Source organism: Streptomyces vulcanius, from assembly GCF_042653945.1.
Taxonomy (GTDB): Bacteria; Actinomycetota; Actinomycetes; order Streptomycetales; family Streptomycetaceae; genus Streptomyces; species Streptomyces mangrovi.
Genome location: NZ_JBHSFK010000028.1, coordinates 56131 through 110526, shown reverse-complemented (window position 1 = coordinate 110526; position 54396 = coordinate 56131). Strand labels below are relative to the sequence as shown.

General features: G+C 72.6%; 58 protein-coding genes (1 of these 58 only partly in view). 24 read left to right on the top strand and 34 right to left on the bottom strand.

Annotated features, from left to right (window positions below; all coding sequences use genetic code 11):
* Positions 1 to 768 carry the 3' end of a DUF885 domain-containing protein gene (locus tag ACFPIH_RS35555; RefSeq protein WP_381181583.1) on the top strand. 924 nt of this gene lie to the left of the window's left edge, so 768 of the gene's 1692 nt are visible here — the last part of the coding sequence; its start codon lies beyond the left edge, outside the window; it ends in the stop codon at positions 766 to 768.
* Between the two features lie 19 nt (positions 769 to 787).
* Here the strand turns inward: ACFPIH_RS35555 and ACFPIH_RS35550 are convergent, their stop codons facing one another.
* Positions 788 to 1231: a rhodanese-like domain-containing protein gene (locus ACFPIH_RS35550; protein ID WP_381181585.1), complete on the bottom strand. Its 444-nt coding sequence runs from the start codon at positions 1229 to 1231 to the stop codon at positions 788 to 790.
* 122 nt (positions 1232 to 1353) lie between these two features.
* Between ACFPIH_RS35550 and ACFPIH_RS35545 the strand changes: the two genes are divergently transcribed.
* Complete coding sequence (locus tag ACFPIH_RS35545; RefSeq protein ID WP_381181587.1) at positions 1354 to 1800, top strand: Lrp/AsnC family transcriptional regulator; 447 nt, start codon at positions 1354 to 1356, stop codon at positions 1798 to 1800.
* Here the strand turns inward: ACFPIH_RS35545 and ACFPIH_RS35540 are convergent.
* The 5 genes from ACFPIH_RS35540 to ACFPIH_RS35520 form a co-directional block, all read right to left on the bottom strand.
* Positions 1761 to 4787: an AAA family ATPase gene (locus tag ACFPIH_RS35540; protein WP_381181589.1), complete on the bottom strand. Its 3027-nt coding sequence runs from the start codon at positions 4785 to 4787 to the stop codon at positions 1761 to 1763. The two genes, ACFPIH_RS35545 and ACFPIH_RS35540, sit on opposite strands and share 40 nt — an antisense overlap.
* On the bottom strand, positions 4784 to 5947 hold the full coding sequence (locus ACFPIH_RS35535) for an exonuclease SbcCD subunit D (protein ID WP_381181591.1): 1164 nt from the start codon (positions 5945 to 5947) through the stop codon (positions 4784 to 4786). Before ACFPIH_RS35535 ends, ACFPIH_RS35540 begins: the two co-directional genes overlap by 4 nt.
* Positions 5948 to 6054: 107 nt before the next feature.
* Entirely contained in the window at positions 6055 to 6681 is a 627-nt protein-coding gene (locus ACFPIH_RS35530) for a YigZ family protein (RefSeq protein ID WP_381181593.1), read from the bottom strand.
* A gap of 76 nt (positions 6682 to 6757) precedes the next feature.
* Positions 6758 to 7294 carry a SixA phosphatase family protein gene (locus ACFPIH_RS35525; RefSeq protein WP_381181595.1) on the bottom strand — a complete coding sequence of 179 codons (537 nt, stop codon included), beginning with the start codon at positions 7292 to 7294 and terminating at the stop codon, positions 6758 to 6760.
* A 61-nt stretch (positions 7295 to 7355) separates the two neighbouring features.
* A complete protein-coding gene (locus ACFPIH_RS35520) occupies positions 7356 to 8081 on the bottom strand; it encodes a hypothetical protein (RefSeq protein ID WP_381181597.1) in 726 nt (241 codons plus the stop codon).
* Between the two features lie 113 nt (positions 8082 to 8194).
* Between ACFPIH_RS35520 and ACFPIH_RS35515 the strand changes: the two genes are divergently transcribed.
* From ACFPIH_RS35515 to ACFPIH_RS35505, 3 genes are all read left to right on the top strand, one after another.
* Positions 8195 to 8602, top strand: a complete 408-nt coding sequence (locus tag ACFPIH_RS35515; protein ID WP_381181599.1) for a CoA-binding protein — start codon at positions 8195 to 8197, stop codon at positions 8600 to 8602.
* A 183-nt stretch (positions 8603 to 8785) separates the two neighbouring features.
* On the top strand, positions 8786 to 10426 hold the full coding sequence (locus ACFPIH_RS35510; protein ID WP_381181601.1) for an APC family permease: 1641 nt from the start codon (positions 8786 to 8788) through the stop codon (positions 10424 to 10426).
* Positions 10427 to 10481: 55 nt separating this feature from the next.
* Positions 10482 to 11693, top strand: a complete 1212-nt coding sequence (locus ACFPIH_RS35505) for a 4-hydroxybenzoate 3-monooxygenase (RefSeq protein WP_381181603.1) — start codon at positions 10482 to 10484, stop codon at positions 11691 to 11693.
* A gap of 34 nt (positions 11694 to 11727) precedes the next feature.
* Here the strand turns inward: ACFPIH_RS35505 and ACFPIH_RS35500 are convergent, their stop codons facing one another.
* Positions 11728 to 12087 (bottom strand): ArsR/SmtB family transcription factor, encoded by a 360-nt coding sequence (locus tag ACFPIH_RS35500; protein WP_381181605.1) that lies wholly within the window; start codon positions 12085 to 12087, stop codon positions 11728 to 11730.
* Between the two features lie 62 nt (positions 12088 to 12149).
* Here ACFPIH_RS35500 and ACFPIH_RS35495 point away from each other — a divergent pair, with 62 nt between their 5' ends.
* On the top strand, positions 12150 to 13223 hold the full coding sequence (locus tag ACFPIH_RS35495; protein WP_381181607.1) for a cation diffusion facilitator family transporter: 1074 nt from the start codon (positions 12150 to 12152) through the stop codon (positions 13221 to 13223).
* 936 nt (positions 13224 to 14159) lie between these two features.
* Here the strand turns inward: ACFPIH_RS35495 and ACFPIH_RS35490 are convergent.
* Complete coding sequence (locus tag ACFPIH_RS35490; RefSeq protein ID WP_381181609.1) at positions 14160 to 14714, bottom strand: YbaK/EbsC family protein; 555 nt, start codon at positions 14712 to 14714, stop codon at positions 14160 to 14162.
* 29 nt (positions 14715 to 14743) lie between these two features.
* The gene (locus ACFPIH_RS35485) at positions 14744 to 15316 is read right to left on the bottom strand and encodes a helix-turn-helix domain-containing protein (RefSeq protein WP_381181611.1); all 573 of its coding nucleotides are present in this window, start codon (positions 15314 to 15316) and stop codon (positions 14744 to 14746) included.
* 134 nt (positions 15317 to 15450) lie between these two features.
* Here ACFPIH_RS35485 and ACFPIH_RS35480 point away from each other — a divergent pair, with 134 nt between their 5' ends.
* A complete protein-coding gene (locus ACFPIH_RS35480; protein ID WP_381181613.1) occupies positions 15451 to 16308 on the top strand; it encodes an EamA family transporter in 858 nt (285 codons plus the stop codon).
* A 218-nt stretch (positions 16309 to 16526) separates the two neighbouring features.
* On the opposite strand, the gene ACFPIH_RS35475 is transcribed toward ACFPIH_RS35480, so the two are convergent.
* Entirely contained in the window at positions 16527 to 17291 is a 765-nt protein-coding gene (locus tag ACFPIH_RS35475; RefSeq protein ID WP_381181615.1) for an acyltransferase, read from the bottom strand.
* Between the two features lie 109 nt (positions 17292 to 17400).
* Between ACFPIH_RS35475 and ACFPIH_RS35470 the strand changes: the two genes are divergently transcribed.
* Positions 17401 to 17928, top strand: coding sequence for a gamma carbonic anhydrase family protein (locus ACFPIH_RS35470; RefSeq protein WP_381181617.1), 528 nt, complete (start codon positions 17401 to 17403; stop codon positions 17926 to 17928).
* A gap of 5 nt (positions 17929 to 17933) precedes the next feature.
* Here the strand turns inward: ACFPIH_RS35470 and ACFPIH_RS35465 are convergent, their stop codons facing one another.
* Positions 17934 to 18587, bottom strand: a complete 654-nt coding sequence (locus tag ACFPIH_RS35465; protein WP_381181619.1) for a DedA family protein — start codon at positions 18585 to 18587, stop codon at positions 17934 to 17936.
* Between the two features lie 190 nt (positions 18588 to 18777).
* On the opposite strand from ACFPIH_RS35465, the gene ACFPIH_RS35460 reads away from it, so the two are divergent.
* Entirely contained in the window at positions 18778 to 19200 is a 423-nt protein-coding gene (locus ACFPIH_RS35460) for a hypothetical protein (protein WP_381181621.1), read from the top strand.
* 12 nt (positions 19201 to 19212) lie between these two features.
* On the opposite strand, the gene ACFPIH_RS35455 is transcribed toward ACFPIH_RS35460, so the two are convergent.
* On the bottom strand, positions 19213 to 21150 hold the full coding sequence (locus ACFPIH_RS35455; protein ID WP_381181622.1) for an RICIN domain-containing protein: 1938 nt from the start codon (positions 21148 to 21150) through the stop codon (positions 19213 to 19215).
* A 389-nt stretch (positions 21151 to 21539) separates the two neighbouring features.
* On the opposite strand from ACFPIH_RS35455, the gene galU reads away from it, so the two are divergent.
* Complete coding sequence (gene galU / locus ACFPIH_RS35450; protein ID WP_381181624.1) at positions 21540 to 22490, top strand: UTP--glucose-1-phosphate uridylyltransferase GalU; 951 nt, start codon at positions 21540 to 21542, stop codon at positions 22488 to 22490.
* A 49-nt stretch (positions 22491 to 22539) separates the two neighbouring features.
* On the opposite strand, the gene ACFPIH_RS35445 is transcribed toward galU, so the two are convergent.
* Positions 22540 to 22977 carry a DUF4442 domain-containing protein gene (locus ACFPIH_RS35445; protein ID WP_381181781.1) on the bottom strand — a complete coding sequence of 146 codons (438 nt, stop codon included), beginning with the start codon at positions 22975 to 22977 and terminating at the stop codon, positions 22540 to 22542.
* 134 nt (positions 22978 to 23111) lie between these two features.
* Between ACFPIH_RS35445 and ACFPIH_RS35440 the strand changes: the two genes are divergently transcribed.
* Together ACFPIH_RS35440 and ACFPIH_RS35435 are read left to right on the top strand one after the other, a co-directional pair.
* Positions 23112 to 24125, top strand: a complete 1014-nt coding sequence (locus ACFPIH_RS35440) for a DUF8017 domain-containing protein (RefSeq protein ID WP_381181626.1) — start codon at positions 23112 to 23114, stop codon at positions 24123 to 24125.
* 66 nt (positions 24126 to 24191) lie between these two features.
* A complete protein-coding gene (locus ACFPIH_RS35435) occupies positions 24192 to 25508 on the top strand; it encodes an MFS transporter (RefSeq protein WP_381181628.1) in 1317 nt (438 codons plus the stop codon).
* Between the two features lie 28 nt (positions 25509 to 25536).
* Here the strand turns inward: ACFPIH_RS35435 and ACFPIH_RS35430 are convergent, their stop codons facing one another.
* The 3 genes from ACFPIH_RS35430 to ACFPIH_RS35420 form a co-directional block, all read right to left on the bottom strand.
* Complete coding sequence (locus ACFPIH_RS35430; RefSeq protein WP_381181783.1) at positions 25537 to 26328, bottom strand: spermidine synthase; 792 nt, start codon at positions 26326 to 26328, stop codon at positions 25537 to 25539.
* Positions 26329 to 26413: 85 nt separating this feature from the next.
* Positions 26414 to 27583, bottom strand: a complete 1170-nt coding sequence (gene tuf, locus ACFPIH_RS35425) for an elongation factor Tu (RefSeq protein WP_381181630.1) — start codon at positions 27581 to 27583, stop codon at positions 26414 to 26416.
* A gap of 297 nt (positions 27584 to 27880) precedes the next feature.
* A complete protein-coding gene (locus ACFPIH_RS35420; protein WP_381181632.1) occupies positions 27881 to 28603 on the bottom strand; it encodes a DNA alkylation repair protein in 723 nt (240 codons plus the stop codon).
* Between the two features lie 50 nt (positions 28604 to 28653).
* On the opposite strand from ACFPIH_RS35420, the gene ACFPIH_RS35415 reads away from it, so the two are divergent.
* Complete coding sequence (locus ACFPIH_RS35415; protein WP_381181634.1) at positions 28654 to 29436, top strand: TVP38/TMEM64 family protein; 783 nt, start codon at positions 28654 to 28656, stop codon at positions 29434 to 29436.
* A 13-nt stretch (positions 29437 to 29449) separates the two neighbouring features.
* Here ACFPIH_RS35415 and ACFPIH_RS35410 read toward each other — a convergent pair whose 3' ends face one another.
* Positions 29450 to 30619 (bottom strand): thiolase family protein, encoded by a 1170-nt coding sequence (locus ACFPIH_RS35410; protein ID WP_381181636.1) that lies wholly within the window; start codon positions 30617 to 30619, stop codon positions 29450 to 29452.
* Between the two features lie 119 nt (positions 30620 to 30738).
* Between ACFPIH_RS35410 and ACFPIH_RS35405 the strand changes: the two genes are divergently transcribed.
* Positions 30739 to 31227, top strand: coding sequence for a winged helix-turn-helix transcriptional regulator (locus ACFPIH_RS35405; RefSeq protein ID WP_381181638.1), 489 nt, complete (start codon positions 30739 to 30741; stop codon positions 31225 to 31227).
* Positions 31228 to 31251: 24 nt separating this feature from the next.
* Here ACFPIH_RS35405 and ACFPIH_RS35400 read toward each other — a convergent pair whose 3' ends face one another.
* Genes ACFPIH_RS35400 through ACFPIH_RS35390 form a run of 3 tightly spaced genes read right to left on the bottom strand, consistent with a single transcriptional unit; the run spans position 31252 to position 34054 of the window.
* The gene (locus tag ACFPIH_RS35400) at positions 31252 to 31962 is read right to left on the bottom strand and encodes a cupin domain-containing protein (protein ID WP_381181639.1); all 711 of its coding nucleotides are present in this window, start codon (positions 31960 to 31962) and stop codon (positions 31252 to 31254) included.
* Positions 31956 to 32894: a DUF6807 domain-containing protein gene (locus ACFPIH_RS35395; protein ID WP_381181641.1), complete on the bottom strand. Its 939-nt coding sequence runs from the start codon at positions 32892 to 32894 to the stop codon at positions 31956 to 31958. The genes ACFPIH_RS35400 and ACFPIH_RS35395 overlap by 7 nt, the downstream gene beginning before the upstream one ends.
* The gene (locus tag ACFPIH_RS35390; RefSeq protein ID WP_381181643.1) at positions 32891 to 34054 is read right to left on the bottom strand and encodes a Gfo/Idh/MocA family protein; all 1164 of its coding nucleotides are present in this window, start codon (positions 34052 to 34054) and stop codon (positions 32891 to 32893) included. Before ACFPIH_RS35390 ends, ACFPIH_RS35395 begins: the two co-directional genes overlap by 4 nt.
* A gap of 357 nt (positions 34055 to 34411) precedes the next feature.
* Between ACFPIH_RS35390 and ACFPIH_RS35385 the strand changes: the two genes are divergently transcribed.
* Positions 34412 to 35287 (top strand): undecaprenyl-diphosphate phosphatase, encoded by an 876-nt coding sequence (locus ACFPIH_RS35385; RefSeq protein WP_381181645.1) that lies wholly within the window; start codon positions 34412 to 34414, stop codon positions 35285 to 35287.
* Between the two features lie 122 nt (positions 35288 to 35409).
* Positions 35410 to 35589: a hypothetical protein gene (locus ACFPIH_RS35380; RefSeq protein WP_381181647.1), complete on the top strand. Its 180-nt coding sequence runs from the start codon at positions 35410 to 35412 to the stop codon at positions 35587 to 35589.
* Positions 35590 to 35604: 15 nt separating this feature from the next.
* Here the strand turns inward: ACFPIH_RS35380 and ACFPIH_RS35375 are convergent, their stop codons facing one another.
* The gene (locus ACFPIH_RS35375; protein ID WP_381181649.1) at positions 35605 to 36345 is read right to left on the bottom strand and encodes an SDR family NAD(P)-dependent oxidoreductase; all 741 of its coding nucleotides are present in this window, start codon (positions 36343 to 36345) and stop codon (positions 35605 to 35607) included.
* Between the two features lie 144 nt (positions 36346 to 36489).
* Here ACFPIH_RS35375 and ACFPIH_RS35370 point away from each other — a divergent pair, with 144 nt between their 5' ends.
* From ACFPIH_RS35370 to lnt, 3 genes are all read left to right on the top strand, one after another.
* Positions 36490 to 37224: a hypothetical protein gene (locus ACFPIH_RS35370; RefSeq protein WP_381181651.1), complete on the top strand. Its 735-nt coding sequence runs from the start codon at positions 36490 to 36492 to the stop codon at positions 37222 to 37224.
* A 71-nt stretch (positions 37225 to 37295) separates the two neighbouring features.
* Entirely contained in the window at positions 37296 to 37763 is a 468-nt protein-coding gene (locus tag ACFPIH_RS35365; RefSeq protein WP_381181653.1) for a nuclear transport factor 2 family protein, read from the top strand.
* Positions 37764 to 37835: 72 nt separating this feature from the next.
* Positions 37836 to 39413, top strand: coding sequence for an apolipoprotein N-acyltransferase (gene lnt, locus ACFPIH_RS35360; RefSeq protein ID WP_381181655.1), 1578 nt, complete (start codon positions 37836 to 37838; stop codon positions 39411 to 39413).
* Here the strand turns inward: lnt and ACFPIH_RS35355 are convergent.
* A complete protein-coding gene (locus ACFPIH_RS35355; protein WP_381181657.1) occupies positions 39331 to 40242 on the bottom strand; it encodes a Gfo/Idh/MocA family protein in 912 nt (303 codons plus the stop codon). The two genes, lnt and ACFPIH_RS35355, sit on opposite strands and share 83 nt — an antisense overlap.
* Positions 40243 to 40337: 95 nt before the next feature.
* Between ACFPIH_RS35355 and ACFPIH_RS35350 the strand changes: the two genes are divergently transcribed.
* Complete coding sequence (locus ACFPIH_RS35350; protein ID WP_381181659.1) at positions 40338 to 40850, top strand: DinB family protein; 513 nt, start codon at positions 40338 to 40340, stop codon at positions 40848 to 40850.
* 112 nt (positions 40851 to 40962) lie between these two features.
* Entirely contained in the window at positions 40963 to 41481 is a 519-nt protein-coding gene (locus ACFPIH_RS35345) for a hypothetical protein (protein ID WP_381181661.1), read from the top strand.
* Between the two features lie 36 nt (positions 41482 to 41517).
* Here ACFPIH_RS35345 and ACFPIH_RS35340 read toward each other — a convergent pair whose 3' ends face one another.
* The 7 genes from ACFPIH_RS35340 to ACFPIH_RS35310 all read right to left on the bottom strand — a co-directional run bounded on the left by ACFPIH_RS35340 (position 41518) and on the right by ACFPIH_RS35310 (position 47478).
* Complete coding sequence (locus ACFPIH_RS35340; protein WP_381181663.1) at positions 41518 to 41979, bottom strand: hypothetical protein; 462 nt, start codon at positions 41977 to 41979, stop codon at positions 41518 to 41520.
* A 71-nt stretch (positions 41980 to 42050) separates the two neighbouring features.
* Complete coding sequence (gene ung / locus ACFPIH_RS35335) at positions 42051 to 42734, bottom strand: uracil-DNA glycosylase (RefSeq protein ID WP_381181665.1); 684 nt, start codon at positions 42732 to 42734, stop codon at positions 42051 to 42053.
* A 78-nt stretch (positions 42735 to 42812) separates the two neighbouring features.
* Positions 42813 to 44402 (bottom strand): ABC transporter substrate-binding protein, encoded by a 1590-nt coding sequence (locus ACFPIH_RS35330; RefSeq protein ID WP_381181667.1) that lies wholly within the window; start codon positions 44400 to 44402, stop codon positions 42813 to 42815.
* 205 nt (positions 44403 to 44607) lie between these two features.
* On the bottom strand, positions 44608 to 45363 hold the full coding sequence (locus tag ACFPIH_RS35325) for an SDR family oxidoreductase (protein WP_381181669.1): 756 nt from the start codon (positions 45361 to 45363) through the stop codon (positions 44608 to 44610).
* Between the two features lie 21 nt (positions 45364 to 45384).
* Entirely contained in the window at positions 45385 to 46146 is a 762-nt protein-coding gene (gene fabG / locus ACFPIH_RS35320) for a 3-oxoacyl-ACP reductase FabG (RefSeq protein WP_381181671.1), read from the bottom strand.
* A 163-nt stretch (positions 46147 to 46309) separates the two neighbouring features.
* Positions 46310 to 46726, bottom strand: coding sequence for a DUF3037 domain-containing protein (locus ACFPIH_RS35315; RefSeq protein ID WP_381181673.1), 417 nt, complete (start codon positions 46724 to 46726; stop codon positions 46310 to 46312).
* On the bottom strand, positions 46723 to 47478 hold the full coding sequence (locus tag ACFPIH_RS35310) for a HipA family kinase (protein ID WP_381181675.1): 756 nt from the start codon (positions 47476 to 47478) through the stop codon (positions 46723 to 46725). The genes ACFPIH_RS35315 and ACFPIH_RS35310 overlap by 4 nt, the downstream gene beginning before the upstream one ends.
* A 191-nt stretch (positions 47479 to 47669) precedes the next feature.
* Here ACFPIH_RS35310 and ACFPIH_RS35305 point away from each other — a divergent pair, with 191 nt between their 5' ends.
* The gene (locus ACFPIH_RS35305; RefSeq protein ID WP_381181677.1) at positions 47670 to 48170 is read left to right on the top strand and encodes a Rieske (2Fe-2S) protein; all 501 of its coding nucleotides are present in this window, start codon (positions 47670 to 47672) and stop codon (positions 48168 to 48170) included.
* Here the strand turns inward: ACFPIH_RS35305 and ACFPIH_RS35300 are convergent.
* Positions 48157 to 48804 (bottom strand): cysteine hydrolase family protein, encoded by a 648-nt coding sequence (locus tag ACFPIH_RS35300; RefSeq protein WP_381181679.1) that lies wholly within the window; start codon positions 48802 to 48804, stop codon positions 48157 to 48159. The two genes, ACFPIH_RS35305 and ACFPIH_RS35300, sit on opposite strands and share 14 nt — an antisense overlap.
* A gap of 110 nt (positions 48805 to 48914) precedes the next feature.
* Between ACFPIH_RS35300 and ACFPIH_RS35295 the strand changes: the two genes are divergently transcribed.
* Entirely contained in the window at positions 48915 to 49382 is a 468-nt protein-coding gene (locus ACFPIH_RS35295; protein WP_381181681.1) for a pyridoxamine 5'-phosphate oxidase family protein, read from the top strand.
* Positions 49383 to 49498: 116 nt separating this feature from the next.
* Here the strand turns inward: ACFPIH_RS35295 and ACFPIH_RS35290 are convergent, their stop codons facing one another.
* Entirely contained in the window at positions 49499 to 50830 is a 1332-nt protein-coding gene (locus ACFPIH_RS35290; RefSeq protein ID WP_381181683.1) for an aminotransferase class I/II-fold pyridoxal phosphate-dependent enzyme, read from the bottom strand.
* 59 nt (positions 50831 to 50889) lie between these two features.
* Here ACFPIH_RS35290 and ACFPIH_RS35285 point away from each other — a divergent pair, with 59 nt between their 5' ends.
* Positions 50890 to 51573, top strand: a complete 684-nt coding sequence (locus tag ACFPIH_RS35285; RefSeq protein ID WP_381181685.1) for a pyridoxamine 5'-phosphate oxidase family protein — start codon at positions 50890 to 50892, stop codon at positions 51571 to 51573.
* A 4-nt stretch (positions 51574 to 51577) separates the two neighbouring features.
* Here ACFPIH_RS35285 and ACFPIH_RS35280 read toward each other — a convergent pair whose 3' ends face one another.
* The 3 genes from ACFPIH_RS35280 to ACFPIH_RS35270 all read right to left on the bottom strand — a co-directional run bounded on the left by ACFPIH_RS35280 (position 51578) and on the right by ACFPIH_RS35270 (position 54304).
* Entirely contained in the window at positions 51578 to 52528 is a 951-nt protein-coding gene (locus ACFPIH_RS35280) for a DMT family transporter (RefSeq protein WP_381181687.1), read from the bottom strand.
* 153 nt (positions 52529 to 52681) lie between these two features.
* Positions 52682 to 53701, bottom strand: a complete 1020-nt coding sequence (locus ACFPIH_RS35275) for an EamA family transporter (RefSeq protein ID WP_381181689.1) — start codon at positions 53699 to 53701, stop codon at positions 52682 to 52684.
* A gap of 78 nt (positions 53702 to 53779) precedes the next feature.
* Positions 53780 to 54304, bottom strand: a complete 525-nt coding sequence (locus ACFPIH_RS35270; protein WP_381181691.1) for a Clp protease N-terminal domain-containing protein — start codon at positions 54302 to 54304, stop codon at positions 53780 to 53782.
* Positions 54305 to 54396 lie beyond the last annotated feature (92 nt).

The following is a 54396-nucleotide window of genomic DNA, read 5'->3' as shown; positions in this document are numbered from 1 at the left end:
CAGGGCCTGATGGACCAGGCGATCGAGGCGCTGGACGGCACCCACTTCGAACTCGCCGAGCGGGTACGGCGGGTGGAGTCCCGGATCGCCCCGGCCGGCAGCGCGGCGGCCCCGTACTACACGCCCCCGTCGGAGGACTTCTCGCGCCCTGGGCGCACCTGGCTGCCCACCATGGGCCAGACCCGGTTCCCGGTCTACGACCTCGTCTCGACCTGGTACCACGAGGGCGTCCCCGGCCATCACCTCCAGCTCGCGCAGTGGGCGCACATCGCCGGCGAACTCTCCCGCTACCAGGCCTCCGTGGGCATGGTCAGCGCCAACGCGGAGGGCTGGGCGCTGTACGCGGAGCGGCTGATGGACGAGCTGGGCTTCCTCACCGACCCCGAGCACCGGCTCGGCTATCTGGACGCCCAGATGATGCGCGCGGTCCGGGTGATCGTCGACATCGGCATGCATCTGGAGCTGGAGATCCCGGCGGACTCGCCGTTCCACCCGGGTGAGCGCTGGACCCCCGGCCTGGCGCAGGAGTTCTTCGGCTCGCACAGCAGCCGCCCGGCGGACTTCGTGGAGAGCGAGCTGACCCGCTATCTGACCATCCCCGGCCAGGCGATCGGCTACAAGCTCGGCGAACGGGCCTGGCTGCTGGGCCGCGAGAAGGCCCGCGAGCGCCACGGTGCCGCCTTCGACCTCAAGTCCTGGCACATGGCGGCCCTTTCGCAGGGTTCGCTGGGCCTGGACGACCTGGTGGAGGAGCTGGCCCAGCTCTGACGCCGGCGCAAGTCAGTGGTCAGCAGCCGCAGTTGACCGCGGCCACGGGCGCGGTCAACGGGTCGGCGGCGCGCCGGCCGCGCCCCTCCCGGGTGTCGTACGCGAAGCCCTCGCGCGCCCAGTACTCGAAGCCGCCGAGCATCTCCCTGACGCGGTAGCCGAGTTCGGCGAGCGCGAGGGCGGCGCGGGTCGCGCCGTTGCAGCCGGGTCCCCAGCAGTACGTCACCACCGGCACGTTCCGGTCCAGGAGCCGTTCGGCCCGCTCGGGGATGAGCGCGGTGGGCAGATGGACGGCGCCGGGGAGGTGGCCCTGCTCCCAGGCCTCGGCGGAGCGGGAGTCCAGGACGACGAAGCCGGGGTCGCCGTCGGCGGCCAGCGCGGCGGCCACGTCGGAGACATCGGTGTGGAAGGCGAGCGCGGCACGGAAGTGGGCGGCGGCCTCGGCGGGGGTGGCGGTGGTCATCGGGGGCCTTTCTGGCGCGGGGTCCGGTGATCAGAAACCTATGCGCGGCCGACTCTCACCTGAAGCGGCGTTCCCCGGCACAGACGTTGCTCCACCGGGGATTCCCCTGCTATTCCTCCACCATGACCGTGTATTCCCCGGACGCCACCGACTGGCGCATTCTCGAGGTCCTCCAGCGCGACGGACGGGCCAGTTTCGCCGAGCTCGCGCGGGCCGTGTCGATGTCGGCGAGCGCCGTGACCGAGCGGGTGCGGCGGCTGGAGGAGGCGGGGGTCATCCAGGGGTACGCGGCCGTCGTGGACCCCGAGCGGCTGGGGCTGTCGATCCTGGCGTTCGTGCGGTTGCGCTATCCCAACGGCAACTACAAGCCGTTCCACGACCTGGTGGCCGTCACCCCGGAGATCCTGGAGGCGCACCATGTGACGGGCGACGACTGCTTCGTGATCAAGGTCGCCGCCCGTTCGATGCGCCATCTGGAGGAGGTCTCGGGCCGGATCGGCACGCTGGGGTCGGTCACCACCAGCGTGGTCTACTCCTCACCGCTCCCCCGGCGCCCGCTCGGCCGCTGACCCCGCTGCCGGACCGTCGAACCCGACCGGCCCTTCACGACCTCCAGCTGCGCGTGGATCCGCCGCCGCAGATCGCCGACGTGGCTGACGATTCCGACGCTGCGGTCCCGTTCCCGCAGGGAGTCGAGGACGTCGAGGACCTCGTCGAGGGTCTGGTCGTCGAGGCTGCCGAACCCCTCGTCGATGAAGAGGGTGTCGAGCCGCACCCCGCCCGCCTCGTCGGTGACGACGTCGGCGAGGCCGAGGGCGAGGGCGAGCGAGGCGAAGAAGGTCTCGCCGCCGGACAGCGTCGCCGTGTCCCGCTCGCGGCCGGTCCAGGCGTCGACGACGTGCAGCCCGAGCCCGCTGCGCCCGCGCCCGGCCCGGTCGGCGGAGTGGACGAGCGTGTAGCGGCCGGAGGACATCCTCTGGAGGCGGACGGTCGCGGCGGCGGCCACCTGCTCCAGACGGGCCGCGAGGACATACGCCTCCAGGCGCATCTTGCGTTCGTTGTCGGCCGAGGTGCCCGCGGCGAGGCCCGCCAGCCGGGCCACCCGGTCGTGCTCGTCGCGCAGGGGCGCGAGCCGCCGTACGCCGTCGGACGCGCGCGTGGAGAGCGTGTCGAGCTCGGCGCAGCGGCGGACGGCCGCGTCCTCGGCCGAGCCGGCCCGGCGCAGTCGCTCGGCCGCCGCGGAGGCCGTCCGTTCGGCGGTGGCGAGGCCTGCGGGCGGCTGCCGGGCGGCGGCCACGGTGTCGGGTTCGGCGAGGACGGCACGTACGGCGGCCTCCTCGGACTGCCAGGCGTCCAGGCGGTGTTGCAGCTCGCGGTGGGCGGTGTCGTCGAGGAGGGCGTCGGCGGCGGCCTGCGGGGTGTCGAAGCCGGCCCGGTGGGCGGCCTCGTCGAGGCGTCCGTCGGCTGCCTTGAGGCGTTCGGCGCTCTCCTCGGCGGCGCGGGCGGCTTCGGCCGCGTCGGTGAGCAGTGCGGCCTGCCGCTCCAGCTGGGCGGCGCGGGCGGTCACGCTCGGCGCGGTGCCCCGGGCCCGGGTCAGCTCCTCCTCCAGCGCGGTCCGCTCGCGTTCGAGGCGCTCGCGGTGGCCCACCCGGGAGGCGGCCCCGACCTCGGCCGCGCGCCGGGCGGCCGTGCGGCGCTCGTGCTCCTGCTCGGCCTTGCGCAGCTCCTCGCGCGCGGGGTGCAGCGCGGAGGCGTCCCGGCGGGCCCGGGTGTGGTCGCGTTCGAGTTCGTCGGCCTCGGCGGCGAGCCGGTCGGTCGGTGCGTCGCCGGCCTCGGCGGTGGCGGCGGCCAGTGCCTCGCGGGCCACGCCCAGCTCGCGCTGGGCCTGGGTGTGCCGCTCCTCGGCGCGCTGGTGGTCGGCGAGGGCGGCCTCCTCCGCCTCGCGGTCGATGTGTCCGGCGTCCTTGCGGGCGGGGGCCGGGTGTTCGGTGGCGCCGCAGACGGCGCACGGCTCTCCGTCGGCGAGGGTGGCGGCCAGTTCGGCGGCGATGCCGTTCAGGCGCTGTTCCTTGAGGTCCAGCCAGTGCGCCCGCGCCGACTGCGACCGCTCGCCCGAGGCGAGGACCCGGTGCTGGGAGCCTTCGATGTCCCGGGCCAGCTGGTCGCGGAGCCGGGCGGCCGTCAGCCGCCGCTGCGCGGGTTCGCGCTGTACGGCGAGCTGCTCGGCGCGGGTGGCGGCCTCCTGGGCCGACTCGATCCGGGTCTGGAGCTCCGCGCGCGTGGCGTCCCACTCGGCGAGCCAGCCCTCGCTGTCCGCCAGCGCCTCCTCGTCGGCGCGTTCCTGCCGGTCCAGGCCGGCCCGTTCGTCGAGCAGCTCCGTGAGCCGCCGTTCGCCGCGCCGGGCCGACTCCAGGCCGCCCAGCTCCTCGGCGGCCCGGCGGGCTGCGGCGGCGAGCCCGGTGGCACCGGAGTCCGCGAACCGCTCCGGCAGCCGCGCACGCGCGTGTGCCTCGGCGGCGGACGCACGGCGGTGCTCGGCGTCGGCGGAGTCGCGCAGCTCCAGCGCCGGCGCCACCGCCTCCGCCTTGCGGGCCCGCTCCATCCGCGCCCGCGCCTCCCGGTGCGCCCCGGCCCGCTCATCGAGGCGCCCGGCCCGCTCCCGCGCCTCACCGAACCGCCGTTGCAACCGCGCGAGTTCGCGTACGTCGTCCAGCGCGCGCTCGGCGGCGCGCCGGGCGGACTCGGCGGCGAGGCGCCCGTACTCGGCGACCGTCAGCTGCTCACGGGCAGCGCTGCGGGCGAGGGCGGCGGCGGTCAGCACCGCGTCGGCCAGGCCGGGCTCGCCGGGCGTCAGCTCGGGCAGCTCCATGTCCGGCCCGGCGGCCTGCTGCATTCGCTGGGCGACGCCGATGAGCTCGGCGTCGCCCTCACGCACGCGTGCCTCGGCGTCGCGGCGCCGCTCGGCGAGCCGCTTCTCCACCTCGGCGAACCGCTGGGTGTCGAAGAGCCGGCCCAGGAGCCGTCCGCGCGCCTCGGCGTCGGCGCGCAGGAAGCGTGCGAAGTCTCCCTGGGGCAACAGCACGACCTGGCAGAACTGCTCACGGCTCATGCCGAGCAGCTGGGTGATCTCCTCGCCGATCTCCTGGTGGGAGCGGCTGAGGTCCTTCCAGACACCGGCGACGGAGTCGTACTCGCGCAGCCGGCTCTGGGCCTTGTCGACAGTGGTTCCGGGCCTGTTGCCCTTCTTGGGGCGCTCCCAGGGCGGCTGCCGGGTGATCTCCAGGCGCCGTCCCGCGACGGTGAGGTCGAGGGTGACCTCCGTACGGGTGCCGGGGGCCGCGTGGTCGCTGCGCAGGCTGAGGCCCTGGCCGCTCTGGCGGGCGCCGGGTACGGAGCCGTAGAGCGCGTAGCAGACGGCGTCCAGGACGGACGTCTTGCCCGCGCCGGTCGGCCCGTGCAGCAGGAACAGCCCGGCGGCGGACAGCTCGTCGAAGTCGACGCTCTGGGGGCCGCCGAAGGGGCCGAAGGCGGTCAGGTCGAGCCGGTGCAGCCTCACCGCGCCACCTCCCGTACCGCGTCGTCCGCGCGTACGGCGTCGAAGGCGTCCCGCAGCACGCCCTGTTCGCGCGCGTCGGGCCCCGCCCCGCGCACATGGGCCACGAAGTCCTCGGCGATCTCCTGGTCGCTGCGGTCGGCGAGGCGCCGGGCGTAGGACACGTCCGGGTCGTCGGGTGCGCGTTCGGGGGCGAAGACGAGGCTGAGGGTGTGCGGGAAGCGTTCGGTGAGCCGGGCCATGGGGTCGGCCGGGCGGACGGCGTCGGTGAGCGTGGCCTCGACCCAGGCCTCCTCGTGCCGCCCGAGAGCCGGGTCGGCGAGCAGTTCCTCCAGGGGCCCGGAGATCCTGGCGAGCGCGCGGGGCACGGGGCAGTCGATCCGCTCGGCGGTGACGGCCCCCGCCGCGTCCAGGTCGACCAGCCACATCGTCTTGCGGTGCTCGGTCTCGGAGAAGGAGTACGGCAGCGGGGAGCCGGAGTAGCGGACGCGCCCGGTGAGGGTCTGGGAGCCGTGGAGATGCCCCAGGGCCGTGTAGTCGACGCCGTCGAAGACTCCGGAGGGCACGGAGGCGACCCCGCCGACGGTGATGTCCCGCTCGCTGTCGCTGGGTTCGCCGCCGGTGACGAAGGCGTGCGCGAGGACGACGGAGCGGGTGCCCCGCGCACGCGTGGCGAGGTCGGCACGGACGCGGTCCATGGCGGCGGCGAGCACGGCCTCGTGACCGGCCTTCTCGACCCCGAACTCGTCCTTCACCAGGGCGGGTTCGAGATACGGCAGCCCGTAGAACGCGACGTCGCCGTGGGCGTCGGCGAGTACCACCGGGGTTCCTGCGGCAGCCGGGTCGGTACGCAGATGGATACCGGCCCGACCGATCAGCCCGGCTCCGACGCCGAGCCGGCGGGCCGAGTCGTGGTTGCCGGAGATCATCACCGTGGGCACGCCGAGGTCGGCGAGCCGGTGCAGGGCGTCGTCGAACAGTTCGACCGCGGCCAGCGGCGGCACGGCACGGTCGTACACGTCTCCCGACACGACCACGGCGTCGACCTCGCGCTCCCGCACGGTCGTGACGAGATGGCCGATGAACGCGGCCTGGGCGCCGAGCATGTTCACCCGGTGGAACGCCCGGCCGAGATGCCAGTCGGAAGTGTGCAGGAGCCTCATGATCCCCGAGACTAACGGCCGGGTCTGACAGCACGGGCGGTTACTCCCGTATCGCACCGTCACGTCCCGCGACCCAAAGCCGTGTTACGGACAAAGCACCCGCCGGCTCAGGCGTCTCCGTACGCCTCGCCGCCGGGTTCGAAGGCCGCCGTACCCGCCGTCGTGTCCGCGAGCCACGCGCGGAAGGCGGGTACGTCGGCGTCGGGGAGGGCGATGTCGAGGGTGACGGCCTCGGCGTAGCGGACGTCGCGGACCTCCCGGCCGGTCGCGCGCAGGTCGTTCTGGAGTCGGCCGGCGCGCTGGTGGTCGACGGTCACCGTGCCGAGGCGGAAGCGGCGGCGGGCGCGGGTGCCGACCGTGTCGAGGGCCTCGCCGACCGCGCCGCCGTAGGCCCGGATCAGGCCGCCCGCGCCGAGTTTGACGCCGCCGTAGTAGCGGGTGACGACGGCGACGACGTACCGCATCTCGCGGCGCAGCAGCATCTGGAGCATCGGGACGCCCGCGGTGCCGCCGGGTTCGCCGTCGTCGCTCGCCTTCTGGACGGAGGCGTCGGCGCCGATGACGTAGGCCCAGCAGTTGTGGGTGGCGTCGGCGTGCTCCTTGCGGACGGAGGCGATGAAGTCCTGGGCCTCCCGCTCGGTGGCCGCCGGGGCGAGGGCGCACCGGAAGCGGGAGCGGTTGACCTCGGTCTCGTGCACGCCCGCGTGGGCGACCGTGCGGTACTCGTCCTGCATCCGGTCAGCCTAAGCGGTGGTGCGCGGGCCTGACTGCCGGAGGCGCTGAGCGAGCAGACCGCACGTGGGCCGAGGCTCAGCCCTTCTCGCCGCGGGGCACGATCATCCCGGTCAGCAGCGCGGCTCCCGGGACGAGGGACCGCCAGGTGGCCCCGTGCCAGGCCAGCACCGCTATCGCCGACGTCGGGAACTTCAGCCGCACCTCGTCCAGGGTGTCGTCGAGCGCGTCCCCGGCCAGTTCCAGGACCAGCTCCTCCAGGCCGGGGTTGTGGCCGACGAGCAGCAGCGTCCCGACCTCGGGGGGTGTCTCCCGTACGACGTCCAGCAGTTCGGGTACGTCGGCGGCGTACAGGCGCGGGTCGTAGCGGACCGGGGGCGGGGTGCCCCAGCGGGCCGAGGCCAGCGCCCAGGTACGGCGGGCGCGGACGGCCGTGGAGCACAGGGCGAGGTCGGGCAGACAGTCGGCCTCGCTCAGCGCGTCCCCGGCGGCGGGCGCGTCCCGGCGGCCCCGGACCGCCAGGGGCCGCTCGTGGTCCGGAACGCCCTCGGGGTAGGCGGACTTGGCGTGCCGCAGCACGACGAGCCGCCGCAAGGGGGCGCCGTTGACGCTCATTCCTGGCCTCCGGGGAGGACGGGGGTGTGGGGGCGGCGAGGGGAGCGGCCGGACGCCGCGCTCATGCCGGGGCTCCCAGGTCGCGGGTGAGTTCCAGGCCGAGGAGGCGGTCGGCGTAGGCGTAGGTCTCGAAGCGGGCGCCGTCGGGCAGGGCGGGACCGGCGTCCTCCACCCATCGCAGCACGCGCAGCATTTCGGGTACGTCCAGATCGTCCTCCCAGGCGGTGCGCAGCCGTCCGCGGACCTCGTCCGGGACGGGCCGCGAGGGCCGCCGCGCCCAGTCGGCGACGGCCCTACGCCAGCGTACGAGAGTCTCGTGGGCCTCGCTCAGCAGCGCCGCGTCGAGCCGCACCGGTTCGGTGCGGGGGCGGGCGAGCAGCGCGAGGCGCAGGGCGGTGAGATCGGCGGGCACCTTCCCGGCCACGGGCGCCACGGTGAGCCGCGCCGCGTCGAGGGGGGCGTGCTCCGCCGGGCGGTCCAGGCCCACCACGTGCAGGACCTGCGCCTCCCCCAGCCCGGCGGCGAGGTCCTGGCCGTCCTCGAAGGGATGGATGCCGAGCGCGGCGGCGCCCGCCCGCAGCTCCGCCTGGTCGTGTTCGCCGGTCAGCAGGGGCCAAACGGGCGTGCCGCCGAGTTCCAGCGCCCGTACGAGCAGGTCGGCGACGAGGAGGATCCTGAGGGTGTCGGAGCCGTACCCGGAGGCATGTGCCTCGACCCGGGTCAGACCGCGGCGGACGGGGGCGGCGACGACTCTGTCGCCGGTTCGGGCGTCGATGATGCGCAGCACGTGACGAGCCTATGGGGGCCGGGGTGGCTTCGCAGGCGGGGGGCGGAATCAGACCGGTCCTGCCGCTGTTGTCGAGCAGACCAGTGCTTGTATCGATCCCAGGGAGGCCGAGCGTGTACGGCGACTCAGCAACGGTCCGCAAGATCCTCACCGAACTCGGCGACACCTGGGCGGTCGTGGGCCTGTCGACGAATCGGCGGCGGGCCGCGTACGGCGTTGCCGAGGTTCTCCAGCGCTTCGGCAAGCGCGTCGTGCCCGTGCACCCGAAGGCGGAGACGGTCCACGGGGAGGTGGGGTACCCCTCGCTGGACGCGATCCCCTTCGAGGTCGACGTCGTCGACGTGTTCGTCAACAGCGACCTCGCCGGGGCCGTCGCCGACGAAGCCGCCGCCCTGGGAGCGAAGGCCGTCTGGTTCCAGCTCGGCGTGATCGACGAAGCCGCGTACGACCGCACCCGGGCCGCCGGCCTGGACATGGTCATGGACCGCTGCCCGGCGATCGAGATCCCTCGACTGGGCTGAATCAGCCGGGCGGAATTCCGCTATTTCCGCTGTCGGCCACGAAACGCCCTCGAATTACCCCCGCCGCGGTCAAGAATGCCCTCTCCGCCTTCTTTCTCGCGGCCTTCCATTTCTAATCTGAGGTATCCGGAAGATGACGCGCTCGCCCGTCGGGTAAGTCCTTCGTGAGAGGCCCATGAAGAAATGGTAAGCGTCGACAGAATAAGCGAAGTGACGAAGGGTCCGGACGCGGGAGGGCTGCGCCGGGACGTCGGACTGATCGGGCTGATGTGGGCTTCGGTCGGATCCATCATCGGGTCGGGATGGCTGTACGGCGCCCAGAAGGCGGTCGTGACGGCCGGGCCGGCGGCGGTCGTGTCCTGGGTCATCGGGGCCGTCGCGATCGTGCTGCTCGCCCTGGTGCACGCGGAACTCGGCGGCATGTTCCCGGTCGCGGGCGGCACGGCACGCTATCCGCACTACGCGTTCGGCGGACTGGCGGGCATGTCCTTCGGCTGGTTCGCCTGGCTGCAGGCGGCGACCGTCGCGCCGATCGAGGTCGAGGCGATGATCGGGTACGCCGGGCACTGGAGCTGGGCGCGGGGGTTCCAGCACACCGACGGCACGCTCACCGCGAGCGGCCTCGTGGTCGCCGTATTGCTGATGGCCGTCTTCGTGGCGGTGAATTTCCTAGGGGTGCGGGTGCTCGCGCACACCAACAGCGCCGCGACCTGGTGGAAGATCGGGGTGCCGCTGTTCGCCATCTTCGTCATCGCGGCCGGCAACTTCCATCCGGGCAACTTCACTTCGGAAGGGTTCGCGCCGTTCGGCGCCAAGGGCGTGCTGAGCGCGATCAGTTCGTCCGGCATCATCTTCGCGCTGCTGGGCTTCGAGCAGGCGATCCAGCTGGCCGGCGAGAGCAGGAACCCCAAGCGGGACCTGCCCCGGGCGACCCTCGGCTCGGTCGCGATCGGCGCCGTCATCTACGTCCTGCTCCAGGTGGTGTTCATCGCCGCGCTCCCGCACAGCACGTTCGCGCACGGCTGGGCCCATCTGCACTACACGGGCATCAGCGGCCCCTGGGCGGGCCTGGCCACCCTGGTGGGCCTGGGCTGGCTGGCCCTGATCCTCTATCTGGACGCGGTGATCTCCCCCGGCGGCACCGGACTCATCTACACGACCGCGACCTCCCGGGTCTCCTTCGGTCTGGCCGGGAACGGCTACGCGCCCAAGGTGTTCGCCCGCACCGACCGGCGGGGCGTGCCGTGGTTCGGGCTGATCGTGTCGTTCGTGACCGGCGTGGTGTGCTTCCTGCCGTTCCCCAGCTGGCAGGAGCTGGTCGGCTTCATCACCTCGGCGAGCGTGCTGATGTACGCGGGCGCCCCGCTGGCGTACGGCGTGTTCGCCGACCGGCTGCCGGGGCGTGAGCGCCCCTACCGGCTGCCCGCCGGCAAGGTGATCGCGCCGCTGTCGTTCGTGGTGGCCAACCTCATCGTCTACTGGGCCGGCTGGGACACCCTGTGGCGGCTGGGCGTGGCCATCGTCATCGGCTATGTGCTGCTCGGCGGTTACGCCTGGTACGCCGTCCGGTCCGGGCTGCCCGACGCGCCCCGGCTGGACTGGCGGGCCGCACGCTGGCTGCCGGTGTATCTGCTGGGCCTCGGCGTGATCTCCTGGCAGGGCGGGTTCGGCGGCCAGGGGCATCTGGGCCTGTGGTGGGACATGCTGGTCATCACCGTGTTCTCGCTGGTGATCTACTACTGGGCGCTGGCTACGGCGTCCCGCCCGGAGGAGATCGAGCGGAGCATCGAGGAGGTCGCGGTGGTGGACGCCCCGGCCCACTGACCGGAGGACGTCTCGGCCCACTGACCGGAGCCTGACAAACACCCATAATGTCCGGGTGACCACCAAACCCCCTTCCCCTCACCGCACTCCGGTCGTCATCGTCGGCGCGGGTCCCGCGGGCCTCACCGTCGGGAACATCCTGCGGGCCGCGTCCGTCGACTGTGTCGTCCTGGAGACGGAGAGCCGTGCGTCCATCGAGCAGCGGCCCCGGGCCGGTGTCATCGAGGAGTGGGCCGTCCAGGGCCTGCGGCAACGCGGCCTGGCCGAGAACCTGTTGGCGCGGGCCCAGCGCCACACGGCCTGCGAGTTCCGCTTCGGCGGCGAGCAGTACCGCTTCTCCTACGGTGATCTGACAGGACGTCACCACTGGGTCTACCCACAGCCGTTGCTGGTGACGGACCTGGTCCGCGAGTACGTCGACGTTCGCGGCGGGGACGCCCGGTTCTCGGTGCGCGACGTCGAGCTGCACGAACTGAACACCGGGTACCCCTCCGTGTCGTACGTCTGCCCCGAGACCGGTGAACGACGGTTGCTGTCCTGCGACTTCGTGGTCGGGGCCGACGGGGCGCGCGGGGTCAGCCGGGCCGCGCCACCGCCGGAGCACGCCAGGATCGCCCGGCACGACTACGGCATCGGCTGGCTGGCGCTGCTCGCCGAGGCGCCGCCGTCCTCCGACTGTGTGCTGTTCGGCGTCCATCCCAACGGGTTCGCCGGGCACATGGCCCGCAGTCCCGAGGTCACCCGCTACTACCTCCAGTGCCCACCCGGCGACGACCCCGAGAACTGGTCCGACGACCGGGTCTGGAGCGAGCTGCACGAGCGCCTGGCGGGCGGCTCGGGCGCCACGGCGCTCACCGAGGGGCCGCTGATCGAGAAGCGCGTCCTGGACATGCACGACTACGTGGTCGAGCCGATGACGTACGGGCGGCTGTTCCTGGCCGGTGACGCGGCCCATCTCGTCGCCCCGATCGCCGCGAAGGGCATGAACCTCGCGCTGCACGACGCGTTCCTGCTCGGCGACGCGCTGGTGGCCTACCTCGACGGCGAGGACGGCAGCGGTCTGGACGGCTACTCGGAGGCGTGTCTGCGGCGGGTGTGGGACTACCAGGAGTTCTCGCAGTGGCTGTCGGAGGTCTACCACGGGACGGCCGCCGGGGACCCGTTCCGGGCGGGGACGACGTTCGCCCGGCTGCGCCGCCTGTTCACCTCGCCGACCGCCGCCGCGGCCTTCGCGGAGCAGTACCTAGGGACAGCCGAGCACTACTGAGACCCCTGTCTCACTCGTGGGCCCAGTCGTGGGCTCAGTCGTGCGGCGGCTGGTCGCCGAGCCGGTGGTCGGCCACGTTCAGCGCCTCGTCCACCAGGCGGCGCAGATGGCCGTCGGAGAGGGAGTAGATCACCCGGCGGCCCTCCTTCCGGGTGTTGACCAGGCCGGCCAGCCGCAGCCGCGCCAGATGCTGGCTGACCGCGGGCCGGGCCGCTCCGCACACCTCCGTCAACGTCGTCACATCGGCTTCGCCCGAGGTCAGGGCGTGCAGCAGGGTGAGCCGGGTGCGGTCGCCGAGCAGGGCGAGCAGCTCGGCGGCGAGCGCGAACTGCTCCTCGCCGGGGGTGCGCGGATGCGCATGGTGCGCAGGTGACAGGTGCATGCGTGCGCTCATACGCACATAATGGCTCCGTGGGCGGACACGCGTCCACCCCCGGCGCACCGGAAGGGACCGACGTGAGCGAGCAGCACGAGCACGGCCATCATCACGACCACGGTCGCGAACACCCGCATCCCCACCCGCATCCCCGTCCCCATCCGGCCGAGGGTCCGCGCCACCGCCTCTCCCATCTCCTCACCCCGCACTCCCACGAGACCGCGGACAAGGTCGACCCGGCCCTGGAGTCCTCGGCCCGGGGCATGCGCGCGCTGTGGGTGTCGCTGGCGGTGCTGGGGGTGACGGCGGTCGCGCAGGCGGTCGTGGTGGTGCTGTCCGGGTCGGTGGCGCTGCTCGGCGACACGGTGCACAACGCGGCGGACGCGCTGACCGCCGTACCGCTCGGCATCGCCTTCGTGCTGGGGCGGCGGGCGGCCACGCGCCGCTTCACCTACGGCTACGGCCGGGCGGAGGACCTCGCCGGTCTGGCGATCGTGCTGACCATCGCCGCGTCGGCGGCGTTCGCCGGGTGGACGGCGGTCGAGCGGCTGCTGAACCCCCGGCCGGTCGACCATGTCGGCGCCGTCGCGGTGGCCGCGCTGGTCGGCTTCGCGGGCAACGAGTGGGTGGCCCGGTACCGCATCCGGGTCGGCCGGTCGATCGGCTCGGCAGCGCTGGTGGCGGACGGCCTCCACGCCCGGACCGACGGCTTCACCTCCCTGGCGGTGCTGCTGGGCGCGGGCGGCTCGGCCCTCGGCTGGCAACTCGCCGACCCGGTGGTGGGGTTGGCGATCACCGCGGCGATCGCGCTGGTGCTGCGGGACGCGGCGCGCGAGGTGTTCCGGCGGGTCCTCGACGCCGTCGACCCGGCTCTGGTCGACCGGGCCGAGCAGGCGCTGCGGGAGGTCGAAGGGGTGCGCGGCGTGGGCGAGTTGCGGCTGCGCTGGATCGGGCACCGGCTGCGGGCCGAGGTCGCGGTCGTCGTGGACGGCGAGGTGACGGTACGTCAGGCCCACGCGATCGCCGTCGACGCGGAACACGCGCTGCTGCACACGGTCCCGAGACTCGCCGCCGCCCTGGTCCACGCGGACCCGACCCCGACCCCGGCCGAACCGGACCCCCACCTACCCCTCGCCCACCACGCGACAGCCTGATCGGCCGGGCCGGCTGCCCGGGGGGCGGCGCCTGCCCCGGGGGCGACTGCCGGGGGCAGTGCTGGCACCCGCCCGGGCCGAGGACCGCCGTCCGCCAGGGCCAGGGCCGGCGTCCACACAGGGCAGGGCTGGCATGCGCACGCGTCGACGGCTGGCATCCGCCCGGGCCAGGGCTGGCACCCCGGGTCGAGGCCGGCACCCGCCCGGGGGCGGGGCGCCGTCGTAGGGCCCGGGCGCCGCTGTAGGGGGCGGTGAGCCACCGCAGGGTCGGTGAGCTGCCACCTGCGGCGGCCAGCCGGCATCCGCCACGGTCGGCCGCCTCCGGGGTCAATGGAGCGCCTCCGCCGGGCCACAGGCCGTCTCCGCCACGGCAACCGGCCCTCCCCTCCGGGGCAATAACTCCATCCTCGTCGGCGCGGTGGGCCCCCGCCGGGTCGGCGCGCCGCCCCCGCCAAGGGCCCTGGGCTGTCCCTGCCAGGGCAGCGCGCCGCCCCGCCAAGGCAACAAGCCACCCCGCCAGGCCAGTAGGCCAACCCCACCAAGGCCCTGGGCCGCCCCCACCGGGGCAGTGGCGCCACCCCCGCCAAGGCCCCGGGCTGTCCCTGCCAGGGCAGCGCGCACCCCCGCCAAGGCGACAAGCCGCCGCACCGGGCCAGTAGGCCAACGCCGGAAAGGCCCTGGCCACCCCCACCCGGGCAACAAGCCGCCCCGCCGGGCCGCCAGGACACAGCCACCAGGACCATGGACTGCCCCTGCCGGCAACGCGCCTCCCCACCAGCGCAGTTGGTCGGCGCCGCCAGGACCGTGCGCCACCTCCGCCTGGGCAACCGGCAGGTGCCGCCCGCACAGTTGGCCTGCGCCGTCAGGAAAGTGGGCCGGGGCGGCAGGGGTGTGGGGCGGGCTCGCTGCTGCGTAGGGGATCTGCGGTGTCCGGGGTCAGATGCCCAGGCCCTCCAGTACCGTCGCGCCCGGGAGTTCGGTGAACGCCTTGCCGGGGACGAGTAGTTTGCCGCGGCGGCGGCCGCTGCCCACCAGGACGTAGGGGAGGTCGACGACGGCCGGGTCGACCAGGACCGGCCAGGTGGCGGGGAGTCCGATCGGGGTGATGCCGCCGTACTCCATGCCGGTCTCCCCCACCGCCGTGTCCTTCGAGGCGAACGACGCCTTGCGGGCGCCCAGTTGGCGGCGGACGACACCGTTGACGTCGACCCGGGTGGTGGAGAGGACGAGACACGCGGCGAGGGTGGTCTCCCCGCCGCGCTTGCCGGCGACCACGACACAGTTCGCCGACCGCTCCAGCAGCTCCTGCCCGTAGTGCTCGACGAAGACCGCGGTGTCGGCCCACCTCGGGTCGGTGTCGACGTACACGATCTGCCCGGCGGGGACGCTGCCGCTCCAGTGGCGTACGGCGTCGGCGACCGGGCCGGTCAGCTCGTCGAGGGCGTCGGGGGCGGGTACGGCGTGGTCGAAGTGTCCGATGGGTGCGTCCATGACCGCACGCTAACAGCGGGCGCGCGGCCTCACTGCACCGGCGGCACGGAGACCGCCATCACCATCTCCATCGGCACGTCGCCCCGATTGCCGTACACATGCGTGGTGTTGGCCTCGAAGGAGGCGCTCGCGCCGGCCGGGACACGGTGGTCCTCGCCGTCCACGGTGAGGGTCAGTTCGCCCGTGGTGACATGGACCAGTTCGACGGTGCCCCCGGGGTGGGGCTCGGAGGTGCTGCTCTCGCCCGGCATGAGCCGCCAGTCCCACATCTCCAGCGGTCCGGGCGCCTCGGTACCCGCGAGGAGCCGGTTGTAGCTGCCAGCCTCGGTGTGCCACAGCCGTACGGCCCGCTCGGCGGGTACGACCCGCACCTTCGGACCCTGCTCGTAGTCCAGCAGCGTGGTGATGCTGATGCCGAGCGCGTCGCCGATCTTGACGACCGTGCCGAGGCTGGGGTTGGTGCGGGCCTGCTCGATCTGGATGAGCATGCCCCGACTGACGCCGGCCCGGGCGGCGAGCACGTCCAGGGTGAAGCCGCGCACCGCGCGCCAGTGCTTGACGTTGCGCCCCAGGGACTGGGTCAGCAGGTCGAGGTCCGACACATTCCGTCCACTTCAGGAGGTCCGGCCACTTCCGGAGTCCAATATTCTGAATGACAGGGTTCAACGTTTTGCACTACGGTGTGTTGCACCCGGCTGCACCCGATCGTGCACCGCACTGTACTGCGAGGGATCCCGTGACAGCACTCTTCGCCCTGGCCACCAGCCTCCTGTGGGGGCTGGCCGACTTCGGCGGCGGGCTTCTGACGCGTCGCGCTCCGGCGCTGACGGTGGTCGTGGTCTCGCAGTCGATCGCGGCGGCGGTGCTCGGCGCGATCGTGCTCGCCACGGGTGCCTGGAGCGCGGCGGGTCCCCGTCTCTGGTTCGCTGTCGCCGCCGGGCTGGTGGGCCCCGTCGCCCTGCTCTGCTTCTACCAGGCGCTCGCGCTCGGCCCGATGGGCGTGGTCTCCCCGCTGGCCACGCTCGGCGTCGCCGTCCCGGTCGGCGTCGGCCTGTTTCTCGGCGAGCGCCCCGGGCCGACGCAGATCGCGGGCATCGCGGTCGCGGTCGCCGGAGTCGTCCTGGCCGGCGGTCCGCAGTTGCGGGGCGCGCCGGTGCAGCGGCGGACCATTCTGCTCGCACTGGTCTCCGCGCTCGGCTTCGGCACGGTGTTCGCCCTGGTCACCGAGGCCTCCACGACCGTCACCGGCCTGTTCCTCGCCCTGTTCGTCCAGCGGGTGACCAATGTGGCGGTGGGCGGTGCCGCGCTGTACGCCGCCGTCCGACGCGGCACCCCCGCTCTTCCGCCGGGCGGCCTGCCGCCGGCCGCGCTGCCGGCGTACGGCTTCGTCGGGCTCGCGGACGTCGCCGCCAACGGCACCTACGCGGTCGCCGCCCAGCACGGCCCGGTCACCGTGGCCGCCGTGCTCGCCTCGCTCTACCCGGTGGTGACCGCGCTGGCCGCCCGCGGCTTCCTGCGGGAACGGCTGCTCACGGTCCAGGCGGCGGGCGCGGGCCTGGCACTGGCCGGCACCCTGCTGCTGGCAACGGGCTGACCCCCACCGAGTCCCTCGCCTCCACCGCCGGCCCGGCCCTGGTGCAGCCCCGAACCCTCATCGCGCCCTCGTACAGCCCGGCCTCCCGTGCGGCCGCCAGCGCAGGCGGCCTCGTCCAACCCGGACCGGGACTCGCACGGCGGCCCCTTGTTCAGTCGCCCGGTCAGCCCTCGGTCCCACCCCGACTCAGGCCGGCCCGGACCCCGTTCAGCCCCCGCTCAGCGCTCGGGCTCCAAGCGGGCAAGTCGCGCCGCCGTCTCCTCGTCCAGCCCCGACAGGGCGACCAGTTGGTCCGAGGTGACCCCGTCGGGTATCGGCACCGGCGCCGGGGTGCGCAGCGGTGGCTGCCAGCCGTCGGACGGGGTCCAACGTCGTACGACCCTGGCGGGCGCGCCGGCGACGACGGCGTGGTCGGGCACGGTCCCGCGCACCACCGCCCCCGCCGCGACCACGACGTTCCGCCCGATCCGCGCGCCCGGCAGGACCACCGCGCCGGTGCCCACCCAGCACCCGGGGCCGATCTCCACCGGCTCCATCCGCGGCCACTGCTTGCCGATGGGCTCGTGCGGGTCGTCGTAGGAGTGGTTGGTGGACGTCACATAGACGTACGGCCCGAAGTAGCAGTCGCTGCCGATGGTGACCGTCGTGTCGGCGATGACATGGCTGCCGCGGCCCAGGACGACCCCGTCGCCGATGCGCAGGATCGGGTCCGGGCCCAGGTCGAGGTCGGGCATCAGACCCGCCGTCAGTGTGACCTGCTCGCCGACGATGCAGTGGGAGCCGAGGTGGATCCAGGGTTCGCCGAAGACCGTGCCGAGCGGGAAGGCGAGACGCGTGGACGGGCCGATCGAGCCGAAGCGCAGCCGGCCGGGGTGCTCGGCGGTGACGGAGCCGACGCGCTGCGCCCAGGACCAGCCCGCGTGGACGACGCGCTGCGCGAGGCGGCCCCGCCAGGATGAGAACGTGTTCTTGCGCTTCGGCACCCGCTCACCGTACTCAGCACGCCCCGCCGCATGGGGGCGGAGCCCTGTGATCTTCGCCCCACCGGGGTGGCGTACGGTGCCCGGGGACTACCGACACGAGGAGACGGTGATGACACAGAAGGCGCTGATCGTGGGCATCGGCGGCAGGGAGCCCAAGGTCGACGAGGAGGCGTTCGTGGCGCCGACCGCCTCGGTGATCGGGGACGTCACCCTGGAGGCGGGGGCGAGTGTCTGGTACGGCGCGGTGGTGCGCGGTGACGTCGAGCGGATCACCGTCCGGCGCGACGCCAACATCCAGGACAACGTGACGCTGCACGCCGACCCCGGGTTTCCCGTGACCATCGGCGAGCGGGTGTCGGTCGGTCACAACGCCGTGGTGCACGGGGCGACCGTCGGGGACGACTGCCTGATCGGAATGGGCGCGACCGTACTCAACGGCGCGGTGATCGGCGAGGGTTCACTGGTCGCCGCGCAGGCACTGGTGCCGCAGGGGATGGAGGTGCCGCCCGGGTCACTGGTGGCGGGGGTGCCGGCGAAGGTGAAGCGGGAGCTGACGGAGGAGGAGCGACAGGGGGTCACGCTCAACGGCACGCTGTACGCGGACCTGGCGAAGGCCCACGGTGAGATCCACGCATAGCGGAACTACTCGGCGGCCCCCACGGTCTCCGCTTCGGCCTCCGCTTCGGCCTCCTTCGCGGCGCGGCTCGCCTTGCGCTTGACGATCAGGAACGACGCCACACCGATCAGCGCCGCCACCACGAGCCCCAGGTACGAGAACCTCTTCAGCCAGGACTCGGCGACGACACCGACGTAGTAAATGACGGCCGTCGTCCCGCCCGCCCAGATGATGCCGCCCAGGACGTTGGCGATGAGGAACTTCCAGTAGGGCATGTGCAGTACGCCCGCGAGCGGCCCCGCGAAGATGCGGAGCAGGGCGATGAAACGGCCGAAGAAGACGGCCCACATGCCCCACTTCTCGAACGACCGCTCGGCCGTCGCGATGTGCCCCTCGCCGAAGTGCCGGGGGAACTTCCGGCCGAGCCAGGCCAGCAGGGGACGGCCGCCCTTGCGGCCGATCGCGTAGCCGATGGAGTCTCCGATCACCGCGCCGGCGGAGGCGACCGCGCCGAGGACGACCGGGTTGACTCCGCCGTGCTGGGAGGAGAGGAGCGCGGCCGAGACCAGGATGATCTCGCCGGGCAGCGGGATGCCGAGGCTCTCCAGGCCGATGACCAGGCCCACCACGGCGTAGACGGCGGCCGGGGGCACTGTGTCGAGCCACTCCTGCACGTGCACCGGCGGTTCCTCCCCTTTGACAATCCTTGACGTGGTGAGCCTACCGGTTCGAACGCCGCCGCCCAGGACCCGTGGTGGAGCGGGCTACACCACAGGTCCGGGGGTGCGGCCCCTCGTGACGGCGGCCCGGCCACGTGATCGTGGTGGAAGAGGAAAACGCCGTTCCAGCAGCCCCCGGGAGGGACCCCAGATGACCGTGAACCGGACCGTGAACCGCCGGCGCCGACGCCGTACCGCCGTCCTCGCATCCGCCGCGGCAGCCGTCGCACTGACCACCGGTCTGCTCACCGGCTGCGAGTGGGACGACTCGATCGACTGTCTGTCGAACGCCGACGACATCACGGACAGCATCACGGCGATCCACAAGGCCGGCGCGGACGCGATCGAGGACCCGACGAGGACGCAGGACTCGATCGACACCATCGAGAAGAACCTGGACAAGATCCACGACAAGTCGGACGGCAACGACGACGAGAACAAGGTCGACAAGGCCGTGAACAAGCTCAACCAGGCGATCGAGGACTACAACCAGGACATCCTCAACGGCGACACACCGGACTCGAGCAAGATCGACAAGGCGGCCGCGGATCTGAGGGACGTCTGCACCTCGTAGCCGGGGCCGCGCTCAGCCGCCGAGCGTCGACACCACCTTCCCCAGAACACCGCCTACGACACCCTCGACGACCTCCGCCGGCGCCAGGGGCGGGGCGGCGGGCGCGGCCGGATCGGAGTCCGGCTCGGGGGTGTCGCAGCAGCCGACCTGGGCGACCCGCGGCTCGAACTCCGGTCCGGGCGCCTCGGATTGGGAGGCGTCGGGGGCGGGCCGGTCCGGCGCCGGGAGGGAGTCGCGGTGGGGCGGCGGGGCCTCGCCGTGGGACGGCGGCGGGGCGCTGCGCGACGGCGGCGGCGGCTCCACGGGGGCGGGCCGCCCGGGATCCCGGGAGTTCTTCGCGTCATCCGTGTCGAACAGCCAGCGCTGCTCCTCGGATCCGTCCCGCTTCACGACGACGGCCTTCGTGCGCGCCTTGCCGGTGCCGGGGGCGACGACCTGGCCGCCGTCCCGGCGCAGCAGGAGTTCGCCGCGGACGGTCAGGTCGAAGAACGCCTCGCCGGGGTGCGCCACGCACCCGGCCAGCAGGGCCGTCCTGCGGACGGGGTCGGCGGTCAGGCAGAGGGTGGGATCGGCGGCGCTGCGCAGCAGCCCGTCCTCCTGGTACGACCACTGCTGCGACGCGTCCGAGGAACAGACCGCGAGGACGGCCGCCGCACCGGACTCGGCCCTGCCGCCGGCCGCGTCGAGGCAGCGTCCCGTCCCGGTGCTGCGCAGTCTGCCCTCGGCGACGGCCGCGGGGCCGGTGGCCGAGGAGACGCCGGAGGGCGCGGAGCCGGCGTCCCCCGGTACACGCCTGCCCGCTCCGCCCTCCCCCAGTGTGTGGCCCGGGTCGCCCGCCGCGTCGGCGCCGGAGGTGCTGGCTCCGCCGGCGGGGGCGCCCCAGGTGGCCGCGGGGGCGGGGACGCTGTTGTCGTCGGTCCAGCCCTTGGCGACGAGGACGGTCCCGAGCAGTGCGAGAGAGGTCAGGCCGACGCCGACGAGTACGGCCTTCGGGCGTCTGCCCGGCAGGTCGAGCAGACCGGCCGCGGTGGTGCGGTGACGGCCCGCCGGACGGGCCGGATCCGGCCGGTCGGCGCGGCCGGAACGGCCCGGGCGGCCCGCCTGGCGGTCGCCGGCGAGGGCGCGTCCGGGGCGCGAGTCGAGGTAGCGGCGGGCGCCCCAGCCGAGCACGGTCTCGGCGAGCAGTACGTCCAATGCGCCGTCGAAATAGCTGAGTTGCTCGGCGGAGTGACGGCAGAAGCGGCAGTGCGCGAGATGCTGCCGGACATCGGGCAGCAGGGTTCCGCCGCGGCGCAGCGGAACGTCGAGGAGGCGGTTGTAGAACCGGCATTCGGGGCTCGGCGCGAGTTCTCGGTGGGCGCGTACACAGCCCGCCCGGAATTGCTCCCGGGCCTGTTCCAGTCCGGCTGTCGCGGTCATGCCATCCACGCCCAGCAGACCGGCCGGTACGGATATGTGTTCCGCCTCGACCTCGGTGTGCCACAAGAGGCATTGGGAGGCGCCCGGAAGGAACTGGAAAGCACGCTCGGCGAGTTGACGTCTTTCGGAGGTGCCGGACCGCGCCGCGCGCAGTCCGCGACCGCCGACGGTTTTGCCCAGCTCAGGCAGGATGGCGGAAAGCCCTTCGGCCCCGGCCCATTCCCGGACCGTGTTCCGCACGGCGACGAGCAGCCGGGGGCGCAGCGCGCCGCCGGTGTGTCCGTCGGCGATCCGCCCGAGCACCTGATGGAACGCGGCGGCGGCCACGAGCCGCGCCGAGTCGTCGGTGCCGACCAGACAGACGGCCGCGTAGTCCTGCGTGGCACGCCAGTGCCGGGCGAGCAGGAGGGCGACCGCGCGGCCGCTCGCGTCGCCCTCGGCGAGCCTGGCCGCGAGATGCGGGTCGGAATCTCCGGGTGACCATCCGGGGCGTGGCGGGTAGGGCGGTCGTGGGGGATTGGGGGATTGCACGGAACCAATTCCTTCCAAGCCGGCGAGGCATGCGAATAGCGCGCCCACCGGAAAGCAGGTGCCTGATTGGTGCGTACCTTCAGGCTGACCAGGCACGTTGGCCGGATCCAGCCCTTGCGTAAGGGGAGGCTCACCCTCGCACACCGGTCTCACAGGAAACAAGGAGTTCGAGTGAATGAAGTTCAAAATGAGACCACTTCAGATAAGTTACCGACGGTATCCGCACCCGCATTCGAAATTACCCGGACGGCATGACTCAACTTGTGAGCGTGCAAAGCCGGTTGGCACACGAAACCTTCAACTTCCGGAACCGGCGCCGATACCGGCGACAGGGCTCCACAGAAAGCTCAAATGCGGCTCCCGGGGTTCTCCCATCCGCGTCGGCCACCATGATCCGTATGAACGCCCCCCACTCAGCGCCCACGGTTCGCAAGGCGGTCGTCCCGGCCGCCGGTCTCGGCACCCGCTTCCTGCCCGCGACGAAGGCGACCCCGAAGGAGATGCTCCCGGTCGTCGACAAGCCCGCCATCCAGTACGTCGTCGAGGAGGCCGCCGCGGCCGGTCTGGACGACGTACTGATGGTGACCGGCCGTCACAAGCGGGCCATCGAGGACCACTTCGACCACGCCTTCGAACTGGAGCAGGCGCTCGCGGCCAAGGGCGACACCGTGCGCCTGGACGCCGTGCGCGACCCGGCGCGGCTCGCCGACATCCACCACATCCGGCAGGGCGACCCGCTCGGCCTCGGCCACGCGGTGCTCTGCGCCCGCCAGCACGTGGGCGACCAGCCGTTCGCCGTCCTCCTCGGCGACGACCTCATCGACCCGCGCGAGACCCTGCTGAGCCGGATGCTGGAGGTCCGCGAGCGGTACGCGGGCAGCGTGGTCGCCCTGATGGAGGTCCCCGCCGAGCAGGTCCACCTCTACGGCTGCGCGGCCGTCGAACTCTCCGGAGCAGACGGTGAGGACGACGTCGTACGGGTCACGGGCCTGGTCGAGAAGCCCTCGCGCGAGGACGCGCCCAGCCGGTACGCCGTCATCGGCCGCTATGTCCTCGACCCGGCCGTCTTCGGCGTCCTGGAACGCACCGCCCCCGGCCGCGGCGGCGAGATCCAGCTCACCGACGCACTGCAGCACCTCGCGTCCGCCGGCACGGTCCACGGCGTGCTCTTCTCGGGCCGCCGCTACGACACCGGCGACAAGGCCGACTACCTGCGCACGGTCGTCCGCCTCGCCTGCGACCGCCCCGACCTGGGCCCGGAGTTCGTGACCTGGCTGAAGGAGTTCGTGGCGGGCCTGGCGGACGGGGCGGGCGAGGAGGAGCGGCAAGTGGCCGCCTGACGGCGGAGGGGTCCGGCATACACCGGACCCCTGAACATCCCGCCGACGCTCAGCTGTTGGGGCGCAGGGTCCATACAACGGTCATCTCGCCGGTGACGGCCCCGTCGGCGCGGCGGATCTCGACGCTCACCGGGAACTCGGGGCGCTCCCCCGCGTCGAGCTGGGCGACGACCTCGGCGGCCGGACGGCCCAGGGTCGCGGTGGCGGTGACGGCGCCCATCGCGAGCTTCTTGTAGACGATCTCGGCACCGACCGCGAGCGGTACGGCGCGCGAGAGCTGGTCCCCGAACGCGGCCAGGACGATCGCGCCGCTCGCGGACTCGCCGAGCGTGAACATCGCGCCGGCGTGCGGCCCGCCGACGTGGTTGTGGAACTCGCCCTGGTCGGGCAGGGCGACCACGGCCCGGTCCCGGCCCGTCTCGAGGAACTCCAGGTTCAGGGTCCGGGCCATGGGGACGGTAGCGGCGAGCATCTCGCCGATGGACATCTGGTCTGCGCTCATGGCCGCGATGTTACCCACGAGTAGTCTGTGCTGACCAGGGCTGCGCAGACCGGGCCGGTACGGACCTGGCGAGGGGCGGTGACCGAAACGTGCCCCGGACGGCACTAGGGTTTCTGGCCATGTGGCCAGGACAGCAGCCGCCCGGGGGAGAGCAGAACCCGCAGGCGCAGAACAATCCGTACCAGCAGCCGGGATACCAGCAGCCGAATCCCTATCAGCAGCCCACCGGCCCCTACCCGCAACAGCAGCCGCAGTGGGGGCCGCCGGGACCCGTCGGCGCGCCGCAGCCGCAGCCCGGGGGCGGCGGCGGGGGCGGGGGCAACCGGACGAAGGTGGTCGCGATCGTCGCGGCCGGCGCCGTCGTGGTGGCCGCCGGTGTCACCGGGTTCCTGGTGCTGGGCGGCGGCGATGACGACCCGTCCGACGTGAGCAAGGGCAGCGCGAGCCCTTCGGTCTCCGCCTCGGCGTCGCCCTCCTCGTCGGCCGGCACCGACGACAACCCGCGCGACGACCAGGAGGAGGCAGCGACCGTCGCCGGCTGGAAAGTCGTCGTGAACCCCAAGTGGGGCATCGCCTTCGACGTCCCCGGGAACTGGGAGGTCGAGAAGCCGGGCGTCTCCAAGGGCTTCGAGTGGGAGGACAAGAAGGAGCCCAGCGGGTACGGCTCGATCCTGATGGGGGGCACGGCCGCGTACCAGTCCGAGTGGTGCGGCACGGACAGCGACAAGGACGGCAAGACCGACTACACCCCGCTGGCCATGGTCGGCAGCAAGGGCGCCGAAGGGGCCAAGAACACCGACGAGATCGCGGTCAACACCCCCGTGTGGTGGGTGTTCGGCGGCTACACCGAGCCGGACAAGAAGAGCCTCACCTTCGACGAGAAGGCCACCGCCTTCACGACCGCCTCGGGGATCAAGGGCAGCTACGCCTGGGCCCAGTCGACGAACACTCCCCAGAAGGGCAAGTGCGACAGCGACGGCAAGGCGATCACCTTCGGCTTCAAGAACTCCAAGGGCGACTATGTGTCGTGGAACCTGTACGGGGCCAAGGGCGTGAAGGAAGAGGTCCCGAAGGCGACGATCATGCAGATCCTGAGCACCGTACGGCTGCACGGCGAGCCGACGGCCAACTGAGCGGACCGCTCGTTTCTCGCCGGTTGTCGTCTTGCCACGGCGGGCGGCGGCGGGGACAGTCGGCCGATGGCCCCCTCCGCCGAGCCCGCCCGCCGTCCGCACAGGCCCGACTGGGCGGGCCGCAACTACAGCCTGCTCACCGGCGCCGCGTTCGTGACGAGCCTCGGCAGCAACGGGGCGCTGATCGCCGCCGCGTTCGCCGTCCTGGAGTCCGGCGGCGACGGCGGTGACGTGGGTCTGGTGGCCGCGGCCCGGACGGTGCCGCTGGTGCTGTTCCTGCTGATCGGCGGCGCGGTCGCGGACCGGCTGCCCCGGCACCGGGTGATGGTCGCGGCCAACGCCCTCAACTGCCTCTCGCAGGGCGCCTTCGGAGCCCTGGTCCTGCTCGGCGAGCCGCAGCTGTGGCAGATGATGCTGCTGACCGCGCTCGGCGGCACCGGCCAGGCGTTCTTCTCCCCCGCGGCCGAGGGCATGCTGCTCTCCTCCGTGCACGGGGAACAGGCCGGGCGGGCGTTCGCGGTGTTCCGGATGGCGATGCAGGGCGCGGGTCTGGGCGGCGCGGCTCTCGGCGGTGCGATGGTGGCCGTCGCCGGGCCCGGCTGGGTCCTCGTGGCGGACGCCGTCGCGTTCGCGGTCGCCGGCTCGCTGCGCTCGTTCCTCGACGTCGGCGGTGTTCCGCGGCGCGGTCCCGGCGGCGGGGTGCTGGCCGACCTGCGCGAGGGCTGGCACGAGTTCAGCAGCCGCCCCTGGCTGTGGAGCATCGTCGTCCAGTTCTCCGTCGCGAACGCCGTGGTGGCCGCCGCCGACGCGGTCTACGGCCCGCTCGTCGCCCGGGACCACCTGGGCGGGGCGGGCCCCTGGGGCATCGCCCTGGGCTTCTTCGGCGCGGGTACGGTGTTCGGCGCGCTCCTCATGACCCGCTGGAAACCGCGCCGGCTGCTCCTCGCGGGCACCCTGTGCGTCTTCCCGCTGGCCCTGCCGGCCGCCGCGCTCGCCGTACCGGTGCCCGTCGGCATGCTGAGCGCGGCGATGTTCACGACGGGCGTCACGCTGGAGGTGTTCGGCGTGTCCTGGATGACCGCCCTGCACCAGGAGATCCCCGAGGACAAGCTCTCCCGGGTCGCCGCCTACGACTGGTTCGGCTCGGTCGCCATGGTCCCGGTCGCCACCGCGCTGGCAGGGCCGGCCGAGTCCGCGTTCGGCCGTACGGCCTCCCTGTGGGGCTGCGCGGTGCTGGTGCTCGTGGTGACGGCGGCGGTCCAGTGCGTACCGGACGTACGGAAGCTGACGCGCCGTACGAAGCCGGTGGCGGGGCGGGGCGCGGTCGGCCGGGAGCAGCCGCCCGCCCGGCCGAACGGCAGGACACCGACGGCACCGTGCTAGGACGGCGGGCTGCCGAGCTCGTCGGCTCTCAGCCGATGCCGAACGCCCCCTCCGGCGGTTCGGGCGACGGCACGGCGTCCTCGTCGCGCACCGGGCGGGCGTCGCCGATCAGCCGTCGCAGCCCAGGACCGTGCTCCACGCGCGCGGGGAAGGCGTCGGAGGCGGTCAGCCGGGCCAGCGCGGTGACGTCGACCGGGTGGTGGGCGGCGACGAGGACCGCGTTGCCGAACCGGCGCCCCCGCAGCACGGCCGGCTCGGCGATGAGTGCGATCTCCTCGAACTCGGCGGCGAAGGTGGCGAGTTGGGAGCGCAGGAAGGCGAAAGGGGCCGCGTCGGCGAGGTTCGCCAGATACACACCGTCGCCGCGCAGCACTCGGGCGGCCTCCGTGGCATACGTGAGGGAGGTGAGATGGGCGGGCACCCGGGAGCCCCCGAAGACGTCGGCGACCAGTACGTCGGCCGAGTCGTCGGGGGCGGTTTCCAGCCAGGCGCGGGCGTCGGCCGTGTGCAGTGCGATGCCGGCACCGGCCGGGACCGGGAGCTGCTCGACGACCAGCTCCAGCAGGCCCCGGTCGGCCTCGACGACGTCCTGCCGGGAGCCCGGGCGGGTCGCGGCCAGATACCGGGGCAGGGTGAGCGCGCCGCCCCCGAGGTGCAGCACGTCCAGCGCCCGCCCCGGTTCGGCGACGGTGTCCAGGACGTGCCCGAGCCGCCGCGTGTACTCGAACTCCAGGTGCTCCGGCGCGTCCAGGTCGACGTACGACTGCGGCGCGCCGTCGACCGTCAGCAGCCAGGCCCGTTCCCGGTCCACGTCGGGCATGAGCTTGGCGGTGCCGTGGTCGACGGCGCGGGTGACGGGTATGGGCTCGTCGTTCACCCTCCCATCCTCACACCCGTCACACGACTCACACGACGGCGGTCACCGTCCCGGCGCCCACGGTCCGGCCGCCCTCCCGGATGGCGAAGCCGAGGCCGGGCTCCAGCGGGACCTCGCGCCCCAGCTCGACGGTCATGGTGACCGTCTCGCCGGGCCGCGCGACCGCCGCCTCCCCCAGGTCCACGTCCCCGACGACGTCCGCCGTACGGATGTAGAACTGCGGCCGGTACCCGGTGGCCACCGGAGTCGTACGGCCTCCCTCGCGCGCCGAGAGGACGTACACCTGCGCGGAGAACCGCCGTCGCGGCACGACGCTGCCCGGCGCCGCGACCACGTGCCCGCGCCGTACGGCGTCCCTCGGCACGCCCCGCAGCAGGAGCGCCACGTTGTCCCCGGCCTGCGCCTCCTCCATCGGCTTCCCGAAGGTCTCCAGGCCGGTGACGACGGACTCCAGCCCGGCGCCGAGCACTTCGACCCGGTCGCCCACCCGTACCGTGCCCCGCTCCACGGCGCCGGTGACGACGGTCCCCCGGCCCGTGATGGTGAGCACGTTCTCCACGGACAGCAGGAACGGCGCGTCCAGATACCGCTCGGGCATCGGCACGTACGTGTCCACCGCGTCGAGCAGCGCGTCGATCGACGCCGTCCAGCGCGGGTCGCCCTCCAGCGCCTTCAGCCCGGAGACCCGTACGACGGGCGCGGCGTCGCCGCCGTAGCCGTGCGCGGTGAGCAGGTCCCGGACCTCCAGTTCCACGAGGTCGGTCAGCTCCTCCTCGCCGGCGTCGGCCTTGTTGAGCGCGACGACGATGTGGTCGACGCCCACCTGCCGGGCGAGCAGGACGTGTTCGGCGGTCTGCGGCATGATCCCGTCCAGCGCGGAGACGACGAGGATCGCCCCGTCGAGCTGCGCGGCGCCGGTGACCATGTTCTTGACGTAGTCGGCGTGGCCCGGCATGTCGACGTGCGCGTAGTGCCGGGTGTCGGTCTCGTACTCGACGTGCGCGATGTTGATGGTGATGCCGCGCGCGGCCTCCTCCGGGGCGCGGTCGATACGGTCGAACGGCACGAACGTGCCGGCCCCGCGGTCGGCGAGGACCTTGGTGATGGCGGCGGTCAGAGTGGTCTTGCCGTGGTCGACGTGCCCCATGGTGCCGATGTTCAGATGCGGCTTGGTGCGCACGTACGCGGTCTTGGGCATGGCTGTACCTCGAAGCGTGTCCGTGTTCTTGGAAGATCTCCGATGGGAGAGGGAACCCCGCGGTACTGCCCGACCCTCCCCCTACGGGGTCCGCCGGACGATCCGGGGAGGGTCAGCTTCGGGCGCCGTCGAGAGCGACAGGGAAGGGCGGGACGGCAGCCTTCGGCGCATCTGCGAGAGCAGATGTCGCGACGGGGAAGGCGAACCGGAACATGGTCCCGATCATCGCCGACGCTTTGCCCGGCGTCGAATGGTTTTTTACCGAGTGGTTTTTGCCGTACGGCGGTTGACCGGGCTTCAGGCGCCGATGTTCTTCAGCGCCTCGCGCACCGACAGCGGCGCGAACCTCCCCCGCTCACGGGCGAGGAAGGCGCGGACGGCCTCCGGGTCGGTCCTGGCGTACTCGCGCAGGCACCAGCCGACGGCCTTGCGGACGAAGAAGTCCGGGTGCCCGGACTGGCGCAGGCAGTAGGCGAAGAGGCGGTCGCTGTCGGTGCGGCCCTTGTAGCTCAGCTGGTGGAGCAGAGCGGTGCGGGCCACCCACAGGTCGTCGTCGGCGATCCAGTCGTCCATGGCGGCGGCGAGGCCCGGGTCGGCCGCGACGAGGGCGCCGACGACATGCGCCGCGAGCGGGTCGACCGTGTCCCACCAGGAGGCCGTGGTGACCAATCGGCGGGCCACCGGCAGGAAACCGGAGGAGCAACGTCCGGCGTTCCGGCGCAGGTAGTCGACGGCGAAGTAGTGGTACTCGCGCTGCGGCAGCGCCCAGCAGCGCAGGGCGACGGCCGTGCAGTCGGCCTCGTCGGGGCGCGGGGTGCCCGCGAGGACGGCGCGGGACAGGACGCGGCGCTCGGGGGTGGGCACGCCCAGGAAGGGGGCCACGTCCTTCATGTACGCGCGCATGGCCGCCGCCCGGGAGGAATCGGCCGCGGCGGCGTACGAGGCGGTCAGCCGCTCCATGACGGCGTCCGCGAGCGCGCTGTGCGGCACCCAGACGGCGCCCGCGCCTGTGACGGTCATAGGACGAACCATACGGCGATCACACATGCGCGTCCGTTACTGTCGCGGGCATGCTCGATGCCACCACCCGCTCTGGTGACACCGCCACGGCCTCGCCCCGGGCCGCCGCCACGGAGCTCGTCGTTCCCGTGCGCGTGGTCACCGCCGCCGCGCCGACGGGTCCGCTCGCGCGCTGCGGCAGAGTGCTGTTGTCGCCCTGGTCCCGTTTCTCGCTCCTGGTCGCGCTGCTCGCGGCGGCCGGTGCGGGCGTGCTGCTGTTCAAGCCGCAGAAGCTGCTCGCGGACGGCTGGCCACCACAGGTGGGCGGCACCACGGCGGCCATGGTGTTCGCGGTGGCGTACGGGCTGTGCACCGTGGCGTTCGTGCCGCGCCCGCTGCTGAACCTGGCCGCGGGCGCGCTGTTCGGCTCGGCGGTGGGTCTGGCCACGTCGCTGGCGGGCACCGTGCTGGGCGCCGGGCTCGCCTTCGGCCTCGGCCGCGTGCTGGGGCAGGACGCCCTGCGGCCCCTGCTGCGCGGGCGGCTGCTGAAGGCGGCGGACGGCCAGCTGAGCCGGCACGGCATGCGCTCGATGCTGGCGGCACGGCTGTTCCCCGGGCTGCCGTTCTGGGGCGTGAACTACTGTGCGGCCGTCTCCCGGATGGGCTGGACGTCCTTCCTGGTGGCGACCGCGCTGGGCTCGATCCCCAACACGGCCGCCTACGTCGTCGCCGGGGCCCGTGCCTCGGCCCCGACCTCGCCGGTCTTCCTGATCGCGCTGGCCTCCATCGCCCTGCCGACGGTGGCGGGCGCGGTGGTGGCCTGGCGCAAGCGCCACCACCTGCGCAAGCCCTGACCCCGGCTGCCTTCTAGATCCCTTCCAGGATCATCGCGTTGGCCAGTCCGCCCGCCTCACACATCGTCTGCAGGGCGTAACGGGCGCCGCGTTCGCGCATCGCGTGGACGAGGGTCGTGGTCAGCCGGGTGCCGCTGGCGCCGAGCGGGTGGCCGAGCGCGATCGCACCGCCGTGCGGGTTGACCTTGGAGAGGTCGGCGCCGGTCTCCTGCCGCCAGGCGAGGACGACACTGGCGAACGCCTCGTTGACCTCGAACAGGTCGATGTCGTCGAGGCGCAGCCCGGCCCGGCCCAGCACCTTCTCGGTCGCCGGGATCACACCGGTGAGCATCAGCAGCGGATCGGAGCCGGTGACGGCGAAGCTGTGCAGCCGGGCGAGCGGGCGCAGGCCGAGACGGGCGGCGGTCTCGCTCGAGGTGATCAGTACGGCGGAGGCGCCGTCGTTGACCGGGCTCGCGTTGCCTGCGGTCACGTTCCACTCGATCTGCGGGAAGCGCTCTGCGAACGCGGGGTCGTAGTAGGCCGGCCTGAGCCCGGCGAGGATCTCGGGGGTGCTGCCGGGCCGTACGCACTCGTCGCGCGAGACGCCGTCCAGGGGCGCGACCTCGGCGTCGAAGAGTCCCTGCTCCCAGGCGCGGGCGGCCCGCTGGTGCGAGGAGACGGCGAAGGCGTCCAACTCCTCCCGGGTGAGGGACCACTTGGCGGAGATCAGCTCGGCGCTGATGCCCTGCGGCACGAGCCCCTCCGGGTAGCGCTCGGCGACACCGGGGCCGAAGGGGTCCTTTCCGGGCGGGACGTTGGACCACATGGGCACCCGGCTCATCGACTCGACCCCGCAGGCGATGACGATGTCGTAGGCGCCGGACATCACTCCCTGGGCGGCGAAGTGCACGGACTGCTGGGAGGAGCCGCACTGGCGGTCGACGGTGGTCGCGGGGACCGTCTCCGGGAAGCCCGCCGACAGGACGGCGTAGCGGGTGGTGTTCATGGCCTGCTCGCCGACCTGGTCGACGGTGCCGCCGATGACGTCGTCGATCAGCGCGGGGTCGACACCGGAGCGCTCGACGAGGGCGCGCAGGGTGTGGGCGAGGAGTTCTACGGGGTGGACGTGCGCGAGGGAGCCGTTCGGCTTGCCCTTGCCGATGGGGGTGCGTACGGCTTCGACGATGACTGCGTCACGCATGGGTGCGGCCTCCACAGTTTCGACGGTGCTACCGGTCAGTAGGAAATCCAAACTCACCATAGCTCTGCGAGTTGGAAAATCAAACCCTCCATTAGAATGAGCACCCTAGAATGAGCACCATGGCCGCCCCGAAAAACTCCAACGTCTCCAAAGACCCGCGACCCTGTTCCATCGCCGACGCCCTCGCTCTCGTCGGCGAGAAGTACTCCCTGCTGGTCGTGCGGGAGGTGTGCCTCGGCAACGGCCGCTTCGACCAGCTGGTGCGCAACATCGGCGCCCCGCGCGACATCCTGGCCACCCGGCTGCGGCGCCTGGTCGACGCGGGGATCCTCACCAAGCGCGCCTACAGCGAGCGCCCGCAGCGCTTCGAGTACCGGCCCACCCAGGCGGGCCTCGAACTGGAGCCGGTCCTGCTGGCCCTCATGGCGTGGGGAGACCGCCACCTCCGCGAGGACGACGACCGCCCCATGGTGATCGAGCACATCTGCGGCAACGAACTCCTCCCGCTCGTCACCTGCTCGGCCTGCGGCACCCAGATCCACCACGAGGACCTCACCCCCCGCCCCGAGGCCCCGGGCTGGACGGTAAAGGGTCCTACGGCGGCGTAACGGCTACCCCACGCCCGTACCGCGTCACTCGGGCTGCCGGTACACGTCCAGGCGTCCGCACATCCCGAACTTGCCGTACGCCGAGGGCTGTTCGGAGCGTACGACGGCATCGGCGAGGTGGGAGGCGTCGCCGTCCGCCAGCCGGTCGAGTTGGTCGCCGGTGGCCTCGGCCGCCGCGAGGGCGCCGCGCCGCCAGCGCTCGCGCCACTCCGTGAGGCGGGGGCGCACGAGGGCCGCGGCGGCCCGGTGGAAGGCGGGGAGGGTGTCGGGGGCGGCGCGCAGGGCGGCGTAGCCCTCCAGGGCGAGATCGCGGCGGGCGCGGGCGACGCGTGCCTGTTCGGCCTCCGGGGCGTCGGCCGGGATCGTGGTCGCGGCGGCGTAGGCCCCGGGGTCGGCGAGGTACTCCGGAGGCAGCGTGAGGACGGCGTCGCCCGCCTCCGGCAGTCCGCTGTTCTGCATCAGGACGGTGATGCGCAGATCGTCCTCGTTGACCAGCCGGTGGATGGTGCCGGGCGTGAACCAGGCGACCGTGCCGGGCGCGAGGGGCGTGACCTCGTACCCGGAGCCGGTCAGCGTCTGCACCGCGCCCCGGCCGCCCGTGACGACGTACCCCTCCGCACACGTCAGGTGCATGTGCGGGGTTCCGCCGTGCAGCCCGTCGGCGGCCGGCCAGTCGTACACGCACAGGTGCGAGACGGCGACCCCGCCGGGCAGCCCGGGGAACGGGCTCACCACGGATGCGTCTCCAGGTACCCGGCGATCTCCTCCCGTTCCCAGGCGCCGTCGGCGACGACCACGCGGTAGCGCCGGGTGAGGGTGTCGCCGGGGGCGAGTTCCAGTTCGTCGAAGAAGGCCCAGGAGGGGGCGATGCCCGCCCAGGGCTCGTTGCGGACGAACCAGTGGGCCGGGTGGGCCCCCCGCTCACCCAGGTGGTCGTTCTCGGGGGCGTGCGCGACGACGACGGTGGCGTGGCCGTCGGTGCCGTCGTGCTCGCCGGAGACGGCCAGCCAGGGGCTCTGCGAGGCCATCAGGTCGGGGCCCTCGCCGTCGGGGCCGATGACCCGGCCGTCGCGGAAGGCGCGCGGGCCGCGCCAGAACAGGCCCGTGTAACCGGCCAGTTCACGTCCGGCGGTGGTCGGGCTGCCGAACAGCAGCGGCTCGTCCCGACGGTTGGTGACGGCGGTCGTCCAGGTCAGGGCGTAGGAGCCGGACGCCCGGTCGATGTCGTGCACCTCGATCCGGCGGGCCTCCTCGGCCCACAGCTCGCCGCTGTACGGGTGCCAGGTCAGCCGCTCGGCGAGGACGACCCGGTCCCCGCCCGCGGAGACGGCGACCTCGTCGAAGCCGGCGTGCGCCATCGAGCCGACCCGCTCGGGCAGGGCCAGGTAGTCCTCGCCGTGGACGTAGGAGTTGCCGCCCCAGAGGTTGGCGCCCGAGAGGTGCGAGGCGGTCATGGACAGGCCCTTGTGCCAGCGGTGGTCGTTGGGCCGGTAGTCGGTCACGACGGCGCCCGCGAGCGTGCGCAGCGGGTGGATGTACGGCTTCGGAGCCTCCCAGGCCGCCTCCGGCCGGTAGACGTAGGCGAGCAGTTCGACGCCGGACGCCTCGTCGGTCACGGTGATCCGGTCGCCGTGGGCGTGCACGAGGCGCAGGCCGCCGCCGGTCATGCGGACACCTCCGTGGCGGGAGCCCAGCCGTGCGCGCCGCCGTGCAGGGCGGTGTAGTACGGATCGCCGGGGCCGATCTCACCGCGCTTCACCGTCGTGTCGGTGAACGCCGACTTGTAGAGCGAGGTGATCAGCTCCAGGCTGGTCCGCCCGTCCTCGCCGCTGCTGCGCGGGCGCTCCCCCGCGCGCATGCTGGCGACCAGCTCACGCAGCTGGGCCAGGTGCGAGCTGGGGACGTCGGTGCCGAAGTCCTGCCAGGCGGCCACCTCGTCGCCGGTGACGTCCGGGGCCGGGGTGATGCGCCAGTCGGCGTTGGAGTGACCGTAGAGGTGGGTGAGCTCGACGGTGGCGCGCTCGCAGTCGATGCGGATGCGGCTGACCTCGTCGGGGCTGAGCACGCTGTTGACGACCGTCGCCATGGCCCCGCCCTCGAAACGGAGCAGGGCGGTGGAGACGTCCTCGGTCTCGACGTCGTGGACGAGCCGGCCGGCCATGGCCCGCACCTCGCTCCACGGTCCGAGCAGGTCGAGGAGGAGATCCATCTGGTGAATGCCGTGACCCATCGCCGGGCCGCCGCCCTCGGTCCGCCAGCGGCCCCGCCAGGGCACCGCGTAGTAGGCGGTGTCGCGGTACCAGGTGGTCTGGCAGTGCGCGACGAGCGGCCGGCCGAGGGCGCCGTCCGCGAGCAGCCGCTTCACATGGCGGGTGCCGGAGCCGAACCGGTGCTGGAAGACGATCGAGGCGTACGGCCCGCCCTCCGCGCCCTCCTCCGCCGTCACCGCGTCGTAGTCGGCGAGCGTCGGCACCGGCGGCTTCTCGCACCACACCCACGCCCCGGCCCGCAGCGCGGCCACGCTCTGCTCGCGGTGCAGGGTCGGCGGGGTGCCGATGGTCACCAGGTCCGGGCGCTGCTCGGCCAGCATCCGCGCCAGGTCGGTGTAGGCGTGCGGAACCCCGCCCTCCGCGCAGAACGCCTCGACCGAACCGGCATCGATGTCGACCGCCGCGACGACCTCGGTCTCCCCCTCGGCGGCGAGCTGCTGGAGGGCGGGCAGATGGGAGCCGCGCCCGATGGCGCCGGTACCGATGACGGCGGCCCGGATCCGGCGCCCGGCGAGCGGGGCCAAGGCCGCGGCGGAGGGCGGAGTGGAGGGGGACATGGACGTGATCAGCACTCCTGAGACGTACGGCCCGGAAACCGGGCGGGCGACCTACGGAGCGGCATGCGCCGGCCCCACCAGACAGCAAGCGCTTTCCCGCACCGGCAGCAACGTATGCGGCCGGAACGCGGCGGTCAACCATCCGGGACAGGACATACGAGGTGAAGGGCCCACCCGGCCGGTGCGGGAGGTCCGCCCGACCCGCTCCGCCGCCCGCTCCCCGGCCCTCTGCGGAGCCCCTGTGGCGAACCTGTCAGCGTGGCCCGCTACGCTTCCTCCACACACTCTTGATCACCGCGCGGTGGCCCGTCGGCACCGTCGCTCCTCTCCGAACCGGCGCTTGGACTCCGTAACTTCATGTCTTGGTTTGAATCCCTCGTCCTCGGACTCGTCCAGGGGCTGACCGAGTTCCTCCCCGTCTCCTCCAGCGCGCATCTGCGGCTGACCGCGGCCTTCTCGGGCTGGAAGGACCCCGGGGCCGCCTTCACGGCGATCACCCAGATCGGCACCGAGACAGCGGTGCTGATCTACTTCCGCAAGGACATCGGGCGGATCATCTCCGCCTGGTCCAAGTCGCTCTTCAACAAGGAGATGCGCAAGGACCACGACGCCCAGATGGGCTGGCTGGTGATCGTCGGCTCGATCCCGATCGGCGTGCTGGGGCTGACCCTGAAGGACCAGATCGAGGGTCCGTTCCGCGACCTGCGGGTCACCGCGACGATGCTCGTGGTCGTGGGCATCGTCATCGGCATCGCCGACCGGCTCGCCGCGCGGGACGAGACGGGCGCCAAGCACCGCGCGCCGAAGCAGCGCAAGGCGCTGGAGAACCTGAGCGTCAAGGACGGACTGATCTTCGGCCTCTGCCAGGCCTGTGCGCTCGTCCCGGGCGTCTCCCGCTCCGGCGCCACGATCAGCGGCGGCCTGTTCATGGGCTACAAGCGCGAGGCGGCGGCCCGCTACTCGTTCCTCCTCGCCATCCCGGCGGTCCTCGCGTCCGGGATCTTCGAGACGAAGGACGCGCTGGAGGGCGGCCATGTGGAGTGGCCTCCGACGATCTTCGCGACGGTGATCGCGTTCGTGTCCGGTTATGCAGTAATTGCGTGGTTCATGAAGTTCATCAGCACCAAGTCCTTCATGCCGTTCGTCTACTACCGCGTGGCCCTCGGCATCGTGATCATCGCCCTCGTCTCGACGGGCGCCCTCAGCCCGCACGCGGCCGAGTCGGCGGGCTGACGTCCGCTTCACCACGCCCTCGTCCCGCCCGCCCGGTTGATCGATCAGCCGTGACCAACCCCATAACCGAACGGGTAGCGGTCCGGTAGCGCAGTGTCAGTTCGTGCGCCTAGGCTTGGGCCATGTCCCCCAACCCCGAGATCTCTGGTTCCGTGCGCTCCGCCGCCGAGTTGAACGAGCGGATTCGTTCCCTCTGGCTGCGCGCCGGCGGTTCGCTGTCGACCCAGGAGCGGGCGGAGTACGAGCTGCTGGTGGTGGAGTGGGCCGCGGCGATACGGGCCGGCGTCGTCACCGCGGCCTGACGCCCACGGCGCCGGTCAGCGCCCACCCGCGACCCGCAGCACCGCCCCCGTCGTGTAGGACGCCTCGGCCGACATCAGCCAGGCCACGGCCGCCGCGATCTCCTCGGCCCGCCCCGGCCGGCGCAGCGGGATCGACGGCGCGATCCGATCCGGACGTCCGGGATCGCCCATCGCCGCGTGCATCTCGGTGTCGACCAGGCCGGGCGCGACCCCGTTGACCCGGATACCGTCCGGGCCGAGCTCCTTGGACAGCCCGACCGTGAGGGCGTCGAGGGCGGCCTTGGTCGCCGCGTAGTGGACGTACTCGCCGGGGCTGCCGAGCGTGGCCGCCGCGGACGACACGTTCACGATCACCCCGCTCCCCCGCGCCGACATCAACTGCGCGGCCCGTCGCGCGCACAGCAGCGCGCCCACCAGGTTGACGTCCACGACCCGGCGCAGATCGGCGGTGTCGGCATCGGCCAGCCGTCCCAGGGGCCCGGTGACAGCGGCGTTGTTCACCAGCCCCGTCACCGCCCCGAGCCGGGTCTCGGCCACCTCGAACAGCCGCTCCACGGCCGCCTCGTCGGACGTGTCCACCCGCACCACGACCGCCCGCCCGCCGGCCTCCCGCACCCCGCCGGCCACCCGTTCCGCGGCCTCGGCGTCCCGGACGTACCCCACCACCAGGTCATGCCCGTCCACCGCGAGCCGCCCGCACACGGCGGCCCCGATCCCACGACTGCCACCGGTGACGACCGTCACGGGCCGTGCCATACGAACCTCCGGACCTCGGCTTGATCAACATCCCGAGGGTATGCCGCTGATGGGATCTTGACACCGCTCCAAGACCGGTCAAGGTCGTACCCCGCCTCCAACTGGCAGAATTCGACCATGACTTCGCGGAGTAAGGCACAGAATGTGACATCTGCGTTCATCGGGCTCGTGTTCGGCCTCGCCGTGGTGGCCATCTCCGTGCTCGTCGCCCTGGGTCTGGGGGACACCGTGGAGCGCGACCATGGCCTGAAATCGGCGGTGGACTGTCCGTCCGTGCCGCTGGACCCGTCCGACTGCCTGTGGAGGCAGACGTTCACGGTCTCGGAGATCCACCTGTGGTCGGGCAAGAGGAGCGAGAACATCCGCGCCACCCTCACCACCGCGAACGGCGACGAGTGGCGGACGGGATTCCGCGACAACGGCCCGGTGCTCGACGAACTCCGCGACGGCGACACGGTGACCGGCACGATCTGGCGCGGCCTGCTCGTACGGATCTCCGCGCACGGCGCCGACCAGCCCACCACGGACAACCCGGACACCCTCCCCGAGTCCCAGCTGGCCGTCCTGGTCGCCTGCGGCCCCTCCAGCCTTCTGCTGGTCGCGGCCTGCGGCTGGCGTGTCCGCCGTATCAGGCAGCCCGAGTGGAGCCGGGGAATGAAGTACCTGAGGCGTCTGGCGGCCGGTCTGACCGGCGCCGGAGTGCTCGCGGCCTTCCTCTCCATCGGGCCCGGCCTGCCGCTCTGGGCCATGCCCCTGATCTGGCTCTTCCCCGCGGCCCTGATGATCGCCTTCACCATCGCCCTCGTACGCCGGCAGAACGCGGAGGCGGCACAGCCCCCTCGAACGGCCGACGCGGCGACGGGAGTTGCCGGCGGGTGACCCGGACAGCGCCGCGAATGCCCCGGCCCGACCCCTTGGTTCCGCGGCCCTCATCCCCAACACTCGGCCTCATGACGCAGCGTGTGGAGCTCGCCACCGTGATGGACCGGCTGGCCGTCGACGGAGTGGTCACGGAGTACGCGGTGGCCGTGGACGACGGTGACTGGACGGCGTACCGGGAACTGTTCACGGCGGACGGGCGGGCCGACTACCGGTCGGCCGGGGGGATCGAGGGGAACGTCGGGACGGTCGCCACCTGGCTCACGGAGAGCCTGGGGATGTTCTCGATGCGGCAGCATCTCATCGTCAACCGCCGGGTGCGGTTCGGGACCCTGGAGCAGGACACCGGCGACACCGCGCGGGTGCAGGCCGACTACGTCAATCCGATGCGGCTGGGCGCGGGCACCGAGGGCTCCCCCGCCGCCGCGCCCGACTTCGTCTGCGGCGGGCGGTACGCGTTCGCGTTGGTGCGGACGCACGACGGGTGGCGGCTGCGCGAGGTGGTCGTACAGGAGAAGTGGCGGCGGCTGCCGGGGTGAGCCGAAAGACACCTGTTGGAGATCGTCCGCGGCGCGCACACTGGAAGCACCCACCGGGCAGGGAGGTGCTGCGTGAGGAAGTTCGGCCACTGGCTCACCTCCCCCTGGCGGCGCTCGGCCGTCGCCGCGCTCGCCGGCGCGCTGCCCGTACTCGCCTTTCCCGCACCGGCGTTGTGGTGGTGGGCGTACGGCGCGCTCGTCCCCTGGCTGCTGCTGGCCCGCTCCGCGCCGACGGCACGGCGGGCGGCGTACGACGGCTGGAGCGGCGGGTTCGGGTTCATGCTGGCCATGCACCACTGGCTGCTGCCGAGCCTGACTGTGTTCACCTTCGTGATAGCCGCGCTGCTCGGGGCGTTGTGGGCGCCCTGGGGGTGGCTGGTCCGCCGGTTCCTCGCCGGGGACGGGACCGACGTGCCGACCCGGGGCCGGCTCCTCGCCGGACTGCTCGTCCTGCCCTCCGCCTGGCTGGGCGCCGAACTCGTGCGTTCCTGGCAGGGGTTGGGCGGCCCGTGGGGCATGCTCGGAGCCAGTCAGTGGCAGGTCGAGCCGGCCCTGCGGCTGGCCTCCGTCGGCGGGGTGTGGCTGCTCAGCTTCCTGGTGGTGGCGCTCAACGTCGCACTCGCCGTGCTCGTGTCGGTCCCCGCGTCCAGGGCGCCGGCCGTCGCCGGTCTGGTCGCCACCGCCGCCACCGCGTCCGCCGCCTGGGCCTGGGCGCCCCGGCCGGACGCCGACGGACGGACCCGGATCGCCGTCGTACAGGCGGGGGTGATCGACGGGCCCGACGCCCGCTTCGACCGCGAGGAACAGCTGACCCGGCGGCTCATCGGGCAGGACGTCGACCTGATCGTCTGGGGCGAGAGCAGCGTCGGGTACGACCTCGGGGACCGGCCCGAACTGGCCGAGCGGATCGCCGCGCTCTCGCGGGCCACCGGAGCCGACATCCTCGTCAATGTCGACGCCCGCCGCTCCGACCGGCCCGGCATATACAAGAGTTCGATCCTTGTCGGACCGGACGGCCCGACCGGCGACCGGTACGACAAGATGCGGCTGGTGCCGTTCGGGGAGTACATACCGGCCCGTTCGCTGCTCGGCTGGGCGACCTCCGTCGGGAAGGCCGCAGGTGAGGACCGGCGGCGCGGGACCGAGCAGGTGGTCATGGACGCCGGGCCGGGGCTGCGGATCGGGCCGTTGGTCTGTTTCGAGACAGCCTTCCCCGACATGAGCCGGCATCTGGCCGAGGACGGCGCGGACGTCGTCGTCGCCCAGTCCTCGACCTCCACCTTCCAGTGGAGCTGGGCGCCCGAGCAGCACGCCTCGCTGGCCGCGCTGCGCGCCGCCGAGACCGGGCGGCCGTTCGTCCACGCGACCCTCACCGGCGTCTCGGCCGTCTACGACGCGAGCGGCCGGCGCGTCGGCCCCTGGCTCGGCACGGACGCGAGCACCACGGCGGTCTACGACGTCCCGCTCGCCGACGGCGTCACCCCGTACGTCCGCTACGGCGACTGGCCGGTCCATCTGGCCCTGCTGGTGCTGGTGGCCCTGGGCCTCACGGAGGGCGCGCGGACGGTCAGGCTGCGCCGGAACGCTCCCGCACCGCTCGGACCACCCGCTCGCACAGTTCATGGGTCGCCAGCGCGTCCCGGGCGCTGAGCACCTTTCCCGCGCGGACCGCGTCCAGGAAGGCCGTCGCCGCCTGCTCTATGCCGCGCTGCCGGGCCACCGGTACCCAGTCGCCGCGCCGCCGCACGGTCGGCTGGCCCTTGTGGTCGATCACCTCGGCGAGGTTGACGACCTGACGCTTGGTGTCCTGCCCGGAGACCTCCAGGATCTCCTCGTTGGAACCGCTGAGCCGGTTCATCACGCCGAGCGCGGTGAAGCCGTGCCCGGACAGCTGGAGCACGACATGGTGCAGCAGCCCGTCCTCGACACGGGCGCGCACGGTCACGTCGTCGACCGGTGCGGGGGTCAGGAAGCGCAGGGTGTCGACGACGTGGATGAAGTCGTCGAGGATCATCGCGCGCGGCTCCTCGGGCAGCCCGACCCGGTTCTTCTGCATGAGGATCAGCTCGCGCGGATGGTCCGCGCACTGCGCGTAGCCGGGCGCGAAGCGCCGGTTGAAGCCGACGGCGAGGGACACGCCCCCGTCCTCCGCGAGCGCCACCAGCCGCTCGGAGTCGGCGAGCCGGTACGCCAGCGGCTTGTCGACGTACGTCGGGACACCCGCCGCCAGCAGCCGCGCGACGATCTCGGGGTGGGCGCCGGTCGGCGCGTGCACGAAGGCCGCGTCGAGGCCGGTGGCGAGCAGCGCGTCGAGATCGCGGTGCCGCTGCCCGGCGGGCAACCGCAGTCCGTCGGCGACCCGGTCCAGCGTGGCCGGCGTGCGGGTCTGCAGGTGGAGTTCGATCCCGGGCAGCGCGCCCAGCACCGGCAGATACGCCTTCTGTGCGATGTCACCGAGTCCGATGCAGCCGACCTTCACGGGCGCTCCCTCACCTGGTACCACGTGCCTCCTCCGCAGCATACGGCGGCTAAAACCACGTGCTCACGACAGGGCCGATGGGCGATCATGCCGGGATGACGACACAGCGCACCGAGCCCGCCCTGAACGCCGACGAACGCACCATGCTGGAGGGCTGGCTGGACTACCACCGCAAGACCCTGGAGTGGAAGTGCGAGGGCCTCACCGACGCCCAGCTGCGCACCGCCTCGGTGCCGCCGTCGGAGATGTCCCTGCTGGGGCTCGTGCGGCACATGGCGGACGTCGAGCGCGGCTGGTTCCGCAAGACGCTGGTGGGCGACGAACCCGGCCCTATCTACTACAGCGAGGCCGACCCCGACGGCGAGTTCCACCTCACCGAGGAGGACACCTGGCAGGAGGCGTACGCCACCTGGCAGGCCGAGATCGAGATCGCCCGGCGCAACGCGGCCGGCTTCGCCCTGGACGACTTCTCGAGGAGGAAGAGCCGGTTCACCGAGGAGCCCTTCAACCTGCGGTGGATCTACACGCACATGATCGAGGAGTACGCCCGTCACAACGGCCACGCCGACCTGCTGCGCGAGCGCATCGACGGCGCGACCGGCGAGTGACGTCAGCCCCGCCCGGCCGGCTCCCTCCGTAAGGGGCACGGGATCACCCGTGCGGGCCAACCTCCGCTTGTCCGCTACCTCGCGCACGGCCGGAACCACCAGAGTTGCGCGCGTGCATCGATCGACGACGACTACCGCGACGCTTCTGGTCACCGTGGCCCTCTCGGCCCTCTCCGGATGTGTGACCGTCCAGCGCCCGCCCGCGCCCGGCCCCGCCCCGGCCGTACCGTCCCAGCCGTCCGTGCCCAGGCCGGAGGGCCGGGCCGAGACGCAGGTGGTGCAGGCGCCGGCCCGTGAGGCGCTGGAGATGGTCGAGCCGTCCCGGAAACCGGAGGCCACGACGCTCAGGGAGCGGCGGCAGCGGCCGACTGTGGCGGCGGCACCCGCCGAGCCGCAGCGGACGGCACGCTCACACCCGCAGCAGCACCACCCCACGCGTCCGCACCCGCACCACCCCCGGCCGGACCGCCCGGAGCCACGGCGGCACACGCCGGCGCCGCGCGTCGAGGTCCCGGACGTGGAGGCGGAGATCCGCCGGAACACCGATGTGTGCGCGCTCGGCCGACAGTACGGCGCCTGGCGGGGCGACAGCCCGGAGTCGGTGATCTGCGAGCAGACCTACGGGCGGTGACGCCGAGTGGCTCTGAGGTGACTCCGGGGGGAGAACTCAGCGCTCCCCTTCGCCCAGCCGCAGCTCCATCCTGCTGATCGCCGCCCGCACCCCGTCGCCGTAACTGTCGTCCCCGAGCGCGCCGGCCGCTCCGCGTGCCCTGCGGATATGGGTGCGGGCGGCCTCGGAGCGGCCGAGCCGGACGTAGTCGGCGGCGAGGTTGAGGTGCAGCGAGGGGTACAGGGCGCGTACCTCGGGTGATCCCTCGTGCTCCTCGGCCGCGGTCAGCGCCCGCAGGTCCCAGGCCAGTTCGTCGAAGGGGTCGTCCTGGGTGTCCGCCAGGTAGTGGGCCAGCGTGCAGCGGTGCAGCGGGTCGCCGTCCTCACCGAGCTCCGTCCACAGGTCGAGGAGTCTGCGGCGGGCTTCCTCGCGGTCCCCGCCGTGGTGCAGCATCACGACCTGCCCGATCCGCGTCAGCACGCCGTCCTCCGGCGCCGCCCGCCCCGCTCGCTCCGCCACCGTGTCCTCCTAGCGTTCCTGCGACGACGCTAACCGCCCCCGGCGGCAATCCCGCTCAGGCGGCACCGGATTCACGCCAGGTTCGGGATCGTCCAGTCGATCGGGTCGTGGCCCTGCTGGGACACCGCCTCGTTGATCTGGGTGAACGGGCGGGAGCCGAAGAACTTCTTCGCCGAGAGCGGGGAGGGGTGCGCGCCCTTGACGACGATGTGGCGGCTCTCGTCGATCAGCGGGAGCTTCTTCTGCGCGTAGTTGCCCCACAGGACGAAGACCGCCGGGTCGGGCCGGTCGGCCACGGCGCGGATCACCGCGTCGGTGAACCTCTCCCAGCCCCTGCCCTTGTGCGAGTTCGCCTCGCCGGAGCGGACCGTCAGGACCGCGTTGAGCAGCAGGACGCCCTGCTGCGCCCACGGCATGAGGTAGCCGTTGTCGGGGATCGGGGTGCCCAGCTCCTGGTGCATCTCCTTGTAGATGTTGCGCAGGGACGGCGGGATCTTGACCCCCGGCCGCACCGAGAAGCACAGGCCGTGCCCCTGCCCCTCGCCGTGGTACGGGTCCTGGCCCAGGACGAGGACCTTGACCCGGTCGTACGGCGTCGCGTCCAGCGCGGCGAACACCTCTTCGCGCGGGGGGTAGACGGGCCCCTTCGCCCGCTCCTCCTCGACGAACTCGGTCAGCTCCTTGAAGTAGGGCTGCTGCAGTTCGTCGCCCAGGACCCCGCGCCAGGTCTCGGGCAGCATCGCGATGTCGGTCACGTCAACGTCCTCCGTCGTGCGGTCACTTGCTCACCCCAGAACCTACAGGCGGCCACTGACAACGGAGGCTTCGAGCGTTTACCAGCTGGTCTTGCGGGACAGTTCCCACATCATCATGATCGTCGACGGGTCCAGGGAGCGCTCCGCGCCGGAGATGTCCTCGTTGGTGGCGAGGTACTGCTTGCCCTGCCACAGCGGCAGCAGCCGGGCGTCGTCGACGAGGATCTGCTGGGCCTCCTCGAACTCCTTCGCCACGCTCGCGCGGTCGCTCTCCTCACGGGAGCGCGGCAGCAGCACCTGGGTGATCTCCTTCGCCGGGTAGGGCGTGCCGAGCGCGTTCTGGTCGCCGACGAAGGGGGCGATGAAGTTGTCGGCGTCCGGGAAGTCGGGGGCCCAGCCGCGGCCGAACACCGGGTACTCGCCCTTCTGGTAGCCGAGCACGTAGGTGTTCCACGGGCGGCTCTTGAGGGTGACCTTGAACAGTCCGGAGGCTTCCAGCTGGCGCTTGAGCTCCTTGAACTCCAGAGCGGTGTCGGAGCCGTAGCGGTCGGTGGTGTACCAGAGGGTGAGCGGGACGGTCTCCGTGATGCCGGCCTGGGTGAGGATCTGGCGGGCCTTGTCCGCGTCGGGTTCGCCGAAGTTGTCGAAGAAGCCGGAGGTGTGGCCCGTCAGACCGGTCGGGACCATGGAGTACAGGGGGTCGACGGTGTCCTGGTAGATGTTGTGGGCGATGGCGTCCCGGTCGACCACCTGGGCGACGGCCCGGCGCACGGCGAGCTTGTTCGACCAGGGGTCCTTCGGGTTGAACACCAGGTAGTTGATGTTGCTGCCGGCGCCCTCGACGAGCTGCAGGCCCTCGTTTTCGCCGCCGTCGGCCTCCAGGGCGACGATGTCGTCGGCGGCGAGCCCCTGGTAGGTGGCGTCGATCTCCCCGCCGCGCAGCGCCTTGACCATCGCGCCGGAGTCCTGGAAGTAGCGGATGGTCACCGCGTCGTTCTTGCGGTCGGCGGTGCCCTCGTAGCTGTCGTTGCGGACGAGTACGGCCTGCTTGCCCGACCCGTAGGACTGCAGCCGGTAGGGCCCGGAGCCGACGATGCCGGACGCCTTGCGGAGGCTCTTCGCGGGGTAGTCGTCGGGGTCGACGAGGGACATGCCGGGGGTGGCGAGCACGAAGGGGAAGGTGGCGTCCGCCTTGTTCAGGTTGAACGTTACGTCACGGTCGCCGCTGGTCTGGACGCTGTCCAGGCTGCCCAGCAGTCCGGCGGGGCCGGTGTCCGCGTTGATCGCCAGGACCCGGTCGATGGAGTGCTTCACGGCCTTGGCGTCGAGCTTGTCGCCGTTGGAGAACTTCAGACCCTCGCGCAGCTCGCAGTGGTAGACGCGGCTGGAGTTGTCGGTGAACTCGCAGCTCTTGGCGGCGTCCGGCTGCGGCTCGGTCGCGCCCGTGGGGTAGGACAGCAGCGTCTGGTAGATGTTGCGGAACAGTTCCCAGGAGCCGTCCCAGGCCGCGGCGGGATCGAGTGTGCTGGGCGCGCTGGTCGTCCCCACGGTGATGGGCCCGGACTCGTCGGAGCCCTCGTCTCCCAGGAGACCGCATCCGCTCACCAGGGATATGGACACGATCGCCGCGATGTGATGCAAGGATCGGTTCCGGTTGAACACGCGCACACTCCTCGATAAGCCATGCCAAGGGTTGGCAGACCATACCGCAGCGCCATGACGTCTCGAATCGTGCCCTGAGCACGGATTTGATCACGTCGGGATTGACGACGTTGTCATCGCGCGATGCGCCCCAGATACGTCGACACGGGCACCGTTTCCGTCAAGAAAATCGGTGCCCGTGTCGTTACGTGTCCGTGTTGTTACGCGTAGGTCAGCTGACACCCGCGTTGAGGAAGAGGCCTCCGTCGACGACGAGGGTCTGGCCGGTGATCCAGTCCGACTGTCCTGAGGTGAGGAACGCGGCGGTGCCGCCGATGTCGGAGGGCACGCCGAGCCGGCCCAGCGGATAGGCGGAGGCGGCCTCCTCCTCACGGCCCTCGTACAGGGCCGCGGCGAACTTGGTCTTCACCACGGCCGGGGCGATGGCGTTGACCCGCACCCGCGGCGCGTACTCGTGCGCCAGCTGCTGGGTCAGGTTGATCATCGCGGCCTTGCTGATGCCGTACGCCCCGATGAACGGCGAGGCGGAGAGGCCCGCCACGGAGGCGATGTTGACGATCGCGCCGCCGTTGTCCTTCTGCCAGGCGTGCCAGGTCTTCTGGGCGAAGCCGAGGGCGGAGACCACGTTGGTCTCGAAGACCTTGCGGGCCACGTCCAGGTCGAGGTCGGCGATGGGGCCGAACACCGGGTTGGTCCCGGCGTTGTTGACCAGGTAGTCGACCCGGCCGAAGGCCTCCATGGTGCGCTCGACGGCGGCCGTCTGGTGGTCGAGGTCGTGCGCCTTGCCGGCGACGCCGATGACCCGGTCGGCACCGAGCCGCTCGACGGCCTCCTTCAGGGCGCCCTCGTCGCGGCCGGTGATGCAGACCCGGTCGCCGCGGGCGACGAGCGCCTCGGCGACGCCGTAACCGATGCCGCGGCTGGCGCCCGTGACGAGAGCGGCCTTGCCGGAGAGTTCCACAGTCATGTTCGTGATCCCCAGTGGTGGTTAGTCGAGCGGTCCGCCGGCGACGTACAGCACCTGGCCGGAGACGAAGCCGGCGGCCTCGTTCGTGAAGAAGGCGATCGCGTTGGCGATGTCGTCGGGCTCGCCGACGCGCGCGACGGGGATCTGGGTGGCGGCGGCGGCCTTGAACTCCTCGAAGCCCATGCCGACCCGGGCGGCGGTCGCGGCCGTCATGTCGGTGGCGATGAAGCCGGGGGCGACGGCGTTGGCGGTGACGCCGAACTTGCCGAGCTCGATGGCGAGGGTCTTGGTGAAGCCCTGCAGACCGGCCTTGGCGGCGGAGTAGTTGGCCTGGCCGCGGTTGCCCAGCGCGGAGGACGAGGACAGGTTGACGATCCGGCCGAAGCCGGCGTCGACCATGTGCTTCTGGACGGCCTTGGCCATCAGGAAGGAGCCGCGCAGGTGCACGCCCAGGACGGTGTCCCAGTCGGCGACGCTCATCTTGAACAGCAGGTTGTCGCGGAGCACGCCCGCGTTGTTGACGAGGATCGTCGGGGCGCCCAGCTCCTCGACGACACGGGCGATCGCCGCCTCGACCTGGGCCTCGTCGGAGACGTCCGCGCCGATGGCGACGGCCCGGCCGCCCGCCGCGGTGATCTTCTCGACGGTGTCCTTGCAGGCGGCCTCGTCGAGGTCGACGACCGCGACCGCGCGGCCCTCGGCGGCCAGACGTACGGCGGTGGCGGCGCCGATGCCGCGCGCCGCGCCGGTGACGACCGCGACCCGCTGTTCTGTGGTGGACATTCCTGTGTCTCCTCGCCCTTGAGAGAACCCTGGTGGACCTGGTGAGCCTGGTGAGCCCTTGAGAAGCCGGTCTGCGGTGAGCGACCGCTTAGTACCTTCGCGACACGTGACGCTAGAAGCCCTGGCACCCGGTGTCAACGCCACACGGCGCCGGTGTGATCCATTACCTCACCAGGAGGTCCAGCAACCGCTCGGTCTCGGCCGCCGGATCGAAGGTGAGCCCGGTGTGCACGGGCCCCGGCTGCACCACCGTGGAGCGGGGCGCGACCAGCCAGCGGAACCGCCGCCCGGCGTCGTCGCCGGCCGCCTGACCGGCCGCCGCGCCACCGCCGCACACCCCTTCCACGGCCGACAGCGCCGCCCTGATCCCGGGCACGTCCGCGTCCGGCGCCAGGGCGAGCAGCCGCGCCTCGTCGAGATGGACGCGGGCGCCGACGTAGCCCCGCGCGCGGCAGTAGACCAGCACGCCCGCGTTGACGCACTCGCCGCGTTCGACACGCGGTACGACGCGCAGGACGGCGTACTCGAAGACGTCCCGTTCGTTCGCCTCGCTGGCGCGGATGATGTGGCGCTCGGTCACTTGGTCCCCTCGATGCGTTCGTGGATGACGGCGGCGCGCGCGAGCAGGGGGGCGGCGTAGGCGCGGCGCAGCGCGTCCGGGGTGTCGAAGCCGGGTTCGTCCGCGAGCCAGACGTCGGGGATCTCGGCGGTGACCTCGGCGAGCAGGTCGGCGGTGACCTGCGGGGCCAGTTGCGCGGCGGCGGCCTCGACGTCCGGCGCGAAGGTGGCGAGGGCGTGGTCGGAGGCGTCGTAGGGGCGGGCCGCGGAGGTCTCGGCGGTGGGCCAGTTGTGCTGCCAGATCATGGTGGCGCCGTGGTCGATGAGCCACAGCTCGCCGTGGTGCACCAGCAGGTTGGGGTTGCGCCAGGAACGGTCGACGTTGTTCACGAGCGCGTCGAACCAGACGATCCGGCCGGCCTCCCCGGGGCTCACCGGGAAGGCGAGCGGGTCGAAGCCGAGGGCACCGGGGAGGAAGTCCATCCCGAGGTTGGTGCCGCGGCTGGAGCGGAGCAGATCCTGGACCTGCTGGTCGGGTTCGCCGAGTCCGAGCACCGGGTCGAGTTCCACCGTCACCAGGCGGGGCACCCGCAGGCCCAGCCGGCGGGCGAGTTCCCCGCAGACGACCTCCGCCACGAGCGTCTTGCGGCCCTGCCCGGCGCCGGTGAACTTCATGACGTAGGTCCCGAAGTCGTCGGCCTCGACGAGCCCCGGCAGCGAGCCGCCCTCCCGCAGGGGCGTGATGTAGCGGGTGGCGGTGACTTCCTTGAGCATCGCCCCAGGTTACTGGGCTGGGCGGACTCGCCGCCGACAGCTTCGCGACAGCTCTGGCTTACGCGGCTCCGACCTCGAAGCAGTCAATATCTCGACACTGTCCGGACTCGGCGCGGGCGCTGAACAGGCCACGGCCACCGCCCGTACCTCTCGGTAGTTCCACGAACCCCCCGTTGGAAGGAAATGCCAGCATGACCAGCGCATCGATCAAGTCCACCGCGAAACCCGCCCGCCGTACCGTCGTGGCGGCGGCAGGAGCCGCGGGGCTCACCGTCGCGCTGGCCGCGTGCGGAAGCTCCGACGACGACTCGTCGAGCTCGTCGGCGTCGTCCGGCGGCACCACCGGCTCCACCGGTTCGACCGGCAGCAGCGAGTCCGCGAGCAGCGGCGGGGACGCCGCGGCCGGTTCCGCGCTGACCACGACGTCCGAGATCCCCGAGGGCGGCGGCAAGGTCTTCGAGTCCGAGAAGGTGGTCGTCACCCAGCCGACGGCGGGCACCTACAAGGCGTTCTCGGCCGTGTGCACCCACCAGGGCTGCGCGGTGAAGAGCATCGCCGACGGGGTCATCAACTGCCCCTGTCACAACAGCAACTTCTCGGTCGAGGACGGCAGCGTGAAGAGCGGTCCGGCGACGTCGGCGCTGCCCGAGGTGAAGATCACCGTCAGCGGCGACTCGATCACGCTGGCCTGACGCCCGACTGCCGGAAAGCCGTCAGCACCTCGTCCGTGGTCGCGACCGTGGCGACCAATGCGAGGGTGTGACGGATCATCGCGGGGGTGTAGTCGGCAGGCACCCCCGCGATGGCGTCCGACGGCACGACGGCCGTGTAACCCCGGTTGACCGCGTCGAAGACGGTGTTCGGGATCGCCACGTTGGCCGAGACTCCGGTCACGACCAGCGTGCGGCAGCCGAGGTTGCGCAGCAGGGCGTCGACGTCGGTGCCCTGGATCGGCGAAAGGCCGTGCAGACGTCGTACGACGAGGTCCTGGGCGGCGACCTCGATGGGGGGCGCCACACGGGTCGCAGGGGTGCCGGGGAGCTGTTGGACGGGGAGCCGCTCGGCCGCGCGGAACAGGCGCGCGTTGCGGTTGGCGCCCCGGCCGTCCGGGCGGCGTTCGGCGACGGCGTGGATCACCTGGATCCCGCTGTCGTGGGCGGCGGCCACCAGCCGGGCCACGTTGGCGAGCGCGCCCGACGCCCTTGCCGCCTCGGCGAGCCGGGGCAGCGCGGCGTCCGGTCCCACGACGCCCTGCTGGCACTCCACCGTGATCAGGGTGGTGGACAGAGGGTCGAGGAGTGCGCTGAGCTGTTCGGCGGGCGGCACGGCTCTCCCTGGTGTCGAGAGACTTCCTTTTCTGACACAGTGTCAGAAAAGTAGTACTGGAAGAGCAGTACACGGTAAGCAGTGACAAGAGAAGAGACGAGGGGGGCCGGATGACCGTCACACAGCGCCGGGGCCGGAAGATCATGATGACGCCGGGTGAGCTCGACGCGTTCCTCACCACCCAGCGCACCTGCCGGGTGGCCACCGTGTCCGCCGAGGGCGGCCCGCATGTGAGTGCCCTGTGGTTCCTGTGGGACGGCAGCGCGCTGTGGCTGTACTCGGTCGTCCGCAGCAAGCGGTGGACGCAGTTGCTCCGTGATCCCCGGGTCGCGGTCGTGATCGACATCGGTGAGGAGTACGAGTCGCTGCGCGGCGTCGAACTGTCCGGGGCCGTGGAGTTCGTGGGCGAGGCGCCTCGGACGGGTGAGTTGTGTGCGGAGCTTGACGCGGTGGAGACGTTGTTCGCGCGCAAGAACTTCGGGTTGGACGCGATGCCGCATGACGGGCGGCATGCGTGGGTTCGGCTGACGCCGGAGAAGGTTGTTTCCTGGGACTTCCGGAAGTTGGGGGATCGGTAGCGTTCTGCGCCGTGGGGCGTCGGGTGCGTGTGCGGGTCCGTTGTGGCCGGCCGCGCCCACGCGGCGGAGCCGCACATCGATACAGCCCCGCGCCCCTTGGAGGTTGGCACGGTTCGCTACACATAAGTCCGGGTCGGTGAGGGGCCCACGGCCGACGCGACCGCGTCTGCCAGGGGGCCGGTCTCCTCCGCGCGCAGCGTCGAGATCGTGATGCGGATGCCCGGGGGTGACGCGAGGCGGAAGCGGGCGCCGGGGGCGACCGCCCAGCCTCCGTGGAGGAGGCGGGAGACCGCTCCCGTCTCGTCCGGTACCGGGATCCACACGTTCATACCGCTGCGGCCCTGTGCCGCGACGCCCCGCTCGGCCAGTGCCGCGATCAGCGCCTCGCGCCGGGTGCCGTAGGCCGCCGCCACCGCCGTACCGTCCACCGCGCCGTCCGTCCAGAGGCGAGCCACGGCCCGCTGGGTCAGCAGGCTCACCCAGCCGGGGCCGAGGCGGTGCCGGCCGCGGACCCGGTCGACGGTGACGTCGTCGCCGGTCAGTACGGCGAGCCGCAGGTCGGGGCCGTAGGCCTTGGCGACCGAGCGGACGAAGGCCCAGTGCCGGGTGGCGCCCGCGAGGGGGTGCGGGGGCAGGTCGACGATGCCGTGACCGTGGTCGTCCTCCATCAGCAGGGTTCCGGGGTGGTCGGCGAGGACGGCGCGCAGCGCACGCGCGCGTGCGGCGCCGACGGACGCGCCGACGGGGTTCTGGGCGCGGGCGGTGACGAGCACGGCACGGGCCCCGGCCGTCAGCGCGGCGCGCAGGTCGTCGGGGCGCGGTCCCTCGTCGTCGACGCCCACCGGGACCGTGCGCAGGCCGAGCGCCGGAACGAGATCGAGGGTGCGGCCCCAGCCGGGGTCCTCGACGGCGACGCCGTCACCCGGCTTGAGGTGTGCGGCGAGGACGCGTTCGACGGCGTCCAGGGCGCCGCAGGCGAGCGTGAGCGGCCCGGCAGGCACGCCGTCGGCGTCCAGCCCGGCACGGGCGAGCCGGGCGAGGCCGGGGTCCACGGGGTCGGCGCCGTACAGGACCGGTTCCCGGTCGCCGCGCTCGGCCGCCGCCGCGAACGCGCCCGCGAGCGGGGGCAGCAGGGCGGGGTCGGGGTTGCCGTCCGCGAGGTTGCGGACCCCCGCCGGCACGTCGACGCGCACCTTCTCCCGGCCGGTCGTTGCCGGTTTGGGGCGGATACGGCTGCCCCGGCGCCCCTGCGTCTCGATGACCCCGCGCTCACGCAGGGTGCGGTAGGCCGCCGCGACGGTGTTCGGGTTCACCCCGAGCGTGGCCGCCAACTCCCGCATGGGCGGCAGCAGTTGTCCAGGTTCCAGGGCGCCCTCCCCCACCGCGCGCTCGATGCTCGCGGAAATGTCCGCTGCACCCCGGCCTTCGATCCGATACTCTCCTAGCACAAAGCCAATTATGCACTAGTGCAATAGAAACGCCAAGAGAGAGACCGAGGGAGAACGCCATGCAGGGGAGCCCCCAGCCGACGACATCACCCGCCGCCTACTCCGCGACCGACCGCACGGTCCCCACCCGCGCCGCGCACAAGGCCTCCTACGACCGCGAAGTGGTGCACGCGATACTCGACGAGGGCTACGTCTGCCATCTCGGCTTCGTCCGCGACGGTGCCCCGGTGGTGCTGCCGACGCTGTACGCCCGGGTCGGCGAGACGCTGTACGTGCACGGTTCGACGGGCTCGCGCCCGCTGCGGATGGCGGGGCAGGCCGACCCCGGGCTGCCGGTGTGCCTGACGGTGACCCATGTCGACGGCCTGGTGCTGGCCCGCTCCGCCTTCCACCACTCGATCAACTACCGCTCGGTGGTCGTGCACGGCGTCGCCCACGACGTCACCGACCCGCAGGAGAAGCTGGCCGTGCTCGACGCCCTGGTCGACCATGTCGTCCCGGGCCGCGCAGCCGACGCGCGGCCCGCCAACAAGAGGGAACTGGCGGCCACCGCCGTGCTCCGCCTCCACCTGGACGAGGTCTCGGCCAAGACCCGCACCGGCGGCGTGAACGACGAGCCCGAGGACCTCGCCCTCCCCCACTGGGCCGGTGTGGTCCCCCTGCGCAAGGGCTACGACACCCCGCTCCCCGAGCCCGACCTCGCCCCCGGTACCGGAGTCCCGGACTATCTGGCGGCGCGGTGACCCGTCAGCCGGACACCGTCGCGCCCCTCGATTCCGCGAGGGCCAGACCGGTGACCGAGCCCAGCATCAGCAGGGTGCCGGCCAGGGTCGCCGCTGTGAGGGGCTCGCCCAGCAGGGCCACGGCCAGGACCGCCGCGCTCACCGGCTCGAGGAGCATGATCACGGACACGGTGGCGGAGCGTACGACGGCCGCGCCCGCGAAGTAGAGGGCGTAGGCCAGGGCCGTGGGCACCGCCGCGATGTAGCCGAGGAGCGCGAGCACAAGGCCGGGGTCCGTGCTGTGCGGCACGATCCCCTCGGCCAGCGCGAACGGCAGCAGGCACAGGGCGGTCACCGCGAACGCCCCCACGGTGGTCGCGGAGGCGTCCGCGCCGCCGTCGCGGCCCCAGCGCCGGGTGACCAGGGTCGTCGCGCTGTACCCGGCGGCGGACAGCAGCGCGATCAGCACCCCGGCGGGGCGGACGGCCGTACCGTCGCCGCCGAGGACCAGCACCGCGAGCCCGGCGAGCGCCCCGCCGACCGCGAGCGTTCCCCCGCCGCCGAGCCGCTCCCCGAGGAACAGCCGGGCGCCGAGCGCGATGAGCACGGGCCCCGCGCCGAGCGTGACGACCGTGGCCACGGCGAGTCCGGTGGCGGAGACGGCGGCGAAGTAGGCCGTCTGGAAGACGGTGAGCCCGAGGCCGGTGACGACCGTGCGGAACACCCGGCGGCGGAGCGGCTCGCGGGACGGGGTGAGCGACCGGGGGCCCGGTCGCAGGAAGCGGGCCACGAGCAGCAGCACCAGCCCGGCGGCGCAGCGCCAGAAGGACAGGGCCACGGCGCCGAGGTCACTGGTCCGGTAGACCAGGGAGGCGGCGGCACCCGCCGTACCCCAGGCGACGCCGGCAACGATCAGATAGAGAAGACCCCGGCCGACGGACAGCCGGGAAACAGAACGGGAAACAGAGACAGACACGCGTTCTCTCCGCAGGGAAGCTGAAGTGAGGACTTCGTCTGCGGGCAGCACCGTTCGGCCCGGCGGTGAACGCCCGGGCGTGATTCTCCGGAGGGCCCGCCTCAGGCGGCGGGAGGCGGAAGAACGAGTGCGTCGGACGGCATGCCGGGCATACTAGGCGGCGGTCTCGCGGGCGGCCAAATCCCTGTCCGGGCCGTCGTCGGCCATCGGCACGGAGCCTGCCGCCACCGGCTCCGCGGAGCCCCTGGCGGGCGTGGTCGACTGGGCGATGAACGCGCCGAGCAGCACCACCGCACCACCCACGAGCTGCGGCGCGGAGAGGTGCTCGCCGAGCAGGACCCAGGCCAGGACGGTCGCGACGACCGCTTCGAGGCAGGCCACGACCCCCGCGACCGGCGGGGAGAGCCGACGCACCGAGACCACGCCGGTGACGTAGGCGACGACCGTGGCGATCAGCACGATCCAGCCGAGCAGCAGCCAGGCCGGGACCGCGGTGCCGTTCAGGTCGGCGGAGTGCGCGAGCACCGACCAGTCGAGGCCCCAGGGGCGGGCGACGACGCTCAGCACGAGGGCGCCGACGAGCAGGCCGTAGGCGATGACGCCGAGCGGGTCGGGAGCGTCGTCGCCGGAGTCGCCGCCCTGGGCGGACAGGACGAAGTAGCCGACCTGGCAGCAGGCGGCGGCCAGCGCGAAGACCAGTCCGAGGGCGTCGAAGCGCAGCCCCGACCAGACCTCGACGACACAGGCGAGGCCGCCCACGGCCAGGACCACACCGAGCGCCGCCGCGCGGGTCACCGGCCGGCGCTGCACGAACCGCACCCAGCCGAGCACCAGGGCGGGCGCGAGGTACTCCAGGAGCAGCGCGACGGCGACGGGCATCCGGGAGATCGACGCGAAGTAGAAGGCCTGGACGCCGGCCACCGCGAGCAGCCCGAACCCGACGAGCAGCACGGGGCGGCTGCGCAGCAGCGCGCGGTGGCGCACGGCGAGTGGGAGCATCACCAGCGCCGCGAAGGTCACCCTGAGCCACACCACGTGCAGCGGGTCGAGGCCGGCTTCGATGAGCGGCTTGGCCGCGACCCCGGATCCGCCGAAGGCGACGGCCGACCCGACCGCCAGACCGAGCCCGATGCCCTTGCCGCGGTTTCCCTGACTGCTCACAGACGTCTGCACCGGCCCATGATGACAGGCGACGACAGGACCGTCATCCGGGTTGACACCTGTCTCGACAGCCGGACACCGGCCCGCCGCCTACTCCTCCAGGTTCTTCTCGATTCTGGCGCGCACGTCGTGGGCGTCGAGACCGGCGTGCGCGAGGACCTCGACGGCGCGCGCCCCGGATTCCGCGACGATCTCCATGAGCAGGTCGAGACCGCCGGCCGGGGCGCCGTCCCGGCGGCCGGCCCGGGCGCACGCGTTCTCCAGCGCGGCGGCGGCGAGCGGCGACAGCCCCTCGACGGCCGTCACGACGGGCAGCGCCCCGGAGTCCTCGACACCGCTCTGCCAGCGCAGGCCGTAGCCGATGCTGCGCTGGACGAGATAGCCGAGCAGCCGGGCGAGCCGGGGATCGCCGTCGAACACGGCGCGGGCCCGGGGGGCGTGCTCCAGGAGGGAGTGCAGGAGGTGGGCGGTGTCGATCTGCCGGTCGCCGTCCCGTAAGGCGCGGCGGCGGGCAGCGGCCACCGCCGCCGCGGACTCGGCGTCGAGCCTGGGGTCGTCGTCCATGCCGTACGTCGCCCGGTCACGCGCCAGCTGCCGGGGAATGCGGTGTTGCACATCCCCTACCCCATCAGTCCCGGCGGCCGGGGTCATCCCCGGAGGGAAGCATTTTCGCGTCCCACGCAGAGCGGACGAGGGCGGACGAAATC

What these genes read in the sequence shown, in the direction of transcription:
- ACFPIH_RS35295 (WP_381181681.1), top strand. Translation starts at nt 48,915, where the DNA reads ATGACCGTCACACAGCGCCGGGGCCGGAAGATCATGATGACGCCGGGT.
- ACFPIH_RS35430 (WP_381181783.1), bottom strand. Translation starts at nt 26,328, where the DNA reads ATGCCCGACGTGGACCGGGAACGGGCCTGGCTGCTGACGGTCGACGGC.
- ACFPIH_RS35550 (WP_381181585.1), bottom strand. Translation starts at nt 1,231, where the DNA reads ATGACCACCGCCACCCCCGCCGAGGCCGCCGCCCACTTCCGTGCCGCG.
- ACFPIH_RS35385 (WP_381181645.1), top strand. Translation starts at nt 34,412, where the DNA reads ATGTCTTGGTTTGAATCCCTCGTCCTCGGACTCGTCCAGGGGCTGACC.
- ACFPIH_RS35310 (WP_381181675.1), bottom strand. Translation starts at nt 47,478, where the DNA reads ATGCTCAAGGAAGTCACCGCCACCCGCTACATCACGCCCCTGCGGGAG.
- ACFPIH_RS35440 (WP_381181626.1), top strand. Translation starts at nt 23,112, where the DNA reads ATGTGGCCAGGACAGCAGCCGCCCGGGGGAGAGCAGAACCCGCAGGCG.
- tuf (WP_381181630.1), bottom strand. Translation starts at nt 27,583, where the DNA reads ATGCCCAAGACCGCGTACGTGCGCACCAAGCCGCATCTGAACATCGGC.
- ACFPIH_RS35350 (WP_381181659.1), top strand. Translation starts at nt 40,338, where the DNA reads ATGACGACACAGCGCACCGAGCCCGCCCTGAACGCCGACGAACGCACC.
- ACFPIH_RS35530 (WP_381181593.1), bottom strand. Translation starts at nt 6,681, where the DNA reads ATGCAGGACGAGTACCGCACGGTCGCCCACGCGGGCGTGCACGAGACC.
- ACFPIH_RS35415 (WP_381181634.1), top strand. Translation starts at nt 28,654, where the DNA reads ATGCTCGATGCCACCACCCGCTCTGGTGACACCGCCACGGCCTCGCCC.
- ACFPIH_RS35420 (WP_381181632.1), bottom strand. Translation starts at nt 28,603, where the DNA reads ATGACCGTCACAGGCGCGGGCGCCGTCTGGGTGCCGCACAGCGCGCTC.
- ACFPIH_RS35490 (WP_381181609.1), bottom strand. Translation starts at nt 14,714, where the DNA reads ATGGACGCACCCATCGGACACTTCGACCACGCCGTACCCGCCCCCGAC.
- ACFPIH_RS35525 (WP_381181595.1), bottom strand. Translation starts at nt 7,294, where the DNA reads ATGAGCGTCAACGGCGCCCCCTTGCGGCGGCTCGTCGTGCTGCGGCAC.
- ACFPIH_RS35285 (WP_381181685.1), top strand. Translation starts at nt 50,890, where the DNA reads ATGCAGGGGAGCCCCCAGCCGACGACATCACCCGCCGCCTACTCCGCG.
- ACFPIH_RS35435 (WP_381181628.1), top strand. Translation starts at nt 24,192, where the DNA reads ATGGCCCCCTCCGCCGAGCCCGCCCGCCGTCCGCACAGGCCCGACTGG.
- ACFPIH_RS35500 (WP_381181605.1), bottom strand. Translation starts at nt 12,087, where the DNA reads ATGAGCGCACGCATGCACCTGTCACCTGCGCACCATGCGCATCCGCGC.
- ACFPIH_RS35445 (WP_381181781.1), bottom strand. Translation starts at nt 22,977, where the DNA reads ATGTCCATCGGCGAGATGCTCGCCGCTACCGTCCCCATGGCCCGGACC.
- ACFPIH_RS35365 (WP_381181653.1), top strand. Translation starts at nt 37,296, where the DNA reads ATGACGCAGCGTGTGGAGCTCGCCACCGTGATGGACCGGCTGGCCGTC.
- ACFPIH_RS35535 (WP_381181591.1), bottom strand. Translation starts at nt 5,947, where the DNA reads ATGAGGCTCCTGCACACTTCCGACTGGCATCTCGGCCGGGCGTTCCAC.
- ACFPIH_RS35470 (WP_381181617.1), top strand. Translation starts at nt 17,401, where the DNA reads ATGACACAGAAGGCGCTGATCGTGGGCATCGGCGGCAGGGAGCCCAAG.
- ACFPIH_RS35545 (WP_381181587.1), top strand. Translation starts at nt 1,354, where the DNA reads ATGACCGTGTATTCCCCGGACGCCACCGACTGGCGCATTCTCGAGGTC.
- galU (WP_381181624.1), top strand. Translation starts at nt 21,540, where the DNA reads ATGATCCGTATGAACGCCCCCCACTCAGCGCCCACGGTTCGCAAGGCG.
- ACFPIH_RS35405 (WP_381181638.1), top strand. Translation starts at nt 30,739, where the DNA reads ATGGCCGCCCCGAAAAACTCCAACGTCTCCAAAGACCCGCGACCCTGT.
- fabG (WP_381181671.1), bottom strand. Translation starts at nt 46,146, where the DNA reads ATGTCCACCACAGAACAGCGGGTCGCGGTCGTCACCGGCGCGGCGCGC.
- ACFPIH_RS35510 (WP_381181601.1), top strand. Translation starts at nt 8,786, where the DNA reads ATGGTAAGCGTCGACAGAATAAGCGAAGTGACGAAGGGTCCGGACGCG.
- ACFPIH_RS35305 (WP_381181677.1), top strand. Translation starts at nt 47,670, where the DNA reads ATGACCAGCGCATCGATCAAGTCCACCGCGAAACCCGCCCGCCGTACC.
- ACFPIH_RS35380 (WP_381181647.1), top strand. Translation starts at nt 35,410, where the DNA reads ATGTCCCCCAACCCCGAGATCTCTGGTTCCGTGCGCTCCGCCGCCGAG.
- ACFPIH_RS35375 (WP_381181649.1), bottom strand. Translation starts at nt 36,345, where the DNA reads ATGGCACGGCCCGTGACGGTCGTCACCGGTGGCAGTCGTGGGATCGGG.
- ACFPIH_RS35390 (WP_381181643.1), bottom strand. Translation starts at nt 34,054, where the DNA reads ATGTCCCCCTCCACTCCGCCCTCCGCCGCGGCCTTGGCCCCGCTCGCC.
- ACFPIH_RS35460 (WP_381181621.1), top strand. Translation starts at nt 18,778, where the DNA reads ATGACCGTGAACCGGACCGTGAACCGCCGGCGCCGACGCCGTACCGCC.
- ACFPIH_RS35325 (WP_381181669.1), bottom strand. Translation starts at nt 45,363, where the DNA reads ATGACTGTGGAACTCTCCGGCAAGGCCGCTCTCGTCACGGGCGCCAGC.
- ACFPIH_RS35410 (WP_381181636.1), bottom strand. Translation starts at nt 30,619, where the DNA reads ATGCGTGACGCAGTCATCGTCGAAGCCGTACGCACCCCCATCGGCAAG.
- ACFPIH_RS35395 (WP_381181641.1), bottom strand. Translation starts at nt 32,894, where the DNA reads ATGACCGGCGGCGGCCTGCGCCTCGTGCACGCCCACGGCGACCGGATC.